The sequence below is a fragment of the Achromobacter sp. UMC71 genome, from assembly GCF_014170305.1.
Classification (GTDB): Bacteria; Pseudomonadota; Gammaproteobacteria; order Burkholderiales; family Burkholderiaceae_B; genus Achromobacter.
On the sequence record NZ_LZZT01000047.1, the window covers coordinates 222,430 to 278,327 of the forward strand.

The window sequence follows — 55,898 nt, forward strand, 5'->3', positions numbered from 1 at the left end:
TCGCCATTTCGGCCGTGCTGGGCGGCGTCAAGGACATCCGTGACGCGGTCACCGTGGCCCAGGTGGCGCAAGGCCAGGGCCGCCGCACCATCCTGTTCGTCGACGAAGTGCACCGCTTCAACAAGGCCCAGCAGGACGCCTTTTTGCCCTACGTCGAAAGCGGCCTGTTCACCTTCATCGGCGCTACCACGGAAAACCCCTCGTTCGAGGTCAATTCCGCGCTGCTGTCGCGCGCCCGCGTGTACGTGCTGCAGTCGCTCACCGCCGAAGAACTGCAGCAGCTGGTCGACCGCGCCGCCGATGCGCTCAACGATGGGCTGGATGACGGCGCCAGGATCCACATCGCGCCCGATGCGCGCGAGCAACTGGCGGCCTGGGCGGACGGCGATGCGCGGCGTCTGATCAGCGCGGTGGAAGTGGTGGCCGAATCGGCCCAGTCCGCCGGCCGCGACACTGTCGACGCCGAGTGGCTGGAAATCTCGCTGTCGCAGAACCTGCGGCGCTTCGACAAGGGCGGCGACGCCTTCTACGACCAGATCAGCGCGTTGCACAAGTCGGTGCGCGGCTCCAACCCGGACGCCGCGTTGTACTGGTTCTGCCGCATGATCGACGGCGGTGCCGACCCGAAATACCTGTCGCGCCGGCTGGTACGCATGGCGGTGGAAGACATCGGCCTGGCCGACCCGCGCGCCACCGACCTTGCCGTGAACGGCGCCGATATCTACGAACGGCTCGGCTCGCCCGAAGGCGAACTGGCGCTGGCCCAGGCGGTGGTCTACATGGCCTGCGCCGCCAAGTCGAACGCGGTCTACAACGCCTACAACCAGGCCCGCAAGTTCGCCGCCGAGCATGGCAGCGCGCCGGTGCCTATCCACCTGCGCAACGCGCCCACCAAGCTCATGAAGCAACTGGGCCACGGCAAGGCCTATCGCTACGCCCACGACGAACCGCACGGCTACGCCGCGGCCGAGCAATATTTCCCCGATGGGCTCAATCCGTCCTTCTATCGGCCGACCGATCGCGGCCTGGAGGCTAAAATCCAGCAAAAGTTGGCATTTCTGCGCGAGCTGGACGCAGAAGAACGTGCCAAGAAACGGTAACGGGCGCCGCCCGTTGCTTCTCGCAACCTCACCGACACCACTATGCTAGACCCGATACTGCTGCGCAAAGACCTGCAAACCGTCGTAGACCGCCTCAAGAGCCGTGGCGTGTCCTTCGACACGGAACGGTTCAACGAGCTGGAATCCCGCCGCAAGGCCGTCCAGACCGAAACCGAATCCCTGCAGGCCCGCCGCAACGCGCTGGCCAAGCAGATCGGTCAGCTCAAGGCCAAGGGCGAAGACGCCAGCGCCGTCATGGCGGAGTCGCAGGCCGTGCCCGAACGCCTGAAGCAGCTGGAAGACGAGCTGGCTTCCTTGCAGCAGCCGCTGAACGAGCTGCTGATGTCGGTGCCGAACCTGCCGCACGCCAGCGTGCCGCTGGGCGAATCGGCCGACGACAACGTCGAAGTCCGCCGCTGGCTGCCCGCCGCGGCCGGTGCTGACGGCAACCCGCAGCCGCTGGCCTTCGAAGCCCGTGACCATGTGGCCATCGGTGAGCCGCTGGGCCTCGATTTCGACATGGCCGCCAAGCTGTCGGGCGCGCGCTTCTCGTTCATGCGCGGCCCCATCGCCCGCCTGCACCGCGCGCTGTCGCAGTTCATGCTCGACCTGCAGACCGGCACCCACGGCTACACCGAGTGCTACACCCCGTACATCGTCAACGCCTCGACGCTGTACGGCACGGGCCAGCTGCCCAAGTTCAAGGACGACATGTTCGCCGTGTCCAAGGGCGGCGGCGACGACGACCCCAAGGTCGACGAGCACGGCAAGCCTTTCGTGCGTGAAGACCAGTACCTGATCTCCACCTCGGAAATCACGCTGACCAGCGTGGCGCGCGACACCATCCAGGCCGCCGCCGACCTGCCGCTCAAGCTCACCGCCCACACGCCGTGCTTCCGTTCCGAAGCCGGCAGCGGCGGCCGCGATACGCGCGGCATGATCCGCCAGCACCAGTTCGACAAGGTCGAAATGGTCCAGGTCACGCAACCGGACCAGTCCTACGAGGCGCTGGAAGACATGGTCGGCCACGCCGAACGCGTGCTTCAGCTGCTGGGCCTGCCGTACCGCGTCGTGCTGCTGTGCACCGGCGACATGGGCTTTGGCGCGGCCAAGACCTACGACCTGGAAGTCTGGCTGCCGGCGCAAAATACCTGGCGCGAGATTTCGTCGGTGTCCAACTGCGAAACCTTCCAGGCCCGCCGCATGCAGGCGCGTTTCCGCAATGCCCAGGGCAAGCCGGAATACGTGCACACCCTGAACGGTTCCGGCCTGGCCGTGGGCCGCGCGCTGGTGGCCGTGCTGGAAAACCACCAGCAGGCGGACGGCAGTGTGTTGGTTCCCGAAGCGCTGCAGCCTTACATGGGCGGCCTGACAGTATTGAAGCCCTGACGCGAACCGCGTTCGGATAAATAAAAAGCGGAGCCTCGTGCTCCGCTTTTTTATTGCCGCTGGATGGTCGTTTTCAGATGCTATCGGCCAGAAGGGGGATAGGGTGCATACCGACGATTACTTATGATCAAGACATATTCCTGTCGTGTTGGAGGATTATGCTGATGGCGTGAGTGCTTGATTTTGATGTGAGCAATTGTGTATTTTTAATAAAAGGGCCGGATAGTTCCGGCACAATACGCATGCGTTCTACACGCTTCATTCACTTATATAACAAGGAGTTGTCCATGACTTCAAGAATGATTGGAGATTTTCGTGTGAGATGCTCTGTGGCCCAGGATGGCGAACAGGGCTACCGCGTGCAGATATGGACTCGCCGCGTAGGCGGTACCGCACCGGAAAAATGCTGGACTGTGCCGGGACAGGCACCGTTCGCAAGCTTGCACGAAGCAGAACAGGAAAGTCGGCAATTGTTTGAAGAAATCAATGGTGTGCGTTTCAACGGTGAACCGGAGTTTGCTCATGCGTCCGCATAATGGTTGGTGGCGGGCATCGAGCTCGCCGCGTCGCTGGATTGATCTTGTTCAGGAAACGCCGCGTTGGGTTGATGGCAAACCCAGCACGGTGCCGCAGTCCCCGCCCGCCGTCTCGGCTGGCAAACCCGCTCAGGCCCCCGCGGCCTGACACGCTTCCCATGGGACACCGGAAATTGTCCCGCAGGAAAAAAGGCCACTCGCAAGAGTGGCCTTTGGTTTTTGGGGGGCGCCCCATCGGGCGCCGGGCTGGCTTAGCGGTGCCAGCCGTTGTGGTAGCCGCCGCCACGGTAGTAGCCCGGGCCGGGACCGCGGTAGTAGCCGCCGTGACCGCGCCAGTAACCGCCGCCGCGGATGTAGACCGGAGCGGGGTAAACCACTGGCGGGGCTACGTAGACGGGCGCCGGACGGTAATAGACGGGAGGCGGCGGCGCGTAGACCGGAGCCGGCGCCACATAGACCGGGGCCGGGGCGACATAGACCGGAGCCGGGTAGACCACCCCGGGCACGCCGATGGAGATCCCGACGTCCACGCGCGCCAAGGCGACGCTGGAGATCAGCAGACCTGCGGCACCGACACCTGCGATTAGCCATTTTTTCATGTTGCACCTGCCTACTGCGTGACGCAGCAAAGTTATGTATTCGTTGAGGCCATTTTCGGTCTTTTCGGTTCCGCAGGGGTAAGTGGGTCCGCCTCAATAGCGACAATCCGCAACGGTTGCCGCCAGCTCGGGGACGGGCTTGTTGCATCGCGGCAGATCGTGCCCGCTCTGGTAAACCCGCAGTTGAAATCGACTGAAATACGGTGGAATGCGCCGAAGTCGCGAGGGCGGGTTACAGGTGGTCACTATCAGGGGGGCGATTTGATGGCGGGCAAGCAACACCGGTGCGCCTGCCTCAGGCGGGCGCAGGCGGCCGGTTCAGGTTTCATCGGGTTGTTGGCACCGGAACTCGACCACCCATACCCATGGGTTGGCGGCCCAGGCATGGGCCCCGTAGCGTTCGCACCAGGTCAAGGCAAACGCGGTTTGCAGCGGTACCCCCGGCAACAGCGCCGACGAGTGATAGAGCGCCTGCGTGCCTTCGGCGCGGGCATCCGCATCCGACAGTTTTTGCAGCCGCTGAATGCGCACCCCGACAACGACGGCGGTGGTGAACGGTTTGCCGGTTTCGTCCTCGAGAATAATGCTCTCGCCTGATTTGCCGTATGGGCAACTGACCCAGGGAGAGGTCTTGCGCAGTTCGCCCGAGCCTTCCTTGGCCGGCCCCATCGCGACCCATTTTCCGGAGTCCGATGCGTCCGCATACCAGGCGGTGGTGGGCTTGGTGGGCTGAGGTTTGACGATACGGCGGGTCTGTACCTTATACCCGTCCAAAATGGCTTGCTTGAGCGGCTCGCTGAATTGAAGTGCCTGCCTTTTCATACGCCGTTGTTCCCCTCACGATCAACGCTTGCGCGCTAATGATGCTGCGGCCGAGTCGACGCGTGCCAACATGGCGGGCTCGCTGGAGCCTCGCATGAAACAGTATGACGCGTAGCCGTCGTCATGTCAGGCAAAGGGTTAATTGTGTGTCTTTTTGAATACGCCCTGGCGTTGTTTGTATACTCGGTTCATGAACACAGACCTGCATGATCTCAAGCCCGGTTACTACTGGTACACCATGGCCTCCGACCCGCTGGCCGTCATCCATATTCATGAAGACGGCGGCGCCACGCTTATGGGCACTGACTATCGCCTGGGCGCCGAAGGCGTGGCCGACATGATTCGCCAGGGGCAGCGTTTCTTCTGGATCGAACCGCCGCAGCAAGCCTGAGCCGGCGCGGCATTGCCGCCGCCGACCGCCTGCGCTGCGCGTCAAGGACGCCGCCATGACCGACCTGTTGTTAAACAACGTTCGCCTGCCTGATGGCACCGCGGCCGACGTGCTGATAAGCCGCGGCCGCATCGAACGCATCGGCTCCGGCCTGCAAGCGCCCGCCGGCGTGCCGCGAGAGCAGGGCGGCGGCGCGCTGCTCCTGCCCGGCCTGGTGGAGGGGCATACCCATCTGGACAAGACCACCTGGGATTCGCCTTGGTACGTGAACCAGGTGGGGCCGGCGCTGACCGACCGCATCGCCAACGAGCGGGCCTGGCGCGCCGCCAGCGGTCACGATGCCGCCAGCCATTCGCGCGCGTTGGCGTTGGCCTTCCTGCGTGAAGGGACGACTCGCATCCGTAGCCATGTCGACGTCGACACCGATGCCGGACTGCGCCATCTGGAAGGCGTGCACGACACCCGGCAGGCGCTGGCCGGCCTGGTCGAGATCCAGACGGTGGCGTTTCCGCAATCGGGCTTGCTGATCCGGCCCGGCACCACCGGGCTGCTGGACCAGGCGCTGGCGCAGGGCGCCGACGTGCTGGGCGGCCTGGATCCGTCGGCCATCGATCGCGATCCGGCGCAGTCGCTGGACGTGCTGTTCGGCCTGGCCGACAAGCACGGCAAGCCCATCGATATTCATTTGCACGAACCGGGCGATCTCGGCGCGTTCACGCTGGACCTGATCCTGGACCGCACCCAGGCGCTGGATATGCGCGGCCAAGTTGTCGTCAGCCACGCGTTCTGTCTGGGCGGTGTGGACGCCAAGCGCCTGGAAGGCCTGCTCAAGCGCATGGCTGCGCTGGATGTCGCGGTGCTGACCACGGCGCCGCCGTCGCGACCCGTGCCCGCCCTGCGGGCCTGTCGCGAAGCTGGCGTGACGCTCTTCGGCGGCAACGACGGCATCCGTGATACCTGGACACCCTATGGCAGCCCCGACATGCTGGCGCGCGCCATGATGATCGGCCTGCGCAACGACTTGCGCCGCGACGATGAAGTGCAATGGGCGTTTGACTGCGTGAGCATTGACGCGGCCCGTGCCTGCGGTTTCGCGGATTATGGGCTGATGCCTGGCGCGCGTGCCGATCTGGTGCTGGTTGCCGCCAGCGGCATCGCCGAAGCCGTGGCGCAACGCGCGCCGCGCCGCCTGGTGGTGTCCGGCGGCATCGTGGTGGCGCGCGACAGCCAATTGCAGGGCGGCTTGGCGGCGTAGGGTCCGGTCAGGGCTGCCGGGCCTTGCGCGGCGGCCCATCTGTTCTTGTTCTATCCTGGCGGCCTGCCGCCGCCTGGCTCTCCGCCAGTTCCACGAACGCCCGCATCAATTCCGAACGCACGCCGGAACGCGGCCAGAGCGCGCCGACGGTCCGCGACGGGCACGGCGCCGGCAAAGGCCAGCGCTTGACGGGCGCCGGCGATGCGCCGGTGGTGGCCCAGTCGGGCAGCAGCGCCACCCCCAATCCTTCCGACACCAGCTTGGCGATCGAATCGATGCCATCCAGCTCGAACCTGACCTGCGGGCGCAGATTGCGGGCGCGCAGGTAGTCGTCGGCCATGCGGCCGCCCACCACGCTGCGGTCGTAGCGGATATAGGCTTCGCGCGCGATCACGGCCAGTGGATCCTCCACCACCATGTCGATGGGCGTCACCAGCACCAGCGGCTCGCGCCGCAGGTCCCGCCAGACGCAGGACTTGGGCAGGGTGAACATAGGGTGCACCAGCAGCGCGCCGTCCAATTCGCCTGCCAGGACCTTGCTGTAGAGCAGGGTGGTGGGGGCGGGTTCGATATAGATCTCGATGTGGGGATGGCGCGCCGCCCAAGTGCGTAGCACCGGCGGCATGATGCCGGTCAGGGCGGTGGGGGTGGCGCCCAGGCGCAAAGGGCCCGCCGGCAGGTCTGACTCGGTGGCGGCCGAACGCAGGTCGCGCAGATCGCGCAACAGGTTGCGCGCGCGCTCCAGGATGCGGGTGCCGGCTGGCGTGGGCTTGACGGTGCGGCCCGAGCGCGCGATCAGCGCACTGCCCATGTCGGCTTCCAGCGCCCGCAGGCGCTGCTGCACCGTGGCGGGGGTCAGCCCCTGGTGGCGGGCCGCCTGGGCGATGGAGCCCAACTCTACGACATGCACATATGTCTGCAGGAATCTCGAATCCATGGCCTGGCGCTCTGAGAAGGTGTTTTTTTCATATTCTAAAGATGCCTCAAGATAATTGTTTGTTTCTTTGTTGACGGCAAGAATGCGGTTCAGCGTTGCGCCGGCGCAAAGCGCGCCAGCGACGCAACCCGCACTATTTCCGTTATCAGGAGTTCAGCCGTGCCCATCATTGAATCCATCGACGTTTGCGCCGCCGCGGTGCCCTTGGACAAGGTCACTTCGTTTTCGAACCGCACCGTCTCTACCCGCCATTACGGCCTGGTGAAGGTCCGCAGCGCCGATGGCGTGGAAGGCATCGGTTTTTGCTACGTGGGAAGCGCCGGCGGCGCGATCTTCGAGGCGGCGGTCCAGAGCCTGCTGGCGCCGGTGCTGCTGGGCCGCGATTCGCACGCCGTCGAAGGCCTGTGGCAGGCGATGTACCAGGAAGCGCTGCTGCAAGGACGCCAGGGCACGGTGATGCGCGCGCTCAGCGCACTGGACATCGCCCTGTGGGACCTGAATGCCAAGACCGCAGGCCTGCCGTTGCACAAGTTCCTGGGCGCGATGGAGCTGGAATCGGTGCCGGCCTATGCCAGCGGCGGCTACTACCTGGACGGCAAGACGCCGCAGCATCTGGGCGAGGAAATGGCCAGCTACGTCGCCAAGGGCTTCAAGGCCGTCAAGATGAAGACCGGCCGCCTGTCCCCGCGCGAAGAAGAAGCGCGCCTGAAGGCGGCGCGCGAGGCCGTTGGGCCGGACGTCGAGCTGATGATGGACTGCAATAACGCCTGGCAGGACGTCACCCAGGCCATGCAGTACATCCGCCGCTTCGAGCAATACGAACCGTATTTCATCGAAGAGCCGTTCGGGCCGGACGACATCGACAGCCACGCCAAGCTGGCGCGCTTGACGCATCTGCCGATCGCCACCGCTGAAATCGGCTATGGCCGCTGGTATCACAAGGAGCTGCTGGACAAGGGCGCGGCCGGCATCCTGCAGACCGACGCCGCGGTGTGCGGCGGCATCACGGAATGGAAGCGCATCGCCGCGACCGCCGCCAGCTATGGCGTGGTGGTGTGCCCGCACTGGTTCCACGACGTGCACGCGCCGCTGGTGGCCGCCACGCCCAATGCGCGCTATGTTGAGTTTTTCTGGGACGATCAGGTCCTGAATTTCCGCAAGCTGGTGGACCGTCAACTGACCCACAAGCAAGGCCGCGTGGTGCTGCACCAGGAGCCCGGACTGGGATTCGGTTTCGACGAACGCATGGTCGAGCGTTACGGCAAGTGGACCCGCATCGGCCGCTGAACAGGAGAGTCTTCATGAGCACCCAAGCCGCGGACCGGCCGCAAGGCGTGTATTCCCCGGTCCTCACGCCGTTCAACGCGGACCTGTCGCCCAGCGCGCCGCGGTTCGTCGGACATTGCCGCGCGCTGCTGGAGCAGGGCGCGGGGCTGGCGATCTTTGGCACCAACTCGGAAGCCAACTCGCTCAGCGTGGCGGAAAAGCGCCAGATGCTGGATGCGTTGCTGGACGCCGGCCTGCCGGCTGCGCGCATGATGCCGGGCACCGGCGCCTGCGCGTTGCCCGATGCGGTTGAGCTGACCCGCCATGCGGTCAATGCCGGCTGCGGCGGAGTGCTGATGCTGCCGCCGTTCTACTACAAGGGTGTCAGCGACGAGGGCCTGTTCCGCGCCTTCGCGCATGTCATCGAGCAGGTCGCCGACGCGCGCCTGCGCATCTACCTGTATCACATCCCGCCGGTGTCGGGCGTGCCGATCAGCCTGGGGCTGATCGACCGGCTGCTGGGGGCGTTTCCGGGGATCATCGCCGGCATCAAGGACAGCTCAGGGGACTGGGCCAACACCCAGGCCATGCTGCGCGACTTCCAGCCGCGCGGCTTCGACGTGTTCGCTGGCACGGAAACCGTGCTGCTGGACACGATGCGCGCGGGCGGCGCCGGCTGCATCACCGCCACCGGCAACGTCAACGCGGCGCCGATCGTGGCGCTGTACCGGAATTGGCAAGCCCCGGACGCTGAAGACCGGCAACGCGCGCTGAACGACACGCGCGCCATTTTCCAGTCATATCCGATGATCCCGGCCATGAAGGCGGCCATCGCGCAGCGGCGCAATGATCCGGTCTGGATGACGGTGCGGCCGCCGCTGGTGGAACTGACGGCGGCGCAAGCGGCGCAGTTGGCCCAGCGGCTGGCGGCCCCGGCTGTCTGAGCAGGGAGGCAGGACAGGCCGCGGTCGCCCGCCGGTCGCGCATCGCGATGGGCGGGGGGAGGCGGCGGGCAGGGCTTACTTAAACAGTCGCCAGGCATGAACCCGGCGCGCGAGGAGACAAGCATGCAACGTAGGCATTTCATTACCGGCGCCGCGGCGCTGGGGGCGGCGCTCGTTCTGCCGTCGGCCCGGGCGCAGGATCTGCCGCCCGGCCCGGTCAAGATCGTGGTGGGCTTTCCTGCGGGCGGCGGCACGGACGTGCTGGCGCGGCTGCTGGGCCAGAAGTTGGGCGTGATGTGGGGCATTCCGGTGATCGTGGAAAACCGGGCGGGCGCCGCAGGCATCATCGCCGCCGAGCAGGTGGCCCGCCAGCCGGGCGACGGCAACACCTTGCTGATGGCGCACGTGAACAGCCACGGCATCGCGCCGGGCTTGCAACCCAAGCTGGGCTATTCGGCCGAGCGGGATTTCTCGCCCATCGCGCTGGTGGGCAAGACGCCGACCCTGCTGATCGGCGGCGCGGCGCAGCCCGCCAAGACCCTGCCCGATCTGGTGGCGCTGTGCCGCGCCCAGCCGGGCAAGGTCATCTTCGGCTCCGCGGGCAGCGGTTCGGCCCAGCACCTGGCGCTGGAGATCTTCAAGGCGCGCGCCAAGATCGATGTGCTGCACGTGCCCTACAAGGGGTCGGCGCCGTTGATGAATGACCTGATGGGCGGCCATGTGCAGTACTGCTTCGAGGGCATGACCACCGCCACGCCGCTGATCCAGTCGGGCAAGGTCATCGCGCTGGCGCAGACGCTGCAGCAACGTTCCAAGAGCCAACCCAATGTGCCGACCGTGGCCGAGCAGGGCTATTCGGGGTTCGAGGCCAGCATCTGGTTCGGCATGGTCGGTCCGGCCAAGATGCCTGGCGCCATGGTCCAGCGCATGAACCAGGACATCGACCGGGTGCTGGCCATGGCCGACGTGCAGGAAAAGCTGGCGCAGGTCGGAGCCGAAGACGGCGGCGGCAGCGTGCAACGCTTCGCCGATTTCATGCGAGACGAGCAGCGCAAATACGCCAAGACGATTCAAGACGCGAAGATCGTGGCTGAAGGTTGAACGCAAGTCGTGAGGACTGCCCGATCCTGGCGTGGCCGTGATCGGATAGCCGCTATTGCAGGGCGCCTGGATGCGCGCAGTCGATGAATGAGGCGGCCAACCCGGCCGCTTTTTTTTGCGCGCCGTCAACGCGCGGGAAGACCGGCGCGGGCACGATTGGCGTTCGTCGGCCGGAGCAGGCGACGCAAACAGGGGAACTTCCGTCAAATAGTTCTGCATTTCGCGGGATGTCGGCCAAATCCGGACTGCTAGCATCCTCTGGACCCTCGCGAGAACCCTCGATATCGAATTCTCCGGCGGCATTTTCCTTGATGCATGATGACTACTATTTAGGGGCGGACCATCCAGGGCTTGCGGGCATCTGGCCGACATTGGCGGCGCACTTTCATGCGATGCCATTGCAACCGCCGGAATGCGCCTTCAATCCTGCCTGGGTGGCAGCTGGAGGCAGTATGAATAATATGAAGCTCGGAACCCGCCTGGCGGGTGGATTTGCCGTCTTGCTGGCCATGATCATCACGATGTGCATCGTGGGTCTGGTCAGCCTGGCCAATATCAACGCATCGGTCGAAACCGTCACGCAGCGGCTGCTGATCAAAGAGCGCCTGATCAGCGATTGGGCCCGCAACATTCAGACCGGGGTGACGCGAACCACGGCGATCGCCAAGAGCGCCGACGCCAGCCTGGCCGGCTTCTTCACGGAAGAGGCCGCCACGTCCACGCGCAACTCCTCGGCGTTGCAGCAAAAGATCGAGCCGCTCATCGAAAGCATCGAAGAGCGGCAGCTGTGGGAAGGCATCGGAAAATCGCGGGCGGAGTACCTGCGCACGCGCGATGACATCTTCAAGGCCAAGCAGGACGGCAATGCGGAGGCCGCCAACAAGATCTTCACGCAGGAATTCCTGCCAGCCACGCGCCAGTTCATCGACCAGATCACGAAATTGTCCAACCTGCAGCGCGCGGAAATCGACGCGCAAGGCGCCGAGATCGAAAGCGCCTACCGCACGGCCAATTTCTGGATGATCGTCATCGGATCCATCGCGGTCGTGAGCGGCCTGCTGCTGGCGGTTCTGCTGACGCGCGGCATCACCCGGCCGCTGTCGCAGGCGGTGCGCGTGGCGCGCACCGTCGCCGCCAACGATCTGACCAGCACCATCATCGCGACCTCGCGCGACGAGATCGGCCAGTTGATGCAGGCGCTGCAATCCATGAACGCGAATCTGGTCGACACCGTCGCCAGGATCCGCACGGGCGTGGACAGCATCGCGTCCGCCTCGGGCGAGATCGCGGCAGGCAATACCGATTTGTCTTCCCGCACCGAACAGCAGGCCGCCTCGTTGGAAGAGACCGCCGCGTCCATGGAAGAGCTGTCCTCCACCGTGAAGCAAAACGCCGATAGCGCCAAGCAGGCGAACCAGCTTGCCGCGGCGGCTTCGGACACCGCGTCGCGGGGCGGCGCCACCGTATCCGAGGTCGTGAGCACGATGAGCGCGATTTCGGCCAGTTCCGTCAAGATCGCCGATATCGTTTCCGTGATCGATGGCATTGCCTTCCAGACCAATATCCTGGCCTTGAACGCCGCGGTGGAGGCGGCGCGCGCAGGCGAGCAGGGCAAGGGCTTCGCCGTGGTCGCGGCCGAGGTGCGCACGCTGGCGCAGCGCAGCGCGCAGGCGGCCAAGGAAATCAAAGTCCTGATCGAGGACACCGTGTCGAAGATCCGCCAGGGATCGGGCAGCGCGGAGCGTGCCGGCACGACGATGCAGGACATCGTCAGTTCGGTGCAGCGCGTGACCGACATCATGGGCGAGATCGCCGCGGCATCCGCCGAGCAGGCGGACGGCATCGAGCAGGTCAACCGCGCCGTATCCCAGATGGACGAGGTCACGCAGCAGAACGCGGCACTGGTGGAAGAGGCCGCGGCGGCAGCAGGCTCCATGCAGGACCAGGCCGCCGACCTCACCCGGGCCGTCAGCGCGTTCAAGCTGCCGGGCGGCAGTCACGAAGCGGGCCGGCCGGTCCTGGCCGCTGCCGGGTCAGCCGCCTCTGCAGCGGGCGGGGCGCTGCGCATCGCGGCGTATTGAAAAGAAAAAGGCCAATCCCGAGGGATTGGCCTTTTTGGAATACTGGCGGAGAGGGTGGGATTCGAACCCACGGTACGGGGATACCGTACGCCTGATTTCGAGTCAGGTACATTCGACCACTCTGCCACCTCTCCGTGGCTGGATTCCGCAGCGGTGTCCGGTCTTGCGCAAATGGGGTTTAGGCCATCAGCGCTTTTCCTTTCACTATCAGATCCCTGGTCGGAAGAATCTGCGTTGTCGGAGCAGCGAAGCCCGCAATTCTACAGCAAAAAAAATATTTGTGTAAAGCCCCCCGGTTTCGGCGGCTACAGAGAGTTTCATCGGCTTTCGCCGCGGGCATTCTTTGCGCAGAATCGGGCTATCTCGACCCCGCCGCCTTGCCCAGATGAACCTGATCCTCATCCTGTTGCTCGCCGCCGTCCTGTGCGTGCCCCTGACCCAGCGGTTGGGGCTGGGCGCCATCCCGGGTTATCTGCTGGCCGGGGTGCTGGTGGGGCCGTCGTGCCTGAAGCTGGTGACCGATGTGGGTGACATGGTCAACGTGTCGCAGTGGGGCGTGGTGATGATGCTGTTCATCATCGGCCTGGAACTGGCGCCCAAGCGCCTTTGGGCGATGCGCCGCGAGGTGTTCGCGCTGGGATCGCTGCAGATGCTGGCTTGCGGACTGCTGCTGGGTCTGGTGTTCGGCGCAGCCTTGCGCCATATGGCGGGCATGGAGTGGCAGGCGGCGGTGCTGTGTGGCCTGTCGCTGGCGCTGTCGTCGACCGCCGTGGCCCTGCGCCTGCTCGATGAGCGCCAGTTGACGCGCACCCCGATGGGGCGGTCAGCGCTGGGCGTGCTGCTGTTCCAGGACATGGCGGCGATCCCGATGCTGGTCGCGGCCGGGCTGCTGGGCGCAGGCGGCGCAGCGGAGCCGTCCTTCAAGGAAGCGTTGATCGCGGTGGCTGTCGTGGCGGCCGCCTACCGCCTGCGTCTACTGGGCTGGGCGGCCAAGGCCCAACTGAACGAACTGTTCACGGCGGCCGCGCTGCTCATGGTGATTGGCACCGCCCAACTGTTCGACCATGCCGGGCTGTCGGCCGGTTTGGGAGGATTCCTGGTGGGCGTTCTGATGGCGGAATCGCGCTATCGCGACGAGTTGGAAAAGGCCATCGATCCCTTCAAAGGGCTACTGCTGGGCCTGTTCTTCGTGGCGATCGGCATGTCTGTGAACCTGCATGTGGTGGCCGAGCACTGGAAGTTCATTCTGGCGGGCGTGACGGCGCTGCTGGCCGTGAAGGCGGCGGTACTGTACGGCTTTGCCCGCTTTCTGGGGCTGCCGCGTTATCACCGGCTGCTGTTTGCCATGGTGCTGGCGCAGGGCGGCGAATTCAGTTTCGCGATTTTCAACGAGGCCTGGGACAACCACCTGATGGACCTGGGCCAGCGCGATGTCCTGGCCGTAGTGGTGGCGATATCGATGGGCGTGGTGCCCATTCTGATCAAGCTGCTCGAGCGGGTGCCCGAGCGTTTGGGCGGCATGGCGGATTTGCCTGTGGTGTTGCCCGCAGCCGAATCCGAGCCTGGCCCGCCGCCTGCCGTCGTCCAGCCGGCTGCGGCTGGACGGCGGCAGGCGGTATCCTCTCACTCGGACAAGCCCGGCGCTTGACCCCGCGGCCCGTGGGGACATGGCATGATTGCCGCCTCGCCGGGCAGCTACACTTGACGCTGTTTTTTCAGCCGTGTTTCGCCCGCGGTGCCGGCCAGCGTGATCCGGCCGACGCCCGCATTCCGCGCCCAGCCACAGGAGAACATCAATGCTCAAAGGAAAAGTCGCAGTCGTCACCGGTTCCACCAGCGGGATCGGCCTGGGTATCGCCACGGCCCTGGCCCAGCAAGGCGCCGATATCGTCCTGAATGGGTTTGGCGACGCCGCCGAGATCGAAAAGCTGCGCGCCAGCCTGGCCGCCCAGCATGGCGTGAAGGTGCTGTACGACGGCGCGGACCTGTCCAAGGGCGATGCCGTGCGCGGCCTGATCGACAATACGGTTCGCCAGACGGGCCGCATCGACATCCTGGTGAACAACGCCGGCATCCAGCACACCGCGCTGATCGAGGATTTTCCCGCCGACAAGTGGGACGCCATCCTGGCGCTGAACCTGTCGGCCGTGTTCCACGGCACCGCCGCGGCCCTGCCGCACATGAAAAAGCAAGGCTTTGGCCGCATCATCAACATCGCGTCGGCGCACGGCCTGGTGGCCTCGGCCAACAAATCGGCCTACGTGGCCGCCAAGCATGGGGTGGTGGGCTTCACTAAGGTGACGGCCCTGGAAACCGCCGGCCAGGGCATCACCGCCAACGCCATCTGCCCGGGCTGGGTGCGTACGCCGCTGGTTGAAAAACAGATCTCGGCGCTGGCCGAAAAGAACGGCGTGGATCAGGAAACCGCCGCCCGCGAACTGCTCAGCGAAAAACAGCCGTCGTTGCAGTTCGTCACGCCCGAGCAGCTGGGCGGCACGGCCGTCTTCCTGGCGTCCGATGCCGCCGCGCAAATCACTGGAACGACCGTCTCCGTCGATGGCGGATGGACGGCGCGCTGATAAAGGAACCTGAATGCTGTTTCTGCTTTCCCCCGCCAAAAAGCTGGACTACGACTCGCCCGTTCACGTCGAGACCCACACCCAGCCCTTGTTCGTGGATCAGGCCGCCGGCCTGATCAAGGTGCTCAAGACCAAGAGCGCGGACGATATCTCCGAGCTGATGAGCTTGAGCCCGGCCCTGTCGGAGCTCAATGTGCAGCGCTACGCCCACTGGAAGCGCACGTTCACGCAGGCGAATTCGCGCCAGGCGGTGCTGGCCTTCAATGGCGATGTCTACGAAGGGCTGGACGCCTCGTCCCTGTCGGCCAAGCAGCTGGATTGGGCGCAGGAACACGTGGCCATCCTGAGCGGCTTGTACGGCGTGCTGCGGCCACTGGATCTGATGCAGCCGTACCGCCTGGAAATGGGCACGCGGCTGGCAACGCCCAAGGGCAAGAACCTGTACGAGTACTGGGGCAGCGGCATCGCCGACTACCTGAACGAGCGCCAGGCCGGGCAGAAAGCGCCGGTGATCGTCAACCTGGCGTCCGAAGAGTATTTCAAGTCGGTCGACCTGAAGGCGCTCAAGGCCCGCGTGGTGCAGTGCGTGTTCCAGGACTGGAAGAACGGCGCCTGGAAGATCATCAGCTTCCACGCCAAACGTGCCCGCGGCTTGATGGCGCGCTACGCTATCCAGCACAAAGTCGCCAAGCCGGAAGGCCTGCATGGTTTTGACCTGGAAGGCTACAAGTTCGACGCCTCGGCTTCCGCCGAGGACAAGCTGGTGTTTCGCCGCAAGGTCTGAGCGGCGCGCCACCAGGTTAAAAAACGCCGGCCTCGCAAGAGGCCGGCGTTTTGCTTTTGGCGGGTCAAGGCGGCTTCAGGCCGGGGCAGCCACGGGCGGCGCGTGCTGCGGATCCGCCAGGGCATGCAATTCCTGGCGGATCATGTGGGCGGCCTTCAGCATTTGCTTGACCGGATACACCAGCGCCGCCTGTTCGCCTTCGGTGTCGAACTGGGTGGGCAGGTTGGCCGGCGCCTGGGTGCGGTTCTCGTCAAGCAGGTCGACCATGCCGGTCAGCGCCTGTTGCACGGCGGCGGGCGTGGCGGGCAGGGCGGCCAGGATGGGGATCGCCGCCGTGATCTGCGAGGCCAGCACATGGTTCTGGATCAGCAGGTTGTTCAGTTCGGGCACGCTCACCTGGTGCGATTTGGGTTCGCTCATCATGCGGTAGAAGGCTTCAGCGAAATTGCTGAACGAAATGTGCACGTTCTTGCGCGCCAGCCGCCAGGCCAGGTCGGCGTCAGTGACCGCCGGGGTCTCGTCGGCGGCGGCCCCCACCGGCGCGCCGTTGGCCTGCATGGCTTCGACGTAGCGCAGGCCGGCCATCAGGTATTCACGATTGGCGCGGGTGGCGGCCGCGGCCAGCGGCTTGAGGTAGCGCGCTTCCCACCAGGGCAGGATGTAGCTGCAGACCAACGCCAGCGCGCAGCCCAGCAGCGTGTCGATGGCGCGCTCGCCGATCACCGCCATGGACACCGTGCCGGGCGAGACGAAGTGGAACACCAGCACCACGAACAAGGTGTTGAAGATGGCGCTGGCCATGTAGTTCAGCTGCACCAGGCTGTTGCCCATGATGCAGGCGCCCAGTAGCACCGCGAACAGCAATTCCGCCCGGTCGGTCACGTTGAACAGCAGCAGCGCGCAGATGCAGCCGATCAGTGTGCCCATCAGGCGCCAGCCATTGCGCTGGCGGGTCAGCGCGAAGCCCGGCTTCATGATGATGACGATGGTCAGCATGATCCAGTAGTTGTGCGCCGAGAACGCCGGCGACAGCCAGCGGCTGGCCAGCGTCATGGCGATGGCGGCGGCCGCCGTCACGCGCAGCGCGTAGCGAAAGTGCGGCGAATCCAGCCGCAGGTTGCTGGTCAGCAGCCCGAAGCGGAATTCCTGGCGCGAGATGAAGCGGGTCAGCGACTTGTTGATGCGCAGCACGTCGGTGGGCTTGGCATGCGGCGAGGCCGCGGTGTGGTCGGCCAGGCGGTCGACGATGCGCGCGGAATTGCGCAGGCGCCGCAGCACCTGCACGATCAGCGCCAGCATCTCGGGTTCGCGCTCGCCCAGGCCCTGCTGCTTGAGCTGTTCGATTTCGTATTCGATGGCGCGCAGCTCGGCCTTGGCGCTGCTGCGGTACTGCACCTTGCGTCCGCGCGAGACGTCCAGCGCGATGCGGTTCAACTCCAGCGACATCTTCACCAGCGCGTCGCGCATGAACATCAGGCAGTCGTTGCCGGCCAGCGTGCGGCGCAGGGCGGCGTAATCGGTATGGGTGGCCACCAGCGTGTCCAGCAACTGCAGCATGTCCACGAACATGTTCCAGATCATCACGCGCTGGCGGTCGCCGAGGCCCTTGCCGCGGGGCAGGGCGCGCAGCACCATGTCGCGCGCCGCCTGGTGCTTTTCGGTCATGACCGACTGGCGCTGGATCAGGTTGCGGTAGGCCTCGTCCAGGTCGGCGGTCTCGTCGTAGAAGGCCGCGCGCGCGGCCACGTAATCGGCGGTGGCGAACAGCGCCACCGACATCGCCTGCTGTTCTTCGCGCAGCCAGAACAGCCGCGAGAACAGCAGGCTGAAGGCAACGTAGAACAACGCCCCGCCCAGCGTGGCGGCGGCATGCGCCAGGACCTCGTGCGGTTCCAGCGGGGAATGCATGGTCAGGGTCATCAGCAAGAGGCCGGCAAAGCCGATCAGGCCGCCGCGCTTGCCGAACACCGTGAACATGGAATAGACGAAGCACTGCGCGATCACCACCAGCCAGATCAGCACGGGGTGGGTCGACGCCAGCCCGGTGATGATGACGGTCAGCGTGCCCAGCGCCGCGCCGCCCAGCATCTCGTTGGTGCGGTGCCGCTGCGGCCCGCCGGGCTGGTCGATGATGGCCAGGCACTGCGCGCCGAAGGTGGCGACCAGGCCGGTGGTGTAGTGGCCGAACAGCCCGCCCAGCACCAGCACCGGCAACAGCATCCCCACCCCCTGGCGCACCCCGCCGAAGAAGTAGTGGCTGTAGAGGAAGCGGCGAATGCTGGCAATGCGCAGATCCATGGGGCGGGGCTCGGCAGCGGAAGACGAAACAAGTATATAGATCCGCATCAGGAACCGTTCTTTTCCCGAGGGAAAAGCGCTCCCCTTTGGGGGCAGCAAGCGCGCGAGGCGTGTGCCCGCGTCGGGGCGTTCTATTTGGGGGTCAGATGGTTGCGGGGTGTGCCTGCAACCTTCTCGCAACGGTCCGAAATACGCCGATTTGCTACCTTTGCCGCAACGCGGTAAATTGCTCCACTTGCGCCGGTCTGCCTATCCGAAACCGGTGCGTTGAGGCAGATGGCCAGGGTCACCTCCCAGCCATCTCGCAGCAGTTACACCTGCCGTTGGCCGCGCCACAAGCGTGTGTTGCCAAGGCTTCCATTTCGACCTCCAGCGTCCCCCAGGGGCGTTTGCACTGCGTTCTGTCGAGCGTGTGCCGGGTCGGCAAGGTGTCCGGGTGGCGTGGCTCCGTGAGCCGCTAAGCGCCGGATCATGTTGTCGTAGCCGGTATGGGTTCCGTTGCCGCCGTATCCGGGCGAGCAGCAGTCAGGGTTGCAGGGCCGGTACTGAAAGGAAATACAACATGGAACTGAATGGCGCCGATATCGTCGTGCGCTGCCTGGCCGATGAGGGCGTGGAACACGTTTTCGGCTATCCCGGCGGCGCGGTGCTTTACATCTACGACGCGATCTTCAAGCAAGACAAATTTCAGCATATCCTGGTTCGTCACGAGCAAGCCGCCGTGCACGCCGCCGATGCCTATTCGCGCTCGTCGCAAAAGGTCGGCGTCTGCCTGGTGACCAGCGGACCGGGCGTGACCAATGCCGTCACCGGCATCGCCACCGCCTACATGGATTCCATCCCCATGGTCATCATCAGCGGGCAAGTGCCCACTGCGGCCATCGGCGAGGACGCCTTCCAGGAATGCGACACCGTCGGCATCACCCGTCCCTGCGTCAAGCACAACTTCCTGGTGCGTGACGTCAAGGACCTGGCCGAAACCATGCGCCGCGCGTTCTACATCGCGCGCACCGGCCGTCCGGGCCCGGTGCTGGTGGATATCCCCAAGGACATCACCGTCGCGCAGTGCAAGTACACCCCGCCCAAGGGCGAGATCTCGATGCGTTCCTACGCGCCCGTCAACAAGGGCCACCAGGGGCAGATCAAGAAAGCCGTGCAGATGCTGCTGGCCGCCGAGCGGCCGATGATCTACACCGGCGGCGGGGTCATCCTGTCGAACGCCGCGCCCGAGCTGAACAAGCTCGTGTCGCAGCTGGGCGCGCCCTGCACCAGCACCCTGATGGGCCTGGGCGGCTACCCCGCCAGCAGCGGCCAGTTCGTGGGCATGCCCGGCATGCACGGCACGTACGAGGCCAACATGGCGATGCAGCACTGCGACGTGCTGCTGGCCATCGGCGCCCGCTTCGACGACCGCGTGATCGGCAACCCCAAGCATTTCGCCCAGAACGCCCGCAAGATCATCCATATCGATATCGACCCGTCGTCGATTTCCAAGCGCGTGCGCGTGGACGTCCCGATCGTCGGCAACGTCAAGGATGTGCTGGCCGACCTGAGCGCCCAGTACGAGGTCGCCGCCGCCGAGCACAAGCCCGCGTCCATCACCAAGTGGTGGGAGCAGGTCGAGACCTGGCGCGGCAAGGAATGCCTGAAGTTCGCCAACTCGGACGAAGTCATCAAGCCGCAGTACGTGGTGGAAAAGCTCTGGGAAGTGACCGGCGGCGACGCCTTCGTCACGTCCGACGTGGGCCAGCACCAGATGTGGGCGGCGCAGTACTACAAGTTCGACAAGCCGCGCCGCTGGATCAACTCCGGCGGCCTGGGCACGATGGGCGTGGGCCTGCCGTACGCCATGGGCGTGCAGATGGCCAATCCGGGGCATGACATCGCCGTCATCACCGGCGAAGCGTCGATCCAGATGAACATCCAGGAACTGTCGACCTGCGCCCAGTACCGCCTGACGCCCAAGATCGTCTGCCTGAACAACCGCTTCCTGGGCATGGTCCGGCAGTGGCAGCAGATCGACTACGGCTCGCGCTACTCCGAGTCGTACATGGATTCGCTGCCCGACTTCGTCAAGGTGGCCGAGGCCTATGGCCACGTGGGTCTGCGCATCGAGCGTCCGGCGGATGTCGAGCCGGCGCTGCGCGAAGCCTTCAAGAAGCACAAGGACCGCCTGGTCTTCCTGGACTTCATCACCGACCGCACCGAAAACGTGTGGCCGATGGTCAAGGCCGGGCGCGGGCTGACCGAAATGCTGCTTGGCTCTGAAGACCTGTAAGGAGGCCACCATGAAGCACGTGATTTCCGTCCTCCTCGAGAACGAACCCGGCGCGCTGTCGCGCGTGGTGGGCCTGTTTTCGGCGCGGGGCTACAACATCGAGACCCTGACCGTGGCGCCCACCGAGGATGCCACGCTGTCGCGCATGACCATCGTCACGACCGGTTCGGATGAAGTCATCGAGCAGATCACCAAGCACCTGAATCGCCTGGTGGACGTGGTCAAGGTCGTGGACCTGACCGAAGGCGCGCACATCGAGCGCGAGCTGATGCTCGTGAAGGTGCGCGCGGTCGGCAAGGAACGCGAGGAAATGAAGCGCATGGCCGATATCTTCCGCGGCCGCATCATTGACGTGACCGACAAGTCCTACACCATCGAATTGACCGGGGTGCAGGAAAAAGTACAGGCCTTCCTGGAAGCCCTGGACCGCAGTGCCATCCTTGAAACCGTACGCACCGGCGTGTCCGGCATCGGCCGCGGTGAACGGATTTTGAAGATTTGACCGGCCTTCCAGGCCACGCCGCACCCTACATCTGAACCCATCGAATATCCAAATACTGGAATCTGGAGCACAAACATGAAAGTTTTCTACGACAAAGACTGCGATCTCTCCCTCATCAAGGGCAAGACTGTTGCCATCATCGGCTACGGTTCGCAAGGCCACGCGCACGCGCAGAACCTGCATGAATCGGGCGTGAAGGTCGTCGTCGGCCTGCGCAAGGGCGGCGCCTCGTGGAACAAGGCCGCCAACGCCGGCCTGGAAGTCAAGGAAGTCGCTGACGCCGTCAAGTCGGCCGACATCGTCATGATGCTGCTGCCCGACGAGAACATTGCTTCGGTCTACAACAAGGAAGTGCACGCCAACATCAAGGCGGGCGCCGCGCTGGCCTTCGCCCACGGCTTCAACGTCCACTACGGCCAGGTCGTGCCGCGTGAAGACATCGACGTCATCATGATCGCCCCGAAGGCCCCCGGCCACACGGTGCGCAACACGTACAAGCAAGGTGGCGGCGTGCCCCACCTGGTGGCCGTGTACCAGGACAAGTCGGGCGCCGCGCGTGACGTGGCCCTGTCGTACGCCAGCGCCAACGGCGGCGGCCGTGCCGGCATCATCGAAACCAACTTCCGCGAAGAAACCGAAACCGACCTGTTCGGCGAACAGGCCGTGCTGTGCGGCGGTACCGTCGAACTGATCAAGGCTGGTTTCGATACGCTGGTGGACGCCGGCTACGCGCCCGAAATGGCGTACTTCGAGTGCCTGCACGAACTGAAGCTGATCGTCGACCTGATCTACGAAGGCGGCATCGCCAACATGAACTACTCGATCTCGAACAACGCCGAGTTCGGCGAGTACGAAACGGGTCCGAAGATCGTTACCGACGAAACCCGCAAGGCCATGCGCCAGTGCCTGACGGACATCCAGAACGGTGAATACGCCAAGCGTTTCATCCTGGAAAACGCCGCCGGCGCTCCGACGCTGACCTCGCGCCGCCGCATCAACGCGGAATCGCAGATCGAGCAAGTGGGCGGCAAGCTGCGCGCCATGATGCCCTGGATCGCCGCCAACAAGCTGGTGGACAAGTCCAAGAACTGATCCTGGCACAGCGCGGGGCCTGGCCCCGCGCCCACGGGTCGAAGCGGCATGCCTGCGAGGGCATGCCGCTTTTATTTTCAGGACAGGGTGCTTATTGAGGCGGGCACGGCCCTTGCTGCGGCCCGTTGACCGGCCAGATGAGTTAACCTTTCGATGTCCGTCGTAAGTAATTGAGACTATGCCCAATTTTTCCATGCGCGATTCCGAAAACCGCCACCGAAGCATTTATCTGCTGCCTAACGCATTTACCACCGCCGCGTTGTTCGCGGGGTTCTATGCCGTGGTGCAGGCGATGAACAACCGCTTCGAGGTCGCCGCCATCGCCATTTTCGTGGCCATGGTGCTGGACGGCATGGACGGCCGGGTGGCGCGCCTGACCAACACGCAGTCCGCGTTCGGCGAGCAGTACGACTCGCTGTCTGACATGACCTCGTTCGGCGTCGCGCCCGCGCTGGTCATGTACGAATGGATCCTGAACGATCTGGGGCGGTGGGGCTGGCTGGCCGCATTCGTCTACGTGGCCGGGGCCGCGCTGCGCCTGGCGCGCTTCAATACCAATATCGCCGTGGTCGACAAGCGCTACTTCCAGGGGTTGCCCAGCCCCGCGGCGGCGGCGCTGGTCGCCGGTTTCGTCTGGCTGGCCGTGGACAACAAGCTGCCCATCCATGACAGCGTCATGGCCTGGGTGGCCTTCACGCTGACCATGTACGCGGGCATTACCATGGTGTCGAACGCGCCGTTCTTCAGTGGCAAGAGCTTCGCTCTGGGCCGCAGCGTGCCGTTCTGGGGCATCCTGCTGGTGGTCGCGGTGTTCGTGTTCGTGTCCAGCGATCCCCCGGTGGTGCTGTTCGGCCTGTTCGTGCTGTACGGTTTTTCGGGCTGGGTCATCTGGGCCTGGCGCTGGAACCGGGCGCGCCGCCTGCAGCAGGAACGCCGCAGCCAGTCGTCCTGATACCGGGCCTGGCCGCATTGAAAAACCCGCCGTCAGGCGGGTTTTTCAATGATGGACCGGGAAAGCGTCAGCGCCACATGAAGCGGTCGTCGTCGTACATCGGATCCGGGCCGGGGTGGAAATGCGTCATGGAATTGCCGTCGCGGCCCATGTACACGTACATCAGTGAATTCCAGACGCCGTTTTCCTTGTAGCGGTAGGACCACACGACTTCGCGCTTTTCGCCCAGGCCGGCTTCTTCGATGCGGGCGGGCGGGCCGAATTCGCAGCGCACCCGGTCCGGGCCCCATTGGCCCTGTTCAAGCACCTTGAAGTGGGCGTCGGTCAGGAGCGGCAGGACGCGGTCGACGCGGCCGTCGGTGCCGACGTTGGCGCCCCAGGCGAACTGGCCCATGGGCTGTTGCGTCCAGATCACACGGCGGCCCCCGCCCGCTTGCGGGCATTCGAAGTTGGGGGTGCCGAACTGGGCCTGTACGTCCGCCAGGGGCGTACCGGGGGCAACCTGGGTAAGGTTGGCGCAGGCGGCCAGCCCCGCGAGGGCGGCGGCAGCCAGGGTGGTGCGGGTAAATCTGTAATAATTAGACATAATATTGCTCCTCTTGCCGCCCGCGAGGGGCGGGGGCGGACGCTGGACAGGGGCCTGGCGCCGTCACTGGGGTAATTCTAGCGAATCAGCTATAATCATCGAGCTTTATCGCGTGCATTGATTTTGCGGGCGTCTTTTGCGGACGTGTTGCGAAGTGATGTGCACGATGCTTTGCGCCGGCAAGCTGCAGTGAGAACGCAATAAAAAGCTTGGCCGGCAGCGAATTTTTCCAAACCACGTCAGGGCGCCTCGGCCCTGTCGCATGTCCGAAGAGGTCATCAATGTCTGTAGCTGACATCAAGAAATCCGATATCGTTGCGCAGTTCCAACGCGCTCAAGGCGATACCGGCTCCCCCGAAGTTCAGGTGGCTCTGCTCACCGCCCGTATCAACGAACTGACCGGTCACTTCAAAGAACACATGAAGGACCATCACTCGCGCCGCGGTCTGCTGCGTATGGTCAGCCGTCGCCGCAAGCTGCTCGACTATCTCAAGGGCCGCAATCCCGATTCGTACCGCGCACTGATCGAAAAACTCGGTCTGCGTAAGTGATCGACGGGGCTGGCTCCCCATGACGCAACCGTGGTCGGTGCGACGTATGTCGCGACGGCCACGGTTTTTCATTTGTAAGGAATAATCGTCATGTTCAACAAAGTGACAAAATCGTTCCAATACGGCCAGCATACGGTCGTCCTGGAAACTGGCGAGATCGCTCGCCAGGCCTCCGGCGCCGTTGTGGTGTCGATCGAGGACACCGTCGTCCTGGCCACCGTCGTGGCTTCCAAGAAGGCCAAGCCGGGTCAAACGTTTTTCCCGCTGACCGTCGACTACATCGAGAAGACCTACGCTGCCGGCCGTATTCCGGGCGGGTTCTTCAAGCGCGAAGGCAAGCCTTCCGAAAAGGAAACGCTGACGTCGCGCCTGATCGATCGTCCGCTGCGTCCGCTGTTCCCCGAAGACTTCTACAACGAAGTCCAAGTGGTCATCCACACGCTGTCGGTCAATCCTGAAATCGATCCCGACATCGCCGCCATGATCGGCGCCTCGGCCGCGCTGGCCATCTCGGGCATCCCGTTCAACGGCCCCATCGGCGCCGCCCGCGTGGGCTACATCGACGGCCAATACGCGCTGAACCCGACCGCCTCGCAATTGAAGTCCTCGAAGCTGGACCTGGTGGTTGCCGGTACGGAAAACGCCGTGCTGATGGTCGAATCGGAAGCCCAACAGCTGTCCGAGGAAATCATGCTCGGCGGCGTGGTCTACGGCCACGAGCAAATGCAAGCCGTCATCAACGCCATTCACGAACTCGTGAAGGACGCTGGCAAGCCCGATTGGGATTGGCAAGCGCCGGCCAAGGACGAAGCCCTGATCGCCGCCGTGACCTCGGCTGCCCAGGAAGGCCTGAACGCCGCCTACCAGATCCGCGAAAAGCAAGCCCGCACCGCCAAGCTGCGCGAAGTGTCGGCTGACGTGTCGGCCAAGCTGGCTGCCGCCGCCGCTGAAAAGGGCGAACCGCTGCCGGACGCCGTCACCGTCGACAACATCATGTTCTCGCTGGAATCGGCCATTGTCCGCGGCCAGATCCTGAACGGCGAACCGCGTATCGACGGCCGCGACACCCGCACCGTGCGTCCGATCAGCGTGCGTCTGGGCGTGCTGCCCCGCGCACACGGCAGCGCGCTGTTCACCCGCGGTGAAACCCAGGCGCTGGTCGTGGCCACGCTGGGCACCAAGCAAGACGAACAGATCATCGACGCGCTCATGGGCGAGTACCGTGACCGCTTCATGATGCACTACAACATGCCTCCGTTCGCCACCGGCGAAACGGGCCGCATCGGTGTGCCCAAGCGCCGCGAAATCGGCCACGGCCGCCTGGCCAAGCGCTCGCTGATTCCGCTGCTGCCGGCGCCGGAAGACTTCCAGTACACCATCCGCATCGTGTCGGAAATCACCGAGTCCAACGGCTCGTCGTCGATGGCTTCGGTCTGCGGCGGCTCGCTGGCCATGATGGACGCCGGCGTGCCGGTCAAGGATCACGTGGCCGGCGTGGCCATGGGCCTGATCCTGGACGGCGGCAAGTTCGCCGTGCTGACGGACATCCTGGGCGACGAAGATCACCTGGGCGACATGGACTTCAAGGTCGCGGGCACCGAAAACGGCGTCACCGCACTGCAGATGGACATCAAGATCCAGGGCATCACCAAGGAAATCATGCAAGTGGCGCTGGCGCAAGCCCGCGAAGGCCGCCTGCACATCCTGGGCAAGATGAAGGAAGCGCTGGACGGTTCGCGTGGCGAGCTGTCGGCTTTCGCCCCGCGTATGCTGACCATCAAGATTAACCCCGAGAAGATCCGTGACGTGATCGGCAAGGGCGGCGCCACCATCCGCGCGCTGACCGAAGAAACCGGCACCCAGATCGACATCTCCGACGACGGCACGATCGTAATCGCCAGCGTCGACGAAGCGCAGGCCAAAGAAGCCCAGCGCCGCATCGTCGAGCTGACCGCCGACGTCGAAGTGGGCCAGATCTACGAAGGCTCGGTCCTGCGCCTGCTGGACTTCGGCGCCATCGTGCAAGTGCTGCCGGGCCGCGACGGCCTGCTGCACATCTCGGAAATCGCCAACTACCGCATCGCGAACATCAACGATGTGCTGAAGGTCGGCCAGCAAGTCCGTGTCAAGGTCATCGAGGCCGACGACAAGGGCCGTCTGCGCCTGTCCATCAAGGCCATCGGCGGCATCGAGCAGCAGCAACCCGCTGCCGCGCCCGAAGCTGCCCCGCAAGCGGAACCGCAAGCCGAATAAGGCCTGCCTGACGTTTGTCGAAAACGGCGCCGCGAGGCGCCGTTTTTCATGGCCTGGCGCCGCGCTGATTCATCTTCTTTCGTCTTGGTATCCCTGGCATCTCCCATCTTCGCGCCCCTTACGGTAAAGTCTTGCGCGTATGAGACGAGCGCCGGCGCCGGCGCACAGGCCGGCAAGGCGCCAGACAGGGGAACGGGATGGATCGGGCATGACGCGATGGCAAGGACCCGCAGCGGTTTCGGCGGCCGTATTGCTGCTGGGGGCGCTGCTGACGGGCTGCATGTCCAGTCCCGGCCCGGGCCAGGGTTCGCCCAAGGGCGAAAGCATGTCGGCGGACCAGTTGGTCCAGACCGATTTCAATCGCACCGTCACACTGGAAGTGCGCGACAACCTGGCCAGCCTGTACAGCCTGCTGGACAAGCTCTACCGGCGCAATCCGCGTGAATGGCGCAAGACGGGCGCGCCGGATCAGGCGACGGCGGTGTCCCGGGTCAAGCATTCCATCGAAGTCCGCATTCCGCCGGCCGACCTGGCGGGCCTGCACGACATCCAGATTCTGGCGGTGTCGCTGGATCCGAACTATTCCGGCGACCGGGTCGGGGCGTTCATCTACGGCCTGGCCGACACCATCATCGCCGCCCACAATGGCAAGACCCGGCTCTACGCCACCGACGCGTTGGACGGGCAGCGGGTCTACAATGCCGCACGGAACGTCGAGGCGGCGGCCTGGCTGCTGGCGTCGCGCCGCAACAACCAGGGCGAGCCCTTGCTGCTGGCCAACGAGATATCGCCGAACGCCACCAACCTCAGTTTCGAGCGCGAGTTCGGCGCCATCATCGGCCGGCTCGACCTGATCGCCAACCTGCTTGGCGAGAACTCGCGGCGCATCGGCATCAACTATGCGCAAGGCCTTTTGCTGTTCAACTTCCTGCCGGTGCGCTAAACGGGATTTTCCATCGTGATCGATATCGCTTCCATCCAGACCGCCCGCGAAAACCTGCGCGGCCAGGTGCTCAAGACCCCGTTTACGCTGTCGCGCACCCTGTCCGACATTTTCGGCGCCGAGATCTGGCTGAAATTCGAGAACCTGCAATTCACCGCCAGCTTCAAGGAGCGCGGCGCGCTGAACCGCATGCTGACGCTGTCCGAAGACGAGCGCCGCATGGGCGTCATCGCCGTCTCGGCCGGCAACCATGCCCAGGGCGTGGCCTATCACGCGCAGCGCATGGGCGTGCCGGCCGTCATCGTGATGCCGCGCTTCACGCCCACGGTCAAAGTCGCTAACACGCGCCGCTTCGGCGCCGAGGTGGTGCTGGCTGGCGACACGTTCGATGACGCCAAGGCGCATGGCTACGAGCTCGCCAAGCAGCGCGGGCTGATCATGATCCACCCCTATGACGACGAAGCCGTCATTTCGGGACAGGGCACGGTGGCGCTGGAAATGCTGGAAGACCAGCCGCAGCTGGACACCCTGGTCATCGCCATCGGTGGCGGCGGGCTGATTTCGGGCATTGCCACCGCGGCCAAGGCGCTCAAGCCCGGCATCGAGATCATCGGTGTGCAGACCGAACGCTTTCCTGCGATGTACGCCGCAGTCAAGGGCGTGTCCATGCCGCAGGGCCAATACACCATTGCCGAAGGCATCGCCGTGAAGTCGCCCGGCGCGCTGACGCAGCCCATCGTCAGCAAGCTGGTCGACCATATCGAACTGGTCAGCGAAGCCGACATCGAGCACGCCATTGTGGTGCTGCTGGAAATTGAAAAGACCGTGGTCGAAGGCGCCGGCGCGGCCGGCCTGGCCGCGCTGCTGCGCGCGCAAGAGGCGGGCAGCGAGCAGTTCAAGGGCAAGCGCATCGGCCTGGTGTTGACGGGCGGCAACATCGATCCGTTGATGCTGGGCGAGCTGATCGAGCGCGGCATGGTGCGCGCGGGCCGCCTGGCCCGCATCCGCGTGGATCTACGTGACCTGCCCGGCGCGCTGGCGCATGCCACCAAGCTGATCGCCGATGCGCAGGCCAACATCACCGAAGTGCATCACCAGCGCGCGTTCACGTCGCTGCCGGTGCGCAATGTGGAAGTGGACTTCGTGTTGCAGACGCGCGGGCCCGAGCATATCCAGGAAGTGATCGACATCCTGAATGCGGCGGGCTTCGCCGCGAGCAACCACGACCATTGATGCGGCTGCGCGCGCCGCGTGGCGCGTCAGCAGCCGCCCAGTTCCGGGTCGCGCCCCACCTGGTTCTTCAGCCGGTATAGCCGTTCGCGGTGTAGTGTCGTGGCCAGCGGCTCGGGCTCGCGGCCCAGCGCGATGTAGTCCGCCGGGATCTGCGCGATAGCGTCGCGCATGCGGCCGGCATCGTCCTGCCACCATTGCGCCAGCATGCGATCCGGGTTGTACACGTCCAAGCCCTGGCGCCGCAGTTCCGAACGGTTGAAATCCTTCAGGTTCCAGGTCAGCACCTGTACGGCCGGCGTCTTCGGCAAGCCGCAGCGCGCGCGGCGCGCCAGTCCGGCCGCGATCACGTGGAAGTCCTTGGGGTCGCTGTAGCGCAACGAGGCTTCGTAGACCTGCGTGTCGGCTTCGTTGGCTTGGGGAAAGCGCGCGTTCATCTCGGCCCAGAACTCATCCAGGACTTCCGGCGGGATCTCCCAGATGCGCGAGGCGTTGCGGCGCCATTCCTCGCCGATGCGTTCGGTCCAGACGGGGGCGAACACGCCGGCGTCGGCCAGGCGCAACAGCAGGCGCCGCAAGATGCCGGACATGAGCACGCAGGCGTCCAGGACGATGAAGGGCGGGGTAAGGGAGGGCGTGGTCAAGATGGAGCGGATCGCCGTGGGCTGGCGCGCATGCACCCGGACTTGCCGGGCGGTAGGGTGTCAGAAGGTCGAGGCAGAAGAATAATGGTTTTTCCCGCGATGCGCGCGCTACGGGCGTAGGCGCCCAAGCGCAAGCCAGGAGGGTGGTGCCCGAGACCGGAATCGAACCGGTACGGCCTTGCGGCCGAGGGATTTTCTTACCACTTCGGCTTTCGCCGCCAGCGCGCGAGCGCTGTTCGTGGTCTGGAGCACGCCTTCACCATAGCCTTGCGGCCTTAGGTGCCCGCCGTCTGCTCTCTACACCTTCCCGGTTCTTTCAAATCGGGCTTGGCTCGGCGTTGGCTCGGAACAGGTCCAGGGCATTCGCCGAGTTTGACGGGCTACACCTTTGGAGTTTCCTCCAAAGGGCTCAAATTAGTTCAAGTCCCTTGTGTCTACCAATTTCACCACTCGGGCATTGCGGGCCTCATGCGGGGCCGCAATGGGATACCTTGGGCGCCGCAGGGGCGCGGGCGGTATCCGGCGGGCGTGACTATACCACTTGGGCCGGCAGGTTCCGGTCTTGCGCCGGTCCGCTACGGGAAATCACGCAAGGAACTGCACTGACTGCCGGGCGCGCTCGTCCACGTTCAAGGTGAACACGTCCGGCCGCGAATAGTGCCCGACCACGTCGAAGTCATAGCGGGCGCGAATCAGTTCGTCGATGTCCACCTGGGCGGTCAGGAGGCCGGTCTGGCCATGCAACGGGCCTGCCAGCACGTCGCCCAGGGGGCCGACGATCAGCGAGCCGCCGTTGATGAGCGGGCGCTTGGGGTCCCAGCCAGGCACGTCCAGGCCCAGGTCCGCCGGCGAGGGTTGGACCTGGCAGGCACTGATGACGAAGCAGCGGCCTTCGTGGGCGATGTGGCGCATCGAGCATTGCCAGATGTCGCGCTCGTCGACGGTGGGGGCGCACCAGATCTGCACGCCCTTGGCATACATGGCGGTGCGCAGCAGCGGCATGTGGTTTTCCCAGCAGATGGCGCCGCCGGCGCGGCCCGCGGCGGTGTCCAGCACGGGCAGGGTGGAGCCGTCGCCCTGGCCCCAGATCAGGCGTTCGGTGCCGGTGGGCATCAGCTTGCGGTGCTTGGCGGCCAGGCCCGTGGCCGGATCGAAGTACAGGGCGGTGCAATACAGCGTGCTGCCCGCGCGTTCGATGACGCCGATCACCAGGCTGGCGCCGGTGCGTTGCGACAGCCCGGCAAGCGCGTCGGTTTCAGGCCCGGGCACGTCGATGGCGTTCTGGTAGTAGCGGGCATAGGCCTCGCGGCCTTCGGGCAGGCGATAGCCCAGCCGGGTGCCGAAGATCTCGCCCTTGGGGTAGCCGCCCAGCAGCGCTTCGGGCAATACGACCAGGACCGCGCCGGATGCGGTGATTTCGGTTTCGAAGGCCAGTATTTGTTCCAGGGTTTTTTCCTTGCCTTCGGGCGAGGCGCCGATCTGCAACGCGGCGACGGTCTTGGCGGACATGCGGATTCCTTGGTGTGGGTGAATGCAGCCAGTGTCGGGGCGGGCCTAAAATCAATCAATCCCGTCTGAAGATAAATGATATGAATAAAATTGATATCGAATCGACCGACCTGAACCTGCTCAAAGTGTTCGAGGCAATCTACGACGAGGGCGGCGCGGGCCGGGCGGCGTTGCGGCTGGGCGTGACGCAGTCGGCCGTGAGCGCCGCGCTGGCGCGGCTGCGCACGCTGTACGCGGACCCGCTGTTCGTGCGCACCGGGCGCGGGCTATCGCCCAGCCTGCGGGCGCGCGAGCTGCGGCCGATCATCGGCGAGGCGCTGGACAAGTGCCGCCAGAGCCTGTCGCTGGCCAGGCCTGGCGCGGCAGGGTTTGCGGGGCGGTCCGTGACGCTGGGGCTGTCGGACGATTTCGAGATTGCGCTGGGGCGCGCCGCGATCGTCGCGTTGGCGCAGGCCGCACCCGGATTGCGTCTGATCTTTCGGCAAACCCACAGCCGCCTGGCGGCGGACATGCTGATGGCGCGCGAGGTCGATTTGGTGATCGCGTCCGGCGGGCTGATCGCGCCAGCGCTGCAACGCGTGACCGTGGGGCAGGGCGGTTATGCCTGCTTGGTCGATCCGGCCAGTCTTGCGCCTGGCCAGGACAGCTTGTCGGTGGCAGCGTTTACGCAGCGTCCGCACGTACTGGTGTCATCCGGCGGTTTCATCGGCGTGGTGGACGAGGTGCTGCACGGCATGGGGCAGACGCGGCGGGTGCTGGCGGCGACCACGCACTTTTCCGCGCTGCCGTTCCTGTTGCAAGGCAGCGATGCATTGGCGACCTTGCCGGCCCACGCGGCGCGCGGCTTGGCGGCGATGGCCGGTTTGCGGATGCTGCCGTGTCCCATCGCCATGCCGGGCTACGCCATCGAAATGGGGTGGCGCGCTGACGCGTTGCGCGACGAGGCCGTGGCCGCGGCCCGGCGTTGTCTGCTGGGGTTGCTGGAAGGGTACGGCTGGCTTTGAGGCGGGGGCGCAGGGCGCCGCCCGCCGTTCGCTTATCTGCGCCCGAACAGCCGTGCCAGCAGGCCGCGCGGCGCGGTGGCCGCCTGTTCCGCCGCCAGGGCGTTGTCCAGCGACAGTTGTTGATACCGAGGCTTGCCGTTCTGTTGATAGGCCGCCGCGGCCTGGCGGAAGGCCGCGGCGGATTCGGCGTGGCGTTGCATGGCGCCGTAGATCTCGCCGCGCGAATACAAAGCCCAGTCGCGGTATTCCGGATCCATCGCGACCAGGCGATCGCAGGCCGCTAGCGCGTCGTCGTGGCGGCGGGCGGCGATCAGGGCATTGATGGTGTCGGCCTGCAGCATGCTGTCGTCGGGCCAGCGTTGCTGGGCGCGTTCGGCGTCGGCCGCCGCCTCCGCGCCGCGCTCAAGTCCGATCAGTGCGTCGATGCGCACGCGGCGCCACTTGACCCAATCGGGGTCCAGCGCGATGGCAACCTCGGACAAGGGCAATGCTTCGCCATGGCGTTCCAGGCGGACGAGCATGTCGGCGGCATTGCCCGGCAGGAAGTCGTTCTTCGGCGCCAGTTCGTAGCCCTGCAGGTAATAGGCCAGCGCCTGTTCCCACTGGCGTTGGTCGCGTTGCGCGTTGCCGGCCACGAACAGCAATTGGGCGTCGCCGCTGGACAAGGGGTCCAGATCGCGCAGGGCCTGTTCGGCCAGTTCCGGCTCGCCGCTGCGCACATATTCGCGGGCCTGTTCCTTGCGGCCTTCCCAACCGTTGTCCGATAGCGCGTCCAGGCGCCGCCACAACGGCTTGGCTTCGTCGGCGCGGCCCAGCCGGTGCAGCGAGCGGGCCTTGCCTTCCAGCGGCCAGTCCCAGTCGGGCTCGCGGCGCAGCAGGCTGGTCCATTCCTCGACGGCATCGGCGTGGCGGCCCATGGCCTGCAGGCAAGACGCGCGGTTGTGCTGGATGGCGTTTTGCTCGCCCAGGATGGCGCGCGACCGGTCGAACATGGCGATGGCCTTGTCCAGGTCGTCCAGGCGGCGGTAGGTATTGCCGGCGTCGTACATGAAGCGGCCGTTGCCGGGAGCGAGCGCGACGGCGCGCTCGAAATAGGGCACGGCCTCGCTATGGCGGCCAGCATTGGCCAGGTTGGATGCGATGTAGCAGTGCGGGGCGCCGGCCTGAGGCCGTTGCTGGATCGCGCGGGTCCAGCAATCGATGGCGTCCTGCAGCCGTTCGTCGTTGATCAGCACATAGGCCTCGGCCATCAGCAGGCCGAAATGCGAGGGCGCGCGTTGGCGGGCGTCGCGCAGGATGCGCCAGGCTGCTTCGTGGTCGCCGTCGTCGTACTCCGCCGTGGCCCGCACGCGCAGGGCGTCGGCGCACTGCGGGTCCAGCGCCAATGCGCGCGCCAGGTCGGCATCGCGGGCCGCGGGGGCGCCGTGCTTGTCGTGGCAGCGGGCGCGTAGCGCCCACACCTGGGCGGCGTTCGGCTGCTCGCGCACCGCTTGTTCGCACAACGCGAGCATCTGCGGATTGTCGTCGCCGTCGTCGGCGCGGAATATGGATTCGATCAAGCTGGACATGCGGGATTCCTCAAATCGGGGGCGCCGTGCATCAGGGCGCGATGGCGCCGGCGGCATGGCGGCAGCTGTAGGGGCGGTCGGCGGCGGCGATGTCATCGCTGCCGCATTGCCAGCGGCGGATGCCGCCGCCCTTGCGTTCGGCGCGCAGCTCGGGCAGATAGACCAGATGCTTGCCGCCCAGCGACGGCGCGTCATCGGTGCCGGCCGGGCCGGCGATGGTGAAGCGCAGCACGCCGTTCACGGGATTGAGCTCCAGCTTGGAAAAGCCGCTGGATGCGAGCGATTCGGCCGTCACGCCGAGGTCTTGCGGCGAGGCGGCGAACTTGCCGGTGCTGCGGTAGTGGTTTTCCGCCAGCATCCGGACGGGGTCCGACACCAGATCCAGCCGCCGCACATCGGCCATCAGGGGGCTGTCGGGCTCATGCTTGCCCAGCGTCAACGCGGCCAGCACGAAGCCGCCCAGCACCAGTACCACGGCGCCCGCGGCGAACAGCAGGAATTTGCCGGCGCCGGTGACCGAGCGCGCCTGCCCCAGGGCGGCCTGCACGGCCCGCGGATCGGCCTGGGTGGACACCACGTAGGTGCCGGCGGCCCAGTTGTGCATGGCGCGATCGCCGAAGATGGCTTGCTGGATATGATGGAACAGGCCGGGCAACACCAGGTTCAGCGGGAACTTCATCAGGTGCCGCCAGATGGACCGCGCGAGGCCCGGGCTTGCGCCGTTACGCGTGACCACGCGCTGCTTGAACAACCGCTTGCCGGGCGAGCCTGACCCCCAGGCATCCATCAGGGCGGGCAGCAACAGGCCGATCAGGCCGGCCGCCAGCCACAGCAGCGCGGGCGCCGGTTGTTCCAGCAGCGCTTGATAGCTGAGGGAGGCGGCCGATGAAAACGCGAACATCGCCGCGATCATCGTGGCGGCGTCCACGGCGCTGGCCGCCAGCCGCGCCCAGATGCCGGGAAAGGGCGCTGCGCGCTGGGAACCCGTGGCCTTGGCGCCCTGCCTGGTTTTCGGGGCCTTGCGGGGCGCGGCGGGCGCCGCTGCCGCGGGCAATGGCGCGTGACAGCTGAAGCAGTGGGTATGGGCGGCCGGGTTCTGCCAATTGCATTTAGGGCACTGCATGGTCTGGGTCTTATTCTGGTTGTGAGGTGATGGCGCGTGTCCTGTGCTGCGTGGACAAGCCCTGTGCCGCAGGGGGCACGCGATGGCCAGGCGCAGTGTATCGAACTGCAAGGCAATCGGCTGGGGAAAACCCCGATCCCTGTCCCGGAGGCGTCGCGGGAAACTGCCCGCATGAAGCGCCCCTTGCCCGCCCAGCCTCACCCCCGTGACATCGACCCGGTTTCCCTGCGCCTGTTCCTGGCGGCGGTGGAGGCGGGCAGCCTGGCCCGCGCCGCGGCGCGCGAGAACATCGTGCCTTCGGCGGTCAGCAAACGCATGATGGAAATGGAAGAGGCCTTCGGCGTGCCGCTGCTGGAGCGGGGCGTCAAGGGCGTGCAGGCCACGCCGGCCGGCCAGGCATTGGCGGGCCACGTCCGCGTGCTGTTGCTGCAGATGGACCGCATGCATCGCGAGATGGCGGGCTTTGCCACCGGCGTGCGTGGCCGCATCCGGCTGGCGGCCAGCGTGGCGGCGCTGTCGGGTGACCTGCCGGCGCAGATCCAGTCGTTTCGCCGGGCCTATCCCCAGATCGAGATCGCGCTGGAAGAAAGCACCACGCAGCAGGTCTTCCAGGAGGTCCTGGAAGGACGCGCCGACGTGGCGGTGGGATCGGATTTCGGCCACGAGGGCCTGCAGGTGTTCCCCTGCGGCTACTGTGAATTGGCCGCCGTCGTGCCGGCCCAGCATCTGCTGGCGGACAGCGAGATACTGGACTATGCCCAACTGCTGCCTTACGACCAGATCGAGCTGAACCGCGACAACGGCATCAGCGCGGTGTTCAAGCAGGCCGCGCAAGAAGCCGGCGTGGCGCGCCGCATCAGCGCGCGGGTCAGCTCGCACGAGACCATCTGCAACCTGGTCGCGCGCGGCATGGGCGTGGCGGTGGTGCCCATGTACCTGAAGCCGCGCCATGCCAGCCAGGACATTCGCTTCATTGCCCTGTCGGGTCCGTGGTCTGGCACGCCGTTGTGCATCGCGGTGCGCGAACTCGAGGCCTTGGCGCCCGCGGCCCGCGCGCTGCTGGCGCACATGGGGGCGGTGCCCCAGCCCTGACGCCGCGCCGCGTCATGCCGGGCTAGGGCTAACCCGGACGTTCCCAAACGAGAATGCCCCGGTGCTGAAAGACCGCTTTTCCGAACCTGCCTTGCCCGCGATGATGGCTCCGTACCGGCCGTCGGGCATGCCCCTTCGGCTTCCCGTTCACGGCAGCAGGCAAGAGGAAACGTTGATGACCGCAGCACCGGCTTCACCCTTCATGGACAGCAGCGAACTGCCCTTGCGCGGCATCAAGGTGCTGGAGCTGTCCCACATGATCATGGGACCCGCCGCAGGCCTGGCGCTGGCCGACCTGGGCGCCGAGGTCATTAAGGTCGAGCCCATTGACGGCGATCGCACGCGGCGGCTGAAGGGTTCGGGCAGTGGCTACTTTCCCGTCTTCAACCGCAACAAGCAAAGCCTGTCCATCGATCTGAAATCGACCGAAGGACAGGCGCTGGCGCGCCAACTGGCGTTGCAGGCCGACATGGTGGTGGAGAATTTCCGCGACGGCAGCCTGGCCCAGTATGGGCTGGACTACGAGACCCTGGCGGCGGACAACCCCGGGCTGATCTATGTGTCGCTCAAGGGCTTTCTGTCTGGTCCCTACAAGCATCGCACCGCGTTGGACGAGGTGGTGCAGATGATGGGCGGGCTGGCCTACATCAACGGCGGCGCCGATACCCCGCAACGCGTGGCCGCCTCGGTCAACGACATCCTGGGCGGCACGTTCGGCGTAGTGGGCGCGCTGGCCGCGCTGCACGATCGCCACGCCACCGGACGCGGCCGCCATGTGCGCTCGGGCCTGTTCGAAAACAACCTTCTGCTGGTGGCGCAATTCATTGCGCAGTTCCAGCTGACCGGTGCCGCGCCCAAGCCTTTCGGCGCCGAGCGCAAGCCGCCATGGGGCGTGTACGACGTGTTCGAGACCGCCGACGGGCGCGTGTTCGTGGCCGTGGTGGGCGATGCGCAGTGGCGCAATTTCGCGCAGACATTCCTGCCGCCCGAATGGGCGGCCGATCCGCGCCTGGCAACCGCCGTGGACCGCGAGGCGGCGCGGTCGTGGCTGGTGCCCGGCGTGGGCGAAATCCTCAAGACCTGGAAGACCGACGCGCTGTGCGCGGCGCTGGAGGCGGCGAACCTGTCGTATGGCCCCATCCGCCAGCCGCATGATCTGCTGCAGGACGAACACTTGAACGCCGGCGGCGCGCTGCTGGCCACGACGTTGCCGGATGGCGGCGAGATATCGGCCGCGGCGCTGCCCATCGAGTTCGATGGCCGCAAGGCCGGCAAGCGCTCCGATCCGCCCGCGCAAGGCCGCCATACCGAATCCATTCTGCGAGGGCTGGGCCTGGATGGCGCGCGCATCCAGGCCTTGCACACCGCGGGAATCATCCGCTGCGAAGGCCGTTGAAGCGGTTGCCGAACGGGCCGTAGAGCCTGTCCACGTCGAGGCGGCGCCAGATCGCCAAGACATCCATCAATGAGGAGACTATCCGATGATCCGCAAACTCTTGGCGGTGGCCAGCCTGGCCGTCGCCTGCGCCGCCCACGCGCAGGACTATCCGAACAAACCCATCCGCATCATCATCCCGTCCACGCCGGGCGGCGGCACCGACTACATCGGACGCCTGATGAGCAACAAGCTGCACGAACTGAACGGCTGGGCCGTGGTGCCCGAGAACAAGCCGGGCGCGGGCACCGCGCTGGGCCTGGCCGAAGCGGCCCGCTCGCCCGCCCAGGGCTACGACCTGGTGATCGGGCAGTCCGACAACGTCACCCTGATTCCGCTGTTGATGAAGGTGGCGTACGACCCGCTCAAGGACCTGGCGCCGGTGGCGCTGGTGGCCACCACGCCGATGGTGCTGCTGGTGGCCGACAGTTCGCCTTACAAGACGCTGCCCGAGGTGATCGAAGCTGCCCGGAAGGATCCGAACAAGTTGTCCTATGGCACGTCCGGCACCGGCGGTGGCGTGCACATTGCCATGGAAATGCTGCAGCACGAGGCGGGCTTCAAGATGCAGCACGTGCCCTACAAGGGGTCGGCGCCCGCACTGGCCGACCTGATGGGCGGGCATCTGCAGTTCGCGGGCTCGTCGATCTCGTCGGCGGCCTCGCTCATCAAGGCGGGCAAGGTGCGTGCGCTGGCGGTGACCTCGCCCAAGCGCAATCCGGCGTTGCCGGAGGTGCCCACCGTGGCCGAGCTGGGCTACAAGGATTTCAGTGTGGTTACCTATTACGGCGTGCTGGCGCCGGCCAAGACGCCGCCCGACGTGGTGGCGCGATTGAACGCCGATTTCAACAAGCTGCTGGCGCGCAAGGACGTGCAGGACGCGTTGGCCTCCCAAGGGTTGGAAACCGACCCCGTGTCCGCCGAGCAGTTCGCCGCGCTGATTAGGGCGGACATCGGCAAGGCCCGCCAGACCATCGCCGCCGCCGGCATCGTGGTGCAGCAATAGCCGCTGGCGCATTCGACAAGGAAACGTCATGGATCAGCAAGTGAGGCTGTGCGAGGTCGGTCCTCGCGACGGGCTGCAGATGGCGCGGGGCATGATGCCGGCCGCCGACAAGCTGCGCTGGATACGGCAGCTGGCCGCGGCGGGCCTGCGCGAAATCGAGGTGGGCAGCTTCGTGTCGCCGCGGCTGGTGCCGCAGATGGCCGATACGGCACAGGTGCTGCCCGAGGTCCTGGGCCTGGACGGCGTGACGGTTTGCGCGCTGGCCTGCAACCTGAAGGGCGCCATGGCGGCCTACCAGGCGGGCGCGCACGTGATCGCCATTCCGGTGTCCGTCAGCGATACCCATAGCCACGCCAACGTCGGCAAGGGCACGGACGCTCAGGTGGATGCCGTAGCCGCCATCGTCGATTGGCTGCGGGCGCAGGCCCGGCCCGTGCGGGTGGACGCCGCCGTCGCCACGGCCTTTGGCTGTTCGATGGAAGGCGCGGTGCCGGTGCGGCGGGTGGCGCAGGTGGCCGCGGCGGTGACGCGCGCCGGGGCTGACGAGATCGCGCTGGCCGACACCGTGGGATACGCGCATCCCGCCCTGGTGCGCGACGCCGTGCGGGCCGCCCAGGACGCCATCGGCGCCCGGTTGGTCAAGCTGCACCTGCACGACACGATGGGGCTCGGGCTGGCCAATGCGCTGGCCGGGCTGGACGAGGGTATCCGTGCGTTCGACGCCTGCCTGGGCGGCCTGGGCGGGTGCCCGTTCGCGCCCGGCGCGTCGGGCAACATCGTTACCGAAGACCTGGTGTTCATGTTGGAAAGCATGGGCTACCGGACCGGCGTCGATCTGGGGCGGCTGCTGGCTGCACGGGAACTGCTGGCGGCGTCGTTGCCGCAGGAAACCTTGCGCAGCGGCGTGGCGGCGGCGGGCATTCCGAAAACCTACCCGGCGGCGTTGGCAGCCTGACGAGGCAGGCCGCGGCGGCTGCGTACTGCCTGCTCGGTCTCGGCCGCTACGTCGCGATCGCGTCCGGCTCCCGGCGTTGCGCGAAGAGGAATACGTGGTGATATTTATCGCGCATGGGATGGCGCGGCTGGTCAACCCCGGGTATCGGCGGGACGAACGGCGTGAACAGTCCCAGGGCGTCGACATGCACCGGAAACGGCGCGCGCTCGGGCGTGTCGTTGTAGCCCAGGATCAACAGGCCGCCGGGCTGGAGCACTGCATGGCATTGCGCCAGCATGCGCTCGTAGCCGGCCTGGTCATTCAAGCCATAGCCGATCAGGCCGTTGGCCACCACCACGTCGAAAAAGCCCGGCTCGTAGAACGCGGCCATCTCGGTGGCGCTGCCGGTCAGGTGCCGGCCCGGCACGCCGTATTGGGCCTGCGCGGGGTCCATGTCCAGCGAATAGAAATCCGCCTTGAGCAGGCGGGGGTAGTGCCAGGTGTATTCGCCCATGCCCAGGAACAGGCAACGGCCTGGGCGCCCAGGTCCGGCAGGCAGGCTGTTGAGGTAGCCGAAGATCTGCTGTTCAAGAAACTGCCGGTTCGGCGCCCGCAAGGGGAATTGCACGCCGCAGCGCGCCGCCAGGGCAGGAGACAGGCGGAATAGGCCCGCCTTCAATGCGTCTTTCATTTTGGGCATGGTCACCAGGCTGTGTCGCCGGTTCTTTGCCGGACTCGCCACCGCGTGCCGCCCGGAATGCGCAAAATAGTAGACGAATTCGTCCTAATTCAGGACTTGTTCAGCTGTTAATGGTAAGCAGGTTAACGATGCCTGGTCGGCCCTGCTTGTCTCGCCCGCCGTTGGGGGAGAGGGGTGGCGGAAGCGGTGGGATTCGAACCCACGAAGGGTTTAACCCCTTGCCGGTTTTCAAGACCGGTGCAATCGACCACTCTGCCACGCTTCCTGGTACTGCAATGTACTGCTGCCGCGGCAATCCGGCCGCCTGGCAAACACTCTGCCCGGCGAAAACACGGCCTGCCGTAAAGGGCGCAATAATAATCTATTTGCTGCGAAGGAGGCACGCGATGCACGCTGTAGAAATCTCCCGCCCGGGCGGCCCCGAGGTCCTGGTTCCCGTTGAGCGCCCCACGCCGGAACCCGGCCAGGGCGAAGTCCTGATCAAAGTCAGCGCCGCGGGCGTCAACCGCCCCGACGTGTTTCAGCGCAAGGGCAATTACGCGCCGCCGCCCGGCGCGTCCGACCTGCCGGGTCTGGAAGTGGCCGGCGAAATCGTCGGCGGCGACCTGGCCGGCAGCGGTTTTGCCCTGGGCGACAAGGTCTGCGCCCTGGTGGCCGGCGGCGGTTACGCCGAATATTGCGTCGCGCCCGCCGCCCAGTGCCTGCCCATTCCCAAGGGGCTGTCCGACATCGAAGCCGCCGGGCTGCCGGAAACCTATTTCACCGTCTGGAGCAACGTGTTCGACCGCGGCCGCCTGGCGGCTGGCGAGGCTCTGCTGGTGCACGGCGGCGCCAGCGGCATCGGCACCACGGCCATCCAGCTGGCGCGCGCGCTGGGCCACAAGGTCTATGCCACGGTGGGCAGCGACGACCGGGCCCGCGCCGTCGAGGCCCTGGGCGCCACCCTGGGCATCAATTACAAGACCCAGGACTTCGTCAAGGAAGTGAAGGACGCCACCGGCGGCCGGGGCGTAGACGTGATCCTGGACATGGTGGCCGGCGACTACATCGCCCGCGACATGCAGTGTCTGGCCGACGACGGCCGCATCGTCATCATCGCCCAGCTGGGCGGGGCCCAGGCCAACGTGGACACCAGCCAGGTCATGCGCCGCCGCCTGACCATCACGGGCTCGACGTTGCGTCCCCGACCCGTCGATTTCAAGGGCGCCATCGCCCAGGCGCTGCGCCAGCACGCCTGGCCCCTGCTCGAGCAGGGCGCCATCAAGCCCATCGTCCACGCCACCTTCCCGCTGGCCCAGGCCGCCCAGGCCCACGCCATGATGGAGAGCGGCGAGAACATCGGCAAAATCATCCTGACGATGTAAGAAACGCGCGGCGTCCGGCGCGGCGCCGCGCAACAGGATACAATCTCGGGTTTCGCCTGGAATTATTTCCAGGCCAGCCCGTGGGCGGGTGCTTTTCCCCCGGGTTCATCCACTCTGACATTTGCGCCATGACTTCAGTCGAAAACCGCGCCCGCCTTGTGCTGGGCAACTGGAAGATGCACGGCAACCTGGCTGAGAATGCTGCGTTGCTGACCGAGCTGCGCGCCGCGGATGCCGCGAGCCACTGCGAGATCGGCGTCTGCGTTCCGTTTCCGTACCTGGCCCAGGCCGCGTCGGCCCTGACCGGCAGTGCCGTGTCGTGGGGCGCGCAAGACGTCAGCGCGCATGACAAGGGCGCCTACACCGGCGAAGTATCCGGCCCCATGCTCAAGGAATTCGGCTGCCGCTATGCGCTGGCCGGGCACTCCGAGCGCCGCGTGCTGCACGGTGAAACCGACCAGATCGTCGCCGACAAGGCCCGCGCCGCCCTGGCCGCCGGCCTGACCCCGGTGGTCTGCGTGGGCGAGTCCCTGGCCGACCGCGAAGCCGGCAACACGCTGGCCGTGATCGAACGCCAGCTCAAGCCGGTGCTGGCGCTGGGCGCCGAAGCCGTGTCGCAAATGGTGCTGGCCTACGAGCCCGTCTGGGCCATCGGCACCGGCCGCACCGCCAGCCCCGAGCAGGCGCAGGAAGTCCACGGCGCCATCCGCGCCGCCCTGGCCGCGCTGGGCGCGGCGCAGGTACAGGTTTTGTACGGCGGCAGCGTCAAAGCTGCCAATGCCGCCAGTTTGTTCGCCATGACTGATATCGACGGAGCCCTGGTCGGCGGCGCGTCGCTCGTGGCCGAAGAATTTTTGCGAATCGCCGCCATCTAAGTTTCCGTTCCGGAGTCTGTAATGCCCTTGATGCTTAAACTTCTGCTGGCCGTCCAAGTGATTTCGGCGCTGGCTATCATCGTGCTGGTCCTGCTGCAACAGGGCAAAGGCGCCGACATGGGGTCCGCTTTCGGTAGCGGCTCGTCGGGCAGCCTGTTCGGTGCCACCGGCGCGGCCAACTTCCTGTCGCGCGCCACCAAGTGGGCCGCCGTGGTCTTCTTTGCTTCCACCGCCGGCCTGGCTTATGTCAGCCACAAGGGCACGGGCGCTGCCGCCGTCGATAGCGGCGTGATGCAAAGCTTCCCGGCCGACCGTTCGGTTCCGCAAGTGCCGGGCGCTGCGCCTGCCACGCCGGGTGCGTCGTCCGTCCCGGGCGCATCGTCCGTCCCCGGCGCCTCGTCCGTCCCCGGCGCTTCGTCGGTTCCGGGCGCTGCGCCGGCACCGGCCGCCCAGCCTGATGCTTCCGTCCCGACGGCGCCCGCCGCTGGCGGCAAGCCGGCTGAAACGCCCGCGAAGTAAGCCTCTGGCATTCCGAAAAAGGCCGGCGCATGCCGGCCTTTTTCATTGGCGCGGGCGGCCATGGCCCGAGCGGGCTGCGATAATGCGCGGATGCGGCGGCAGGCCTGTTTGACGGCCCGCCGGCCGCGCAAGAGGCACTACGGACCGGCCCCATGGAAAAGCGTTTGATGCCATCGATGATGGCGCTGCAGTGTTTCGAGGCGGTGGCGCGGCACATGAGCGTGACGCGCGCCGCCGAGGAACTGCACATGACCCAGAGCGCGATCAGCAAACAGATCGCGCAGCTCGAGGCGCTGCTGCGCAATCCGCTGTTCCTGCGGGTGCGCAGGCGCCTGCAATTGACGCCGGCGGGGGCGTTGTACCAGTCCGAGGTCCGGGCCATCCTGAATCAGGTGGATATGTCCTCGCGCTACATCCTGACCTACGGCAGCGAAACCCAGGTCCTGACCATCGGCACCCAGCCCACCTTCGGCGCGCGCTGGCTGATTCCGCGCCTGCAACAGTTCATGGCCGCGCATCCGGATATCCAGCTGAAGGTCCGCAGCGAAACCCGGCCGTTCGACCTGATGCAGGCCAAGATCGACATCTCATTTTTCTTCGGCCACGGCACCTTGCCGGGCGCGCAGTGCCGTGAGCTGTTCGGCGCCGAGGTGATTCCGGTGTGCGCACCGGGCTTGCTGCCCGGAGACAAGGTGTCCAGCTTGGAGGCATTGAGCGGCCAGACGCTGATCCAGTGCGCCTCGCGCCCCGAGGCCTGGCACGACTATTTTTCGCACCAGCAGTTCCAGTCCGACCGCAGCTATCACGGCCCCCAGTTCGACACGTTCTATATGTGCGTGCGCGCGGCCGAAGGCGGCTGCGGCATCGCCCTGACGCCCAGGCTGTTGGCCGAAGAAGAACTGCAGGCCGGCAAGCTGGTGATTCCCTGGGGCTACGTGCAGCCCAGCGACGGCGCCTATTTCGTGGCCTATTCCGAGCATTCGGCCGAAGTCCCGAAGATCAAGCAGTTCGTCGCCTGGGTCGAACGGGAAGCCGCGCAAAAGCGCGGCCGTGACGCCCGGCGCACGCGATCCATGAAAAAAAGGACTGATTAAGCCGATTTTTTTCATTTGATTGCCCTCGCCGGGCATGATTTCATGCGGGCCATCCTTGTTTATCGATGTGCCGAGTCCGCCATGAGTCAGAATTTCGTCAACCCGGATCAGATCCGCGCCTGGTTCTCCCGAGCCATGTCCGACATGTACAAGTCGGAAGTGCCCTTGTATGACACGCTGCTGGACCTGGTGGCCCAGGTCAATGCCAAGACGTTGGCCGAGCAGCCCGAGCTGTCCGCGCAACTGGCGCGCACCGGTGAAATCGAACGCCTGGACATCGAGCGCCACGGCGCCATCCGCGTCGGCACGGCCGAAGAACTGGCCAACATGCGCCGCGTGTTCGCCGTGATGGGCATGCAGCCGGTGGGCTACTACGACCTGTCGCCGGCCGGCGTGCCGGTGCATTCGACCGCTTTCCGCGCCACCCACGAGGCCGCGCTGCAGGCCAGCCCGTTCCGCGTCTTCACCTCGTTGCTGCGCTTGGAGCTGATCGATGACGTGGCCTTGCGTGAAAAAGCCGCCCGCATCTTGGCCGCGCGCCAGATCTTCACGGACTGTGCACTGGAACTGGCAGCCCGTTTTGAAACGCAGGGCGGTCTGAACGACGCCGACGCGCGCGAATTCGTCGCCGAGGCGTTGCACACCTTCCGCTGGCACAGCGAAGCCACCGTCAGCCTGGATGACTACCGTGAACTGCACGGCCAGCATCGCCTGATCGCCGACGTGGTGGCCTTCAAGGGCCCGCACATCAACCATTTGACGCCGCGCACGCTGGACATCGATGAAGCCCAGGCGGAGATGCCGCGCCGTGGCGTGGCGGCCAAGGCCGTCATCGAAGGCCCCCCGCCACGCAAGTGCCCCATCCTGCTGCGCCAGACCAGCTTCAAGGCGTTGGAAGAGCCGGTGTGGTTCACCGGTACGGATGGCCAGGCCGCGGTCGGCAGCCATACCGCGCGCTTCGGCGAGATCGAGCAGCGCGGCGTGGCCCTGACCCGCAAGGGCCGGGCCCTGTACGACCAGTTGCTGGACCTGGCGCGCAGCCGCATCAGCGGCGCGCCCAACGAAGGTAACGCGGCGGCCTACATGCAGAATCTGCAGGAATGCTTCGCCACGTTCCCCGACGACTACGCGCAATTGCACGACCAGGGGCTGGCGTATTTCCGCTATTTCCTGACCGGCAAGCAAGGCGCCGAACCGGACAGCGACCTGCGCGCGCTGATCGAGCAGGGCTATATCCGCTTTGAACCGCTGGTCTACGAAGACTTCCTGCCGGTCAGCGCCGCGGGCATCTTCCAGTCGAACCTGGGCGACAAAGCCCAGGCCGAGTACGCCCAGAACGCCAGCCAGACCGCATTCGAGCAGGCGCTGGGCGCGCCCGTGCAGGATGAGCTGGCGCTTTACCAGGACACGCAGGACCGTTCGCTGGCCGCCTGCCTGCAGGCGCTGGGCGCCCGAGCCGGTACGCCGGTGGCCGCATGAGCCGACTGGACCGCTGCCTGTCGGTGCGGGACTTCGAGCGCGAGGCGCGGCGCATCATGCCGCGCTGCGTCGAAGGCTACGTCTGCGGCGGCACCGAAGACGGCGCATCGCTGCACGAGAGCCTGCGCGCCCAGCACGACATCGGCTTCAAGCCGCGCGGCCTGCGGGTGGTGGATCAGCGCAGCAGCCAGGTCAGCCTCTTTGGCGAGCAATACGCCATGCCGGTGGGTTTTGCGCCCACCGGCTTCTCGGCCATTGTCATGCATGAATGCGACCTGGCGCTGGCGCGCGCCGCCCAGGATGCCCATATCCCGTTCATCATCAGCGGCGCGTCCAGTGTGCCGCTCGAACGCCTGCAGGAAGCCACCGGCAAGCGCTGCTGGTACCAGGCCTACCTGCCCGGCAACACCGACCGCATCGCCAAACTGCTGGACCGCCTGCGCCGCGCCGAGATCCCGGTACTGGTGGTGACGATCGACACCTGTGTCGGCGCCAACCGCGAGAACCTGCAGAAACTGGCTTTCACCGTGCCTTTCAAGCTCAGCCCCCGCGTGGTGCTGGACGGCATGCTGCATCCGCGCTGGAGCCTGAATGTCTTCGTGCGCACGCTGCTGGGCAGCGGCGTGCCCCGGTTCTCGAACCTGTACGAAGACATCGGCCCGCCCATCACCCAGGACCCGCCCAACGGCTTTCGCGGCGAACGCGACAAACTGTCGTGGGACCACATCCGCTGGATCCGCCAGAACTGGCCCGGCAAGCTGGTGCTCAAGGGCGTTATGCACGCCGACGACGCACGGCTGGCCCATGAGGCCGGCGCCGACGGCGTCATCGTGTCCAACCATGGCGGGCGCCAGCTCGACGGCTGCATTTCACCCTTGCAGGCGCTGCCCGGCGTCGTGGCGGCCGTGCCGGCCGGCTTTCCGGTCATGGTCGACGGCGGCTTTCGCCGTGGGTCCGATGTGCTCAAGGCCGTGGCCCTGGGCGCAAGCATGGCCTTTACCGGCCGTCCCCAGCTGTTCGGCGCGGCAGTCGGCGGCAACGCCGGCATCCGCAAGGTCACCGAGATCTTCCGCAGCGAGATCTCGACCAACATGGCGCTGCTCGGTTGCGGCTCGCTGGCCGACGTCACGCCGGACCTGATCGCGCCGATGCGCGTGGCTTGCCCCGCCTAGGGGCAAGCCGTCGCGATGCGGCGCCCGGGCAGGGCCGCCCCGACCACAACAAGAAAACAGGCGCGCCGCCGCGTGGGCGCCGATTCCATTTTTTCGACAGGAGGAGACATGAAGAACATCTATTCGAAGCTGGCTGGCGTGGCCGCGGCGATCGCGTGCGCCGTGAGCACACCGGCCCAGGCCCAGGCAAGCAACTACCCGTCCAAGCCCGTCCGGCTGGTTGTGGGCTATGCCCCTGGCGGCACCACCGACATCAGCGCCCGCATGATCGCCGACGTGCTGGGCAAGGAATTCGGCCAGACCTTCGTGGTCGAGAACAAGCCGGGCGCCAACAGCAACATCGGTGCGGAAACCGTGGCGCGCGCGCCCGCCGACGGCTACACCCTGTTCGTGGGGTCGATTTCCACCGCGATCAACCAGTCGCTGTATTCCAAGATGTCGTATGACGCGCTCAAGGACCTGGACGCCGTCGCGTTGTTGAACGTGGTGCCCAACATCCTGGCGGTCAACGCCAATGTGCCGGTCAAGTCGGTGCAGGAATACATTGCCTACGCCAAGAAGAACCCCGGCAAGCTGACCTGCGCGTCCCCAGGCAACGGCTCGTCGGCGCACCTGGGCTGCGAGCTGTTCAAGATGAAGGCCGGCATCGATATCCTGCACGTGCCGTACCGCGGCAGCGGCCCGGCCGTGGCCGATCTGCTGGGCGGCCAGGTGGACTCCATCTTCGATAACCTGCCGCCGCTCTTGCCGCACGTGCGCGCCGGCAAGCTGACGGGTCTGGCCGTCACCACCGCCAGCCGTGTGCCGTTCGCCCCGGAAATTCCCACCATTGCCGAATCCGGTCTGCCGGGCTTTGACGTGGCGGCCTGGTTCGGCCTGTTCGCGCCTGCGGGCACGCCGCCGGAAATCGTCCAGAAAGTGAACGCCGCCATCAACAAGGCGCTGACGTCCGACAGCGCCCTGGCCGCGAACTATCAGACCAACGGCTTCCTGATGCCGCCGCCACCCAACACGCCGCAAGCGTTCAAGGCCTTCATGGAGAGCGAAACCCGGAAATGGGGCGAGGTCGTGAAGGCGACGAACCTGCAGATCAATTGATCGGGTAGGGCGGGGGGCTAGAGCCCCTCGCCTGGGTAAGCGGGTATTCGGAATGGGGATTCCGGTCAGGCTTCGCCGGGCTGGCCCCAGTCCGGTTGCCAAGATTACGGATTTGCGTGTTAGAATGTTCGACTTTCCAGGAAAGCACGCCTTTTCTGGTTGGATTTGCCGACGTGGTGAAATTGGTAGACACGCTATCTTGAGGGGGTAGTGGCGAAAGCTGTGCGAGTTCGAGTCTCGCCGTCGGCACCAGGAATTCCTCGTGAAAGTCGCAAGATGACTGTCACAAGATAAGAGGCCCGCTGAAACGAAAGTTTCAGCGGGCCTCTTGCTTGTGGCGCGCGGGCTTGGGAAGGCGCCGGTTCTGTTCGACTGGCGGTCCTATTCAGTTCCGCCCAGGCGTATAGGCCGTGGCCTTGATTTCCACGATGCCGCCCGGTGGATTGAGCTGGGCCACGCCCAATTCGACGGCCGCCGGATAGGGGGCGCTGAAGAATTCGTCTCGAACCCGGGCGATGGCCGCCAATTGGCCGTTCTTGTCGAGCGCCAGGTGCGCGCTACCGAAAACATGGAACATCTGCAGTTCGGTCACGTCGTCCAGGTGCGCGCCGCAGGCGGCCAGCAGATGGCTGATCTGCTCGAACACATGGCGCAACGCATCGCAGAACGCAGCCTCGCCCATGGGTTCGGCCAGCGGGTTGCTGACGACGATCCCCGAGAGCAAGACAAAGTCGCCGGCGCGCCGGGCGGGGGCGTAATGGAACTGCGCCACGTCCGATTCGAGGCTGGCGGGAATCGCGACCATGCCCGTGCGGGTGGGAACGATGCGGGTATCAGGGGCGGCCAGATCAATCATGGGGGCTTCTTCCGTAGCGGATAGGGGGGAACGGGCCAATGAGCCCGTGTTTGGGTGCAGCCTGGGGCGATCTTGCGGGGTTACAGCGCCGCCAACGTGCCTTCGACGACATCTTGCAGAAAGGCGCGATCCGGCATGGATTGGCCCAGGATGCGCAGCCCGTAGTAGCTGGCCAGGAAGGCGCGGGTCACTTGCGCGGGCGGCTGGTCGGCACGCAGTTCGCCGGTGCGCTGGCCGGTCTCGATGACGTGGCGCAGGGCGGCTTCCAGCTGGTCGACATAGGCACGGTTGATCCTGTCGATCGCCGGGTCCTTGCTGCTGCGTTCCATTGCGGAGAACAGCGCCATGCAACTGCGCCGATTCGCCGGGTCGAGGTCGTCGTCCATGCCCCACTGCAGCAGCGCGCGCAGCTTGTCCTTGGCGGAGCCAGGCGTCGAGAGGGTGCCGGCTTGCGTTTGGATCGCTCGTTCCTGGTAGCGGCGCAACGCCATTTCGTAGAGGTGCTGCTTGCTGCCAAAGGCATGGTAAAGACTGCCGCGGCCCAGGCCCGTGCGTTCGCACAGTTCCTGCGTCGAGCAGGCTTCGTAGCCATTGCTCCAGAAAACCTGCATGGCGGCGTCTATGACGGCGTCGTCGTCATATTCCTTCGGTCTTCCGCTCACGGCTTTGATCCTGCGATGTCGATTCAGGCTGGATTAAATCAATATTGTACCGATCAGTCAACAATTGGCGGTGTTTGATCGGACCGGCCGGCCCGCCAGCCGCGTCAACTTTCGATCGGGTCGATGATCATGAGCACGCCGTGGCTGCCCTGGGCAACGGCGTGCGCGATGCCGGCGGGCGCCAGATACATGTCTCCCGCGGCCACGTCGATGTCTTCGCCTTGCACGCACAGGCGCAATACCCCGCTGATGACGATGAGCGCCTCGTTGTAGTCGTGGGTTTCCGCCGGCGACGCCTGGCCGTCCATTTTCAGGACCTTGATGTTGCAGGCGCCGGCTTGGGCGAGCACCCGGGATTTCCAAGTGTCGGGCAGGTCGCGGGCGATGTCGGCGAGATTGAGCAGGGGCATGGCGGGATGCGGATGGAAAGTAGGCGTAATGGTAAAGGCCTGCAAGCGTAGCGGCCTGCTCGGAGGCCGCACGGCATCTGGCCGTGCGGGTCAGCTGTCAATTCAGGTGGCGCCCGAACGCGATGAGGGAGACCACGAAGGTCACCGCGCCCACGGCCGCCCATGCCGCCGCCCGTTTTGCCAGCAAGGCGTTGCGGCTCATTCCCAGCAGCAGGGTCACGAGCGTCCAGAGCCCCGTGAACGCCAGCAACGCCAAGGTGTAGACGAAGTTCGACAGGTCGTAGCTACCGCCGCCGATGGACGGATAGCCCGAACTCTTGGGCAGGAGCAGATAAACGAGCGGGCCGGCGACCAGCACAAACACGGCCAATCCAATCTGAAATCCGCGGTCTTTCAGCATGGGTATCCTTGCGTGTGAAGATAACGCAGTCTGCCGCCATTTTGGCACGCCCTCGGCTTGCGGTTTAAAGCCCCCGATGCATAATGGCCGTCATTCGCCGCTGACAACCTGCGGTAACCGGTTCATTTTTCGAAATTCGCTTACAGGAGTCTCCGAACGTGACGGTACGCACGACCAGAACCACGCTGTTGGCGCTGCTGGGCGCCATGCTGTTGTCCACCGCGCTGCCGGGCCATGCCGAAGATGTGGCTGGCTCCAAGGACCATCCGCTGCTCACGCGTTTCAAGGGCGCCGAGATCCGCGCCTATCAGCAGCTGGATTATGACGAAGCCGTCATGCCCGACCGGCCCATCGAGCAGGAGTCCGAGGCCAAGACCCTGGACCGGGAGGGCAAGATCACCCGTATCTCGTATCGCATCGACGGCACGAAGTCCGCACTTGAGGTCTATCGCAATTACCAGAATGCGCTGCAGACCGGCGGATTCAAGACCGTGTTCGAGTGCAAGAACGACGAGCAATGCGGCGGCAGTTTCCAGTCCTTCGTCATCAACAGCAATAAGGTGCGCCCGCCGGGCCAGGGCGACGCGAGCTTTGGCGGCAAGTACTACGCGGTGCTGGCCAAGAAGGAAGCGCCGACGGGCGATGTCTACGTGTTCCTGGACGTGATGCAGGACGAATCCAACAAAATCACGCCGGTCTTCCTGCAGGTGGTCGAAACCAAGCCCATGCAGACGGGCCAGGTCAGCGTGCTGGATGCGACGGCGATGGAAAAGGCGCTGGCCGAATCCGGTAAGGTCGCCGTCTACGGGGTGTATTTCGATACCGACAAGGCCGAGGTCAAGGCGGAATCGAAGGCCGCGCTGGACGAAATGGGCAAGCTGCTCAAGGCCGACCCCAAGCTCAACGTGTACGTGGTGGGTCACACCGACAACCAGGGCAGCCTGGCCGGCAACCTGGATCTGTCGCAGCGGCGCGCGGACGCGGTGGTCAAGGCGTTGACCGCGTCGTACCAAATTCCCGCCGCGCGCCTGTCCGCCAAGGGCGTGGCTTCGCTGGCCCCGGTGGCCTCCAACAGCGCCGAGGACGGCCGCGCCAAGAACCGCCGGGTGGAGCTGGTCACTCAATAGGCTGGGACTTCCGCCGGATAGACGTGACGCCCTGTGGCCGGGCTTGATCGGCCACAGGGTGGTTCGTCTGAAATACCCGTGCGGTGCAAGTAAACCGCCCTTATTCGCTACAAAACTGGAACAGTTTGTTCCGGCAAAAATCCCGCTTTTCTGGTCTGAACCGGTGGTCGCCAACATCCTCGGCCAGTAGAATTTGCTCACTCGTTACCCCTCTATCTACTAGTCGAAAGGCATATCCTCATGAGCAACGCATATATCGACGCACTGAAGAAGCGCCGCACGCAGTATTCGCTGGGTCGCAACCTGACCGCCTCGAAAGAGGAACTGACGACCCTGATCCAGGACGCGATTAAGCACAGCCCGTCGTCGTTCAACTCGCAGAGCTCGCGCGCGGTGATCCTGTTCGGCGCCGAAAGCGACAAGCTCTGGAACCTGGCCATTGAAGAAGTGCGCAAGGTGGCCCCGGCCGAAGGCTTCGACAAGACCGAAGCCAAGCTCAAGAGCTTCGCCGCCGGCGTGGGCACTGTGTTGTTCTTCGAAGACCAGGGCGTGGTGCGCGGCCTGCAAGAGAAGTTTGCGCTGTACGCCGACAATTTCCCGGTGTGGTCCGAGCAAGCGGGCGGCATGGCCCAGCTGTCGGTCTGGAGCGCGCTGGCCAACGCCGGCGTGGGCGCCAGCCTGCAGCACTACAACCCGCTGATCGACGATGTCGTCGCCCGCGAGTGGAACGTGCCGGCCTACTGGAAGCTGCGCGCGCAGATGCCGTTCGGCTCGAACGAAAACGGCTTTGGCGAAAAGGCCTTCATGGACGACGCCGAGCGTTTCCGCGTATTTGGTTGATACGGTGCACGCCGGGCGCCCGCCGCCGGGCGTCGCCCATCAAACCCGCATGGTCCCGCAAGGGCGATGCGGGTTTTTTTCTTGCTAGGCCAGCGGCAGCGAAATTGCTTGTCCGGCGCCCTTGACTTCCTTCAGGACGAAAGAGGTGTAGACCTCCTTCACGCCGGGCAGTGCACCCAGCACGTAGCGCGTCAGGTCACCGAAGGTGTCCAGGTCGCGGGCGATCACCGTCAGTTGGTGGTCGTAGCGGCCCGAGACGCAATGACAGGTCAGGACCTCGGGAACGTTGCGAATGGCGTCTTCGAATGCCTTGACGTGTTCAGCGCCCTTCTTGTCCAGCGAAATCCACACGAAGGCGGTGACACCGAAGCCTAGCTTTTTTACGTCGACATCCGCACGGTAGCCGCGGATGACGCCGTCGTCTTCCAGCCGTTTGACCCGGCGCCAACAGGGCGATGGCGTGAGCGAGACCCGGTCGGCCAATTCCGCGCTGGACAGGCGTCCATCCACCTGCAACGCGGCCAGAATCTGCATGTCTGTGGGATCAAAATTCTTGTTTTGCACGATTCGTCGAAGAAATTGAAGTTAACCGTTAAATCATTCTAAATTTTTACACATAACGGCTAAAAATCACGAAATTTCTTCAGTCGTTCACAGATATCTTTGTCGAACTTGAACGGGGTTTGCGCACCCCGAAAAAAAGATCGATCAAGAGGAGCCGCTGTGAAGAATCCGAATCCTGTCCGCCATGCCTTGCTGACACTTACTCCCACCGAAGGCTGCTGGCTGACCCTGGCCAGTCCCGCCGTCGCCGAAGCCATTGCGCATTGCGGTTTTGACTGGCTGGTGGTCGACATGGAGCATGCGCCCAACGACGTCGAGAGCACGACGGCGCAGTTGCGGGCAATCGAGGCGGCCCGGGCGCATGGTGCGGCGACGCATGCCGCAGTGCGGGTGACGGCCAATGATGCGGTGCTGGTCAAGCGCGCCATGGACTGCGGTGCGCAGACCATCGTGTTTCCGAACGTGGATACGGTCGAAGACGCGCGTCGCGCGATTGCGTCCATGCACTTTCCGTCCAATGGCAATGCCGGCACGCGGGGCGTGGCCGGGTTGGTGCGCGCGGGGCGGTATGGGCAGGACCCCGCCTATGTGGCAGAGGCGAACGGGCAGGCCTGCGCGATCCTGCAGATCGAGTCTGCAGAAGCCATACGCAATATCGACGCGATTGCCGCGCTGCCGGGCGCGGATTGCTTGTTCATCGGCACGGCCGACCTGGCGGCCAGCCTGGGCCACCTGGGCGACATGACGCATCGCGCCGTGGTCGACGCCGTGGGAAGCGTCATGCAGGCTGCACGGACCCATGGCAAGGCGGTCGGCATTTTCGCCAACAGCGCTGAGGAGGCGGCCAGCTACCGCAAGCGCGGCGTGCAGTTCATTGCCTTGCACTCCGATGTGGCGTGGCTGGCGCGCGGCGCCCGGCAGGCCAGGGCCCAATTCGCGGCGGCTTGCGGCTGAGCGGCGGCCTTGTTCCGACCGATTTCCTATTCTTCTGGCAGATTTTCCGATGACAGACACCCTTTCTCCCGATACCTTTCCGGGCGCCCGGACCGCCGTGCGCAGCTTGCGATCTTCGCAGATCCGGGAGGTGGCCAACGCGGGTTTGGGCCAGCCCGACGTGCTGCCCTTCTGGTTTGGTGAACCGGATGAGCAGACACCGCAGGCGTTCCGCGATGCGGCCATTGCGCACATCGCCTCCGGCCAGACTTTCTACGTGCAGACCTTGGGCACGCCGGCTTTGCGTGAAAGCCTGGCCGCTTATGTCAGCCGGCTGCATGGCCGCCGGGATGTCGACAACATCGCGGTCACCAGCTCGGGTACGTCAGCGCTGATGACGGCGGTGCAGGCGCTGGTGGGCAATGGCGACCATGTCGTCGCGGTAACCCCGCTGTGGCCCAACCTGGTGGAAATGCCGAAGGTGCTGGGCGCCCGCGTGACGACCGTGGCGCTGGAGTTTTCCGAATCCGGCTGGCGCCTGGACCTGGATGCGCTGCTGCGGGCCCTGACCCCGGATGTGCGTGCGTTGCTGGTGAATTCGCCGAACAATCCTACCGGCTGGGTGCTGTCCGCCGATGAGCAGCGCACGGTGCTGGCGCACTGCCGCAAGCACGGCATCTGGATCATCGCTGACGACGTCTACGAGCGCTATTACTACGATGGGGCGGCGGCGCCCACGTTTCTGGATATCGCCCACCCCGACGACCGGGTGGTCAGCTGCAATTCCTTTTCCAAGGCCTGGCTGATGACGGGATGGCGCATTGGCTGGCTGACGGTGCCGCGATCCTTGCTGCCCGAGATCGGCAAACTGATCGAATACAGCAACACTTGCACGCCGGGTTTCGTGCAGACCGCCGCGCAATGCGCGCTTGAACAAGGCGAACCCGTTATTGCCCGCACCGTGGCACGCCTGCGCACCGCGCGCGACCACCTGGCATCGCGCCTGCTGGGCGTGCCCGGCGTAACGCTGGCGGGCAGCGCGCCCGGCGCCATGTACACGTTCTTCCGGATCGATGGCGTGACGGACAGCCTGGGATTCTGCAAAGACCTGGTCGTGCGCGGCGGCCTGGGCTTGGCGCCCGGCGTGGCTTTCGGACCCGAGGGCGAGGGCTATCTACGGTGGTGCTATGCCAGCGTGCACGAGCGCCTGGACGAAGGGGTGGAGCGGCTGTCCCGCTATCTGGCGCGGCATCGGGGCCAGGCGGATTGATCAACCCTTGATCGGCCGGCTCGCCCGCAGGCGTATCGTGCCGGCTTTCCATTTTGGATGCGACCCATGATGCCTTCAGATCTCCCCCTTTCGCTGCCCTGGATCGACCGTCTGGTGCGGTTCGACACCACCAGCCGACTGTCCAACCTGGGACTTGTCGAAGCCGTGCGCGATCATCTGGCCACAGCGGGGCATAGCCCCCGGCTGTTCCACAATGCAGATCGGACCAAGGCCAATCTCTTCGTCACGCTGCCCGCGCACGATGGCGCCACGCAAGGCGGCATCGTGCTGTCCGGGCATACGGACGTGGTGCCCGTCGATGGCCAGGACTGGAGCAGCGACCCGTTCATCCCCGTCGTGCGGGACGGCCGGCTGTATGGCCGCGGCGTGTGCGACATGAAGGGTTTCATCGGCGTGGCGTTGGCCATGTTGCCTGTCTTCGCATCGCGGCGGCTGCGGGTGCCGCTGCACCTGGCGTTCAGCTATGACGAGGAAGTAGGCTGTCTGGGCGCCGACGCGATGCTGCGCGAGCTGGCCCGGATCGGCATACGGCCGGACAGCTGCATCGTGGGAGAACCCACCGAAATGCGGGTGATCTCGGCGCACAAGAGCAGCAACCTATATCGCTGCACGGTGCACGGCCACGCCGCGCATTCGTCGCTGACGCCGCACGGCGTCAATGCCATCGAGTACGCAGCCCGGGCGATCTGCCATATCCGGGACATGGCGGACAGCCATCGCCGGAGCGGCCCGTTCGATCGTGATTTCGAGGTGCCATTCACCACGGCGAACACCGGTCTGATCCGCGGCGGCTTGTCGGTGAACACGATTCCGGACCGGTGCCAGTTCGAATTTGAATTCCGCACCATCCCGGGCGTCCTGGCGGCGGACGTCATCGGTGGGCTGCGCGGCTACATCACTGGCGAATTGCGCGAGCGTATCAAGGCCGAGAACCCGGCGGCGGATATCGAGCTGGAAGTATTGGCGCAAGTGCCGGGCTTCGACACTGCGGCGCAGGCGGAAATCGCCAGGTTGGTCCAGGCGCTGACCGGTGCGCGGACCATGGAAAAGGTGGCCTATTGCACCGAAGCCGGCCTGTTCCAGCGGGCAGGCATGACCGCCGTGGTGTGCGGCCCGGGCAACCTGCAGCAGGCGCATCGCGCCGACGAATATGTGGACCTCGACCAGATCCGCGTCTGCGAGCGGTTCATGGAAAAGCTTGCCGATCACTTGCAAATGGCCGACTGAACAGGCCGACGCGTCATCAACTCAATAAACCAAAGGGAAAGAGACATGAGTATTTCTGAAAGCGTGCCGCTGGGCGCGGCAAGGCCGGTTGCGGTGCCCGCGGCGGATGCCGCCCGTCGCAAGCAGGCTCGCCGGGCGGTGATCGCCGCGTCGATCGGCAATGCGCTGGAATGGTTCGACATGATCGCGTACGGCACCTTCGCGCTGGTCATCGCCAAGCTGTACTTTCCGTCGGCCAGCGAAAGCTCATCGCTGCTGCTGGCGCTGGCAACCTTCGGCGTGTCGTTCCTGATGCGGCCGTTGGGCGCTATCGTGCTGGGCACCTATGCGGACCGGGCCGGGCGCAAGGCAGCCCTGACCGCGTCTATTTTCCTGATGATGATCGGCACACTGCTGATCGTGCTGGTGCCCACGCATGCTCAGATTGGCGTCACGGCATCGGTGATCATCCTGATCGCGCGGCTGATCCAGGGTTTTTCCGCCGGCGGCGAGTTCGGCAGCGC

Annotated in this window: 53 protein-coding genes and 3 tRNA genes (2 of these 56 only partly in view); 39 read left to right on the forward strand and 17 right to left on the reverse strand. The window is 65.5% G+C overall.

Features of this window, described 5'->3' with window-relative positions:
• The 3 genes from A9974_RS23730 to A9974_RS23740 form a co-directional block, all read left to right on the forward strand.
• On the forward strand, nt 1–1,100 hold the 3' portion of the coding sequence (locus A9974_RS23730) for a replication-associated recombination protein A (protein WP_183006665.1). Its footprint begins 241 nt before the window's first position; the window shows 1,100 of its 1,341 coding nt (coding positions 242–1,341); the start codon falls outside the window, past its left edge; it ends in the stop codon at nt 1,098–1,100.
• Between the two features lie 42 nt (nt 1,101–1,142).
• On the forward strand, nt 1,143–2,489 hold the full coding sequence (gene serS / locus A9974_RS23735; protein WP_183006666.1) for a serine--tRNA ligase: 1,347 nt from the start codon (nt 1,143–1,145) through the stop codon (nt 2,487–2,489).
• Nucleotides 2,490–2,776: 287 nt separating this feature from the next.
• Complete coding sequence (locus tag A9974_RS23740; RefSeq protein ID WP_183006667.1) at nt 2,777–3,025, forward strand: hypothetical protein; 249 nt, start codon at nt 2,777–2,779, stop codon at nt 3,023–3,025.
• 251 nt (nt 3,026–3,276) lie between these two features.
• On the opposite strand, the gene A9974_RS23745 is transcribed toward A9974_RS23740, so the two are convergent.
• Nucleotides 3,277–3,624, reverse strand: a complete 348-nt coding sequence (locus A9974_RS23745) for a virulence factor (RefSeq protein ID WP_183006668.1) — start codon at nt 3,622–3,624, stop codon at nt 3,277–3,279.
• Nucleotides 3,625–3,942: 318 nt separating this feature from the next.
• On the reverse strand, nt 3,943–4,446 hold the full coding sequence (locus A9974_RS23750) for a hypothetical protein (RefSeq protein ID WP_183006669.1): 504 nt from the start codon (nt 4,444–4,446) through the stop codon (nt 3,943–3,945).
• A gap of 190 nt (nt 4,447–4,636) precedes the next feature.
• Here A9974_RS23750 and A9974_RS23755 point away from each other — a divergent pair, with 190 nt between their 5' ends.
• Both A9974_RS23755 and A9974_RS23760 read left to right on the forward strand, forming a co-directional pair.
• On the forward strand, nt 4,637–4,837 hold the full coding sequence (locus tag A9974_RS23755) for a hypothetical protein (RefSeq protein ID WP_042884660.1): 201 nt from the start codon (nt 4,637–4,639) through the stop codon (nt 4,835–4,837).
• Between the two features lie 55 nt (nt 4,838–4,892).
• A complete protein-coding gene (locus A9974_RS23760; protein ID WP_183006670.1) occupies nt 4,893–6,092 on the forward strand; it encodes an amidohydrolase family protein in 1,200 nt (399 codons plus the stop codon).
• A 7-nt stretch (nt 6,093–6,099) separates the two neighbouring features.
• On the opposite strand, the gene A9974_RS23765 is transcribed toward A9974_RS23760, so the two are convergent.
• Nucleotides 6,100–7,029, reverse strand: coding sequence for a LysR family transcriptional regulator (locus A9974_RS23765; protein ID WP_183006671.1), 930 nt, complete (start codon nt 7,027–7,029; stop codon nt 6,100–6,102).
• Nucleotides 7,030–7,188: 159 nt separating this feature from the next.
• Here A9974_RS23765 and A9974_RS23770 point away from each other — a divergent pair, with 159 nt between their 5' ends.
• From A9974_RS23770 to A9974_RS23785, 4 genes are all read left to right on the forward strand, one after another.
• Nucleotides 7,189–8,316, forward strand: a complete 1,128-nt coding sequence (locus A9974_RS23770; protein WP_183006672.1) for a mandelate racemase/muconate lactonizing enzyme family protein — start codon at nt 7,189–7,191, stop codon at nt 8,314–8,316.
• A 14-nt stretch (nt 8,317–8,330) separates the two neighbouring features.
• On the forward strand, nt 8,331–9,239 hold the full coding sequence (locus A9974_RS23775; RefSeq protein WP_183006673.1) for a dihydrodipicolinate synthase family protein: 909 nt from the start codon (nt 8,331–8,333) through the stop codon (nt 9,237–9,239).
• Between the two features lie 123 nt (nt 9,240–9,362).
• Nucleotides 9,363–10,340 (forward strand): tripartite tricarboxylate transporter substrate binding protein, encoded by a 978-nt coding sequence (locus tag A9974_RS23780; RefSeq protein ID WP_183006674.1) that lies wholly within the window; start codon nt 9,363–9,365, stop codon nt 10,338–10,340.
• A 461-nt stretch (nt 10,341–10,801) separates the two neighbouring features.
• Nucleotides 10,802–12,421, forward strand: coding sequence for a methyl-accepting chemotaxis protein (locus A9974_RS23785; RefSeq protein WP_304503322.1), 1,620 nt, complete (start codon nt 10,802–10,804; stop codon nt 12,419–12,421).
• A 43-nt stretch (nt 12,422–12,464) separates the two neighbouring features.
• Here A9974_RS23785 and A9974_RS23790 read toward each other — a convergent pair.
• Nucleotides 12,465–12,555 (reverse strand) — tRNA-Ser (locus tag A9974_RS23790).
• A gap of 251 nt (nt 12,556–12,806) precedes the next feature.
• Between A9974_RS23790 and A9974_RS23795 the strand changes: the two genes are divergently transcribed.
• The 3 genes from A9974_RS23795 to yaaA all read left to right on the forward strand — a co-directional run bounded on the left by A9974_RS23795 (nt 12,807) and on the right by yaaA (nt 15,784).
• Nucleotides 12,807–14,069, forward strand: coding sequence for a cation:proton antiporter (locus tag A9974_RS23795; RefSeq protein ID WP_255468302.1), 1,263 nt, complete (start codon nt 12,807–12,809; stop codon nt 14,067–14,069).
• 148 nt (nt 14,070–14,217) lie between these two features.
• Nucleotides 14,218–15,000 (forward strand): 3-hydroxybutyrate dehydrogenase, encoded by a 783-nt coding sequence (locus A9974_RS23800; protein WP_183006676.1) that lies wholly within the window; start codon nt 14,218–14,220, stop codon nt 14,998–15,000.
• A gap of 13 nt (nt 15,001–15,013) precedes the next feature.
• Entirely contained in the window at nt 15,014–15,784 is a 771-nt protein-coding gene (gene yaaA / locus A9974_RS23805) for a peroxide stress protein YaaA (RefSeq protein ID WP_183006677.1), read from the forward strand.
• 75 nt (nt 15,785–15,859) lie between these two features.
• Here the strand turns inward: yaaA and A9974_RS23810 are convergent, their stop codons facing one another.
• Entirely contained in the window at nt 15,860–18,082 is a 2,223-nt protein-coding gene (locus A9974_RS23810; RefSeq protein WP_183006678.1) for an FUSC family membrane protein, read from the reverse strand.
• A 508-nt stretch (nt 18,083–18,590) separates the two neighbouring features.
• On the opposite strand from A9974_RS23810, the gene A9974_RS23815 reads away from it, so the two are divergent.
• From A9974_RS23815 to pssA, 4 genes are all read left to right on the forward strand, one after another.
• On the forward strand, nt 18,591–20,360 hold the full coding sequence (locus tag A9974_RS23815) for an acetolactate synthase 3 catalytic subunit (RefSeq protein ID WP_370539681.1): 1,770 nt from the start codon (nt 18,591–18,593) through the stop codon (nt 20,358–20,360).
• 10 nt (nt 20,361–20,370) lie between these two features.
• Nucleotides 20,371–20,862, forward strand: a complete 492-nt coding sequence (gene ilvN, locus A9974_RS23820; RefSeq protein ID WP_006217868.1) for an acetolactate synthase small subunit — start codon at nt 20,371–20,373, stop codon at nt 20,860–20,862.
• Nucleotides 20,863–20,937: 75 nt separating this feature from the next.
• Nucleotides 20,938–21,954, forward strand: coding sequence for a ketol-acid reductoisomerase (gene ilvC, locus A9974_RS23825; protein ID WP_183006679.1), 1,017 nt, complete (start codon nt 20,938–20,940; stop codon nt 21,952–21,954).
• 178 nt (nt 21,955–22,132) lie between these two features.
• Nucleotides 22,133–22,906: a CDP-diacylglycerol--serine O-phosphatidyltransferase gene (pssA, locus tag A9974_RS23830; RefSeq protein ID WP_025136926.1), complete on the forward strand. Its 774-nt coding sequence runs from the start codon at nt 22,133–22,135 to the stop codon at nt 22,904–22,906.
• A gap of 67 nt (nt 22,907–22,973) precedes the next feature.
• Here the strand turns inward: pssA and A9974_RS23835 are convergent, their stop codons facing one another.
• Complete coding sequence (locus A9974_RS23835) at nt 22,974–23,492, reverse strand: hypothetical protein (RefSeq protein ID WP_183006680.1); 519 nt, start codon at nt 23,490–23,492, stop codon at nt 22,974–22,976.
• 281 nt (nt 23,493–23,773) lie between these two features.
• Between A9974_RS23835 and rpsO the strand changes: the two genes are divergently transcribed.
• From rpsO to A9974_RS23855, 4 genes are all read left to right on the forward strand, one after another.
• The gene (gene rpsO / locus A9974_RS23840; protein ID WP_006223612.1) at nt 23,774–24,043 is read left to right on the forward strand and encodes a 30S ribosomal protein S15; all 270 of its coding nucleotides are present in this window, start codon (nt 23,774–23,776) and stop codon (nt 24,041–24,043) included.
• Between the two features lie 90 nt (nt 24,044–24,133).
• Nucleotides 24,134–26,296, forward strand: coding sequence for a polyribonucleotide nucleotidyltransferase (gene pnp / locus A9974_RS23845; protein ID WP_183006681.1), 2,163 nt, complete (start codon nt 24,134–24,136; stop codon nt 26,294–26,296).
• A gap of 208 nt (nt 26,297–26,504) precedes the next feature.
• Nucleotides 26,505–27,239, forward strand: coding sequence for a hypothetical protein (locus A9974_RS23850; RefSeq protein WP_183006682.1), 735 nt, complete (start codon nt 26,505–26,507; stop codon nt 27,237–27,239).
• A gap of 15 nt (nt 27,240–27,254) precedes the next feature.
• Nucleotides 27,255–28,472, forward strand: coding sequence for a threonine ammonia-lyase (locus A9974_RS23855; protein ID WP_183006683.1), 1,218 nt, complete (start codon nt 27,255–27,257; stop codon nt 28,470–28,472).
• A gap of 26 nt (nt 28,473–28,498) precedes the next feature.
• Here A9974_RS23855 and A9974_RS23860 read toward each other — a convergent pair whose 3' ends face one another.
• Together A9974_RS23860 and A9974_RS23865 are read right to left on the reverse strand one after the other, a co-directional pair.
• Nucleotides 28,499–29,113, reverse strand: coding sequence for a PIN domain-containing protein (locus A9974_RS23860; RefSeq protein WP_183006684.1), 615 nt, complete (start codon nt 29,111–29,113; stop codon nt 28,499–28,501).
• 585 nt (nt 29,114–29,698) lie between these two features.
• Entirely contained in the window at nt 29,699–30,622 is a 924-nt protein-coding gene (locus tag A9974_RS23865) for a carbon-nitrogen hydrolase family protein (RefSeq protein WP_183006685.1), read from the reverse strand.
• A gap of 80 nt (nt 30,623–30,702) precedes the next feature.
• Between A9974_RS23865 and A9974_RS23870 the strand changes: the two genes are divergently transcribed.
• Entirely contained in the window at nt 30,703–31,626 is a 924-nt protein-coding gene (locus A9974_RS23870; RefSeq protein ID WP_183006686.1) for a LysR substrate-binding domain-containing protein, read from the forward strand.
• Nucleotides 31,627–31,658: 32 nt separating this feature from the next.
• On the opposite strand, the gene A9974_RS23875 is transcribed toward A9974_RS23870, so the two are convergent.
• Entirely contained in the window at nt 31,659–33,194 is a 1,536-nt protein-coding gene (locus tag A9974_RS23875) for a tetratricopeptide repeat protein (protein WP_183006687.1), read from the reverse strand.
• Between the two features lie 31 nt (nt 33,195–33,225).
• Complete coding sequence (locus A9974_RS23880; protein WP_220806091.1) at nt 33,226–34,317, reverse strand: RDD family protein; 1,092 nt, start codon at nt 34,315–34,317, stop codon at nt 33,226–33,228.
• Nucleotides 34,318–34,488: 171 nt separating this feature from the next.
• Here A9974_RS23880 and A9974_RS23885 point away from each other — a divergent pair, with 171 nt between their 5' ends.
• From A9974_RS23885 to A9974_RS23900, 4 genes are all read left to right on the forward strand, one after another.
• Nucleotides 34,489–35,409 (forward strand): LysR family transcriptional regulator, encoded by a 921-nt coding sequence (locus A9974_RS23885; RefSeq protein WP_183006688.1) that lies wholly within the window; start codon nt 34,489–34,491, stop codon nt 35,407–35,409.
• Nucleotides 35,410–35,584: 175 nt separating this feature from the next.
• Nucleotides 35,585–36,805: a CaiB/BaiF CoA-transferase family protein gene (locus A9974_RS23890; RefSeq protein ID WP_183006689.1), complete on the forward strand. Its 1,221-nt coding sequence runs from the start codon at nt 35,585–35,587 to the stop codon at nt 36,803–36,805.
• Nucleotides 36,806–36,890: 85 nt separating this feature from the next.
• Nucleotides 36,891–37,850 carry a tripartite tricarboxylate transporter substrate binding protein gene (locus tag A9974_RS23895; protein WP_183006690.1) on the forward strand — a complete coding sequence of 320 codons (960 nt, stop codon included), beginning with the start codon at nt 36,891–36,893 and terminating at the stop codon, nt 37,848–37,850.
• Nucleotides 37,851–37,878: 28 nt separating this feature from the next.
• On the forward strand, nt 37,879–38,805 hold the full coding sequence (locus tag A9974_RS23900; RefSeq protein ID WP_183006691.1) for a hydroxymethylglutaryl-CoA lyase: 927 nt from the start codon (nt 37,879–37,881) through the stop codon (nt 38,803–38,805).
• Nucleotides 38,806–38,851: 46 nt separating this feature from the next.
• Here A9974_RS23900 and A9974_RS23905 read toward each other — a convergent pair whose 3' ends face one another.
• Together A9974_RS23905 and A9974_RS23910 are read right to left on the reverse strand one after the other, a co-directional pair.
• Nucleotides 38,852–39,475 carry a class I SAM-dependent methyltransferase gene (locus A9974_RS23905; protein ID WP_255468303.1) on the reverse strand — a complete coding sequence of 208 codons (624 nt, stop codon included), beginning with the start codon at nt 39,473–39,475 and terminating at the stop codon, nt 38,852–38,854.
• Nucleotides 39,476–39,659: 184 nt separating this feature from the next.
• Nucleotides 39,660–39,749 (reverse strand) — tRNA-Ser (locus A9974_RS23910).
• Between the two features lie 121 nt (nt 39,750–39,870).
• Between A9974_RS23910 and A9974_RS23915 the strand changes: the two genes are divergently transcribed.
• From A9974_RS23915 to A9974_RS23950, 8 genes are all read left to right on the forward strand, one after another.
• Nucleotides 39,871–40,848 (forward strand): NAD(P)H-quinone oxidoreductase, encoded by a 978-nt coding sequence (locus tag A9974_RS23915; protein WP_183006693.1) that lies wholly within the window; start codon nt 39,871–39,873, stop codon nt 40,846–40,848.
• A 128-nt stretch (nt 40,849–40,976) separates the two neighbouring features.
• Nucleotides 40,977–41,723: a triose-phosphate isomerase gene (tpiA, locus tag A9974_RS23920; protein ID WP_183006694.1), complete on the forward strand. Its 747-nt coding sequence runs from the start codon at nt 40,977–40,979 to the stop codon at nt 41,721–41,723.
• A gap of 21 nt (nt 41,724–41,744) precedes the next feature.
• Complete coding sequence (gene secG / locus A9974_RS23925; protein ID WP_183006695.1) at nt 41,745–42,242, forward strand: preprotein translocase subunit SecG; 498 nt, start codon at nt 41,745–41,747, stop codon at nt 42,240–42,242.
• 152 nt (nt 42,243–42,394) lie between these two features.
• Nucleotides 42,395–43,336: a LysR substrate-binding domain-containing protein gene (locus tag A9974_RS23930; protein WP_183006696.1), complete on the forward strand. Its 942-nt coding sequence runs from the start codon at nt 42,395–42,397 to the stop codon at nt 43,334–43,336.
• Between the two features lie 81 nt (nt 43,337–43,417).
• On the forward strand, nt 43,418–44,815 hold the full coding sequence (locus tag A9974_RS23935) for a VOC family protein (protein ID WP_183006697.1): 1,398 nt from the start codon (nt 43,418–43,420) through the stop codon (nt 44,813–44,815).
• Nucleotides 44,812–45,987, forward strand: a complete 1,176-nt coding sequence (locus A9974_RS23940) for an alpha-hydroxy acid oxidase (protein WP_183006698.1) — start codon at nt 44,812–44,814, stop codon at nt 45,985–45,987. The genes A9974_RS23935 and A9974_RS23940 overlap by 4 nt, the downstream gene beginning before the upstream one ends.
• A gap of 108 nt (nt 45,988–46,095) precedes the next feature.
• Nucleotides 46,096–47,085, forward strand: a complete 990-nt coding sequence (locus tag A9974_RS23945; protein ID WP_183006699.1) for a tripartite tricarboxylate transporter substrate binding protein — start codon at nt 46,096–46,098, stop codon at nt 47,083–47,085.
• Nucleotides 47,086–47,252: 167 nt separating this feature from the next.
• A tRNA-Leu gene (locus tag A9974_RS23950) sits at nt 47,253–47,337 on the forward strand.
• Nucleotides 47,338–47,470: 133 nt separating this feature from the next.
• On the opposite strand, the gene A9974_RS23955 is transcribed toward A9974_RS23950, so the two are convergent.
• From A9974_RS23955 to A9974_RS23970, 4 genes are all read right to left on the reverse strand, one after another.
• Entirely contained in the window at nt 47,471–47,941 is a 471-nt protein-coding gene (locus A9974_RS23955) for a Rid family hydrolase (RefSeq protein WP_183006700.1), read from the reverse strand.
• A gap of 80 nt (nt 47,942–48,021) precedes the next feature.
• A complete protein-coding gene (locus tag A9974_RS23960; RefSeq protein WP_183006701.1) occupies nt 48,022–48,603 on the reverse strand; it encodes a TetR/AcrR family transcriptional regulator in 582 nt (193 codons plus the stop codon).
• A 104-nt stretch (nt 48,604–48,707) separates the two neighbouring features.
• Nucleotides 48,708–49,013: a cupin domain-containing protein gene (locus A9974_RS23965; protein ID WP_183006702.1), complete on the reverse strand. Its 306-nt coding sequence runs from the start codon at nt 49,011–49,013 to the stop codon at nt 48,708–48,710.
• A 97-nt stretch (nt 49,014–49,110) separates the two neighbouring features.
• Nucleotides 49,111–49,413, reverse strand: coding sequence for a hypothetical protein (locus A9974_RS23970; RefSeq protein ID WP_183006703.1), 303 nt, complete (start codon nt 49,411–49,413; stop codon nt 49,111–49,113).
• 206 nt (nt 49,414–49,619) lie between these two features.
• On the opposite strand from A9974_RS23970, the gene A9974_RS23975 reads away from it, so the two are divergent.
• On the forward strand, nt 49,620–50,540 hold the full coding sequence (locus A9974_RS23975; RefSeq protein ID WP_183006768.1) for an OmpA family protein: 921 nt from the start codon (nt 49,620–49,622) through the stop codon (nt 50,538–50,540).
• Nucleotides 50,541–50,780: 240 nt separating this feature from the next.
• Nucleotides 50,781–51,380: a nitroreductase family protein gene (locus tag A9974_RS23980; RefSeq protein WP_183006704.1), complete on the forward strand. Its 600-nt coding sequence runs from the start codon at nt 50,781–50,783 to the stop codon at nt 51,378–51,380.
• A gap of 84 nt (nt 51,381–51,464) precedes the next feature.
• Here the strand turns inward: A9974_RS23980 and A9974_RS23985 are convergent, their stop codons facing one another.
• Entirely contained in the window at nt 51,465–51,914 is a 450-nt protein-coding gene (locus A9974_RS23985; RefSeq protein WP_183006705.1) for an Lrp/AsnC family transcriptional regulator, read from the reverse strand.
• Nucleotides 51,915–52,103: 189 nt separating this feature from the next.
• Here A9974_RS23985 and A9974_RS23990 point away from each other — a divergent pair, with 189 nt between their 5' ends.
• The 4 genes in view from A9974_RS23990 to A9974_RS24005 are tightly spaced (at most 57 nt apart) and all read left to right on the forward strand, a layout consistent with a single transcriptional unit that may run on beyond the window.
• Nucleotides 52,104–52,898 carry an aldolase/citrate lyase family protein gene (locus A9974_RS23990; protein WP_183006706.1) on the forward strand — a complete coding sequence of 265 codons (795 nt, stop codon included), beginning with the start codon at nt 52,104–52,106 and terminating at the stop codon, nt 52,896–52,898.
• Nucleotides 52,899–52,947: 49 nt separating this feature from the next.
• Entirely contained in the window at nt 52,948–54,147 is a 1,200-nt protein-coding gene (locus A9974_RS23995; RefSeq protein WP_183006707.1) for a pyridoxal phosphate-dependent aminotransferase, read from the forward strand.
• A gap of 57 nt (nt 54,148–54,204) precedes the next feature.
• Nucleotides 54,205–55,395, forward strand: a complete 1,191-nt coding sequence (gene argE, locus A9974_RS24000; protein ID WP_370539678.1) for an acetylornithine deacetylase — start codon at nt 54,205–54,207, stop codon at nt 55,393–55,395.
• Between the two features lie 45 nt (nt 55,396–55,440).
• Nucleotides 55,441–55,898 carry the 5' end (the start) of an MFS transporter gene (locus A9974_RS24005; protein WP_183006709.1) on the forward strand. The gene runs 856 nt beyond the window's last position, so 458 of the gene's 1,314 nt are visible here — the first part of the coding sequence; it begins with the start codon at nt 55,441–55,443; its stop codon lies off the right edge, out of view.

Excerpts from the sequence above, each read along its gene's own strand:
- serS (WP_183006666.1), top strand. The coding sequence starts at position 1,143 with ATGCTAGACCCGATACTGCTGCGCAAAGACCTGCAAACCGTCGTAGAC.
- A9974_RS23740 (WP_183006667.1), top strand. The coding sequence starts at position 2,777 with ATGACTTCAAGAATGATTGGAGATTTTCGTGTGAGATGCTCTGTGGCC.
- A9974_RS23745 (WP_183006668.1), bottom strand. The coding sequence starts at position 3,624 with ATGAAAAAATGGCTAATCGCAGGTGTCGGTGCCGCAGGTCTGCTGATC.
- A9974_RS23750 (WP_183006669.1), bottom strand. The coding sequence starts at position 4,446 with ATGAAAAGGCAGGCACTTCAATTCAGCGAGCCGCTCAAGCAAGCCATT.
- A9974_RS23755 (WP_042884660.1), top strand. The coding sequence starts at position 4,637 with ATGAACACAGACCTGCATGATCTCAAGCCCGGTTACTACTGGTACACC.
- A9974_RS23760 (WP_183006670.1), top strand. The coding sequence starts at position 4,893 with ATGACCGACCTGTTGTTAAACAACGTTCGCCTGCCTGATGGCACCGCG.
- A9974_RS23765 (WP_183006671.1), bottom strand. The coding sequence starts at position 7,029 with ATGGATTCGAGATTCCTGCAGACATATGTGCATGTCGTAGAGTTGGGC.
- A9974_RS23775 (WP_183006673.1), top strand. The coding sequence starts at position 8,331 with ATGAGCACCCAAGCCGCGGACCGGCCGCAAGGCGTGTATTCCCCGGTC.
- A9974_RS23780 (WP_183006674.1), top strand. The coding sequence starts at position 9,363 with ATGCAACGTAGGCATTTCATTACCGGCGCCGCGGCGCTGGGGGCGGCG.
- A9974_RS23785 (WP_304503322.1), top strand. The coding sequence starts at position 10,802 with ATGAAGCTCGGAACCCGCCTGGCGGGTGGATTTGCCGTCTTGCTGGCC.
- A9974_RS23795 (WP_255468302.1), top strand. The coding sequence starts at position 12,807 with ATGAACCTGATCCTCATCCTGTTGCTCGCCGCCGTCCTGTGCGTGCCC.
- A9974_RS23800 (WP_183006676.1), top strand. The coding sequence starts at position 14,218 with ATGCTCAAAGGAAAAGTCGCAGTCGTCACCGGTTCCACCAGCGGGATC.
- yaaA (WP_183006677.1), top strand. The coding sequence starts at position 15,014 with ATGCTGTTTCTGCTTTCCCCCGCCAAAAAGCTGGACTACGACTCGCCC.
- A9974_RS23810 (WP_183006678.1), bottom strand. The coding sequence starts at position 18,082 with ATGGATCTGCGCATTGCCAGCATTCGCCGCTTCCTCTACAGCCACTAC.
- ilvN (WP_006217868.1), top strand. The coding sequence starts at position 20,371 with ATGAAGCACGTGATTTCCGTCCTCCTCGAGAACGAACCCGGCGCGCTG.
- ilvC (WP_183006679.1), top strand. The coding sequence starts at position 20,938 with ATGAAAGTTTTCTACGACAAAGACTGCGATCTCTCCCTCATCAAGGGC.
- pssA (WP_025136926.1), top strand. The coding sequence starts at position 22,133 with ATGCCCAATTTTTCCATGCGCGATTCCGAAAACCGCCACCGAAGCATT.
- A9974_RS23835 (WP_183006680.1), bottom strand. The coding sequence starts at position 23,492 with ATGTCTAATTATTACAGATTTACCCGCACCACCCTGGCTGCCGCCGCC.
- rpsO (WP_006223612.1), top strand. The coding sequence starts at position 23,774 with ATGTCTGTAGCTGACATCAAGAAATCCGATATCGTTGCGCAGTTCCAA.
- pnp (WP_183006681.1), top strand. The coding sequence starts at position 24,134 with ATGTTCAACAAAGTGACAAAATCGTTCCAATACGGCCAGCATACGGTC.
- A9974_RS23850 (WP_183006682.1), top strand. The coding sequence starts at position 26,505 with ATGACGCGATGGCAAGGACCCGCAGCGGTTTCGGCGGCCGTATTGCTG.
- A9974_RS23865 (WP_183006685.1), bottom strand. The coding sequence starts at position 30,622 with ATGTCCGCCAAGACCGTCGCCGCGTTGCAGATCGGCGCCTCGCCCGAA.
- A9974_RS23870 (WP_183006686.1), top strand. The coding sequence starts at position 30,703 with ATGAATAAAATTGATATCGAATCGACCGACCTGAACCTGCTCAAAGTG.
- A9974_RS23875 (WP_183006687.1), bottom strand. The coding sequence starts at position 33,194 with ATGTCCAGCTTGATCGAATCCATATTCCGCGCCGACGACGGCGACGAC.
- A9974_RS23880 (WP_220806091.1), bottom strand. The coding sequence starts at position 34,317 with ATGCAGTGCCCTAAATGCAATTGGCAGAACCCGGCCGCCCATACCCAC.
- A9974_RS23885 (WP_183006688.1), top strand. The coding sequence starts at position 34,489 with ATGAAGCGCCCCTTGCCCGCCCAGCCTCACCCCCGTGACATCGACCCG.
- A9974_RS23890 (WP_183006689.1), top strand. The coding sequence starts at position 35,585 with ATGACCGCAGCACCGGCTTCACCCTTCATGGACAGCAGCGAACTGCCC.
- A9974_RS23895 (WP_183006690.1), top strand. The coding sequence starts at position 36,891 with ATGATCCGCAAACTCTTGGCGGTGGCCAGCCTGGCCGTCGCCTGCGCC.
- A9974_RS23900 (WP_183006691.1), top strand. The coding sequence starts at position 37,879 with ATGGATCAGCAAGTGAGGCTGTGCGAGGTCGGTCCTCGCGACGGGCTG.
- A9974_RS23905 (WP_255468303.1), bottom strand. The coding sequence starts at position 39,475 with ATGAAAGACGCATTGAAGGCGGGCCTATTCCGCCTGTCTCCTGCCCTG.
- A9974_RS23915 (WP_183006693.1), top strand. The coding sequence starts at position 39,871 with ATGCACGCTGTAGAAATCTCCCGCCCGGGCGGCCCCGAGGTCCTGGTT.
- tpiA (WP_183006694.1), top strand. The coding sequence starts at position 40,977 with ATGACTTCAGTCGAAAACCGCGCCCGCCTTGTGCTGGGCAACTGGAAG.
- secG (WP_183006695.1), top strand. The coding sequence starts at position 41,745 with ATGCCCTTGATGCTTAAACTTCTGCTGGCCGTCCAAGTGATTTCGGCG.
- A9974_RS23930 (WP_183006696.1), top strand. The coding sequence starts at position 42,395 with ATGGAAAAGCGTTTGATGCCATCGATGATGGCGCTGCAGTGTTTCGAG.
- A9974_RS23935 (WP_183006697.1), top strand. The coding sequence starts at position 43,418 with ATGAGTCAGAATTTCGTCAACCCGGATCAGATCCGCGCCTGGTTCTCC.
- A9974_RS23940 (WP_183006698.1), top strand. The coding sequence starts at position 44,812 with ATGAGCCGACTGGACCGCTGCCTGTCGGTGCGGGACTTCGAGCGCGAG.
- A9974_RS23945 (WP_183006699.1), top strand. The coding sequence starts at position 46,096 with ATGAAGAACATCTATTCGAAGCTGGCTGGCGTGGCCGCGGCGATCGCG.
- A9974_RS23955 (WP_183006700.1), bottom strand. The coding sequence starts at position 47,941 with ATGATTGATCTGGCCGCCCCTGATACCCGCATCGTTCCCACCCGCACG.
- A9974_RS23965 (WP_183006702.1), bottom strand. The coding sequence starts at position 49,013 with ATGCCCCTGCTCAATCTCGCCGACATCGCCCGCGACCTGCCCGACACT.
- A9974_RS23970 (WP_183006703.1), bottom strand. The coding sequence starts at position 49,413 with ATGCTGAAAGACCGCGGATTTCAGATTGGATTGGCCGTGTTTGTGCTG.
- A9974_RS23975 (WP_183006768.1), top strand. The coding sequence starts at position 49,620 with ATGCTGTTGTCCACCGCGCTGCCGGGCCATGCCGAAGATGTGGCTGGC.
- A9974_RS23980 (WP_183006704.1), top strand. The coding sequence starts at position 50,781 with ATGAGCAACGCATATATCGACGCACTGAAGAAGCGCCGCACGCAGTAT.
- A9974_RS23985 (WP_183006705.1), bottom strand. The coding sequence starts at position 51,914 with ATGCAGATTCTGGCCGCGTTGCAGGTGGATGGACGCCTGTCCAGCGCG.
- A9974_RS23995 (WP_183006707.1), top strand. The coding sequence starts at position 52,948 with ATGACAGACACCCTTTCTCCCGATACCTTTCCGGGCGCCCGGACCGCC.
- argE (WP_370539678.1), top strand. The coding sequence starts at position 54,205 with ATGCGACCCATGATGCCTTCAGATCTCCCCCTTTCGCTGCCCTGGATC.